The organism is Geminicoccus sp. (assembly GCF_036263595.1).
In the GTDB taxonomy this organism is placed as follows: Bacteria; Pseudomonadota; Alphaproteobacteria; order Geminicoccales; family Geminicoccaceae; genus Geminicoccus.
Genome location: NZ_DATAGQ010000077.1, coordinates 1 through 54,312 on the forward strand (window position 1 = coordinate 1; position 54,312 = coordinate 54,312).

44 protein-coding genes and 2 pseudogenes are annotated in these 54,312 nt (G+C 66.6%); 30 read left to right on the plus strand and 16 right to left on the minus strand.

Features of this window, described 5'->3' with window-relative positions; genetic code table 11:
* From VHL31_RS06670 to VHL31_RS06685, 4 genes are all read left to right on the plus strand, one after another.
* Positions 1 to 1,209: Hsp70 family protein (locus VHL31_RS06670; RefSeq protein ID WP_329660427.1), on the plus strand; the 1,209-nt coding region annotated here is incomplete at its 5' end.
* 90 nt (positions 1,210 to 1,299) lie between these two features.
* Positions 1,300 to 2,430 (plus strand): molecular chaperone DnaJ, encoded by a 1,131-nt coding sequence (gene dnaJ / locus VHL31_RS06675; RefSeq protein WP_329660428.1) that lies wholly within the window; start codon positions 1,300 to 1,302, stop codon positions 2,428 to 2,430.
* Between the two features lie 19 nt (positions 2,431 to 2,449).
* The gene (locus VHL31_RS06680) at positions 2,450 to 3,142 is read left to right on the plus strand and encodes a glutathione S-transferase family protein (protein WP_329660429.1); all 693 of its coding nucleotides are present in this window, start codon (positions 2,450 to 2,452) and stop codon (positions 3,140 to 3,142) included.
* A gap of 294 nt (positions 3,143 to 3,436) precedes the next feature.
* Positions 3,437 to 4,765 carry a DEAD/DEAH box helicase gene (locus VHL31_RS06685; RefSeq protein WP_329660430.1) on the plus strand — a complete coding sequence of 443 codons (1,329 nt, stop codon included), beginning with the start codon at positions 3,437 to 3,439 and terminating at the stop codon, positions 4,763 to 4,765.
* Positions 4,766 to 4,828: 63 nt separating this feature from the next.
* On the opposite strand, the gene VHL31_RS06690 is transcribed toward VHL31_RS06685, so the two are convergent.
* Entirely contained in the window at positions 4,829 to 5,839 is a 1,011-nt protein-coding gene (locus VHL31_RS06690; protein WP_329660431.1) for a zinc-binding alcohol dehydrogenase family protein, read from the minus strand.
* Positions 5,840 to 5,938: 99 nt separating this feature from the next.
* On the opposite strand from VHL31_RS06690, the gene VHL31_RS06695 reads away from it, so the two are divergent.
* The 3 genes from VHL31_RS06695 to VHL31_RS06705 all read left to right on the plus strand — a co-directional run bounded on the left by VHL31_RS06695 (position 5,939) and on the right by VHL31_RS06705 (position 8,115).
* Positions 5,939 to 6,331 (plus strand): helix-turn-helix domain-containing protein, encoded by a 393-nt coding sequence (locus VHL31_RS06695; protein WP_329660432.1) that lies wholly within the window; start codon positions 5,939 to 5,941, stop codon positions 6,329 to 6,331.
* 13 nt (positions 6,332 to 6,344) lie between these two features.
* The gene (locus tag VHL31_RS06700; protein WP_329660433.1) at positions 6,345 to 6,884 is read left to right on the plus strand and encodes an MOSC domain-containing protein; all 540 of its coding nucleotides are present in this window, start codon (positions 6,345 to 6,347) and stop codon (positions 6,882 to 6,884) included.
* A gap of 151 nt (positions 6,885 to 7,035) precedes the next feature.
* Entirely contained in the window at positions 7,036 to 8,115 is a 1,080-nt protein-coding gene (locus VHL31_RS06705; protein WP_329660434.1) for a sn-glycerol-3-phosphate ABC transporter ATP-binding protein UgpC, read from the plus strand.
* A gap of 131 nt (positions 8,116 to 8,246) precedes the next feature.
* Here the strand turns inward: VHL31_RS06705 and VHL31_RS06710 are convergent, their stop codons facing one another.
* The 7 genes from VHL31_RS06710 to VHL31_RS06740 form a co-directional block, all read right to left on the minus strand.
* Positions 8,247 to 8,954 (minus strand): aspartate/glutamate racemase family protein, encoded by a 708-nt coding sequence (locus tag VHL31_RS06710; protein WP_329660435.1) that lies wholly within the window; start codon positions 8,952 to 8,954, stop codon positions 8,247 to 8,249.
* Entirely contained in the window at positions 8,951 to 9,505 is a 555-nt protein-coding gene (locus VHL31_RS06715; protein ID WP_329660436.1) for a GNAT family N-acetyltransferase, read from the minus strand. Before VHL31_RS06715 ends, VHL31_RS06710 begins: the two co-directional genes overlap by 4 nt.
* On the minus strand, positions 9,502 to 10,872 hold the full coding sequence (locus VHL31_RS06720; protein ID WP_349262377.1) for a formimidoylglutamate deiminase: 1,371 nt from the start codon (positions 10,870 to 10,872) through the stop codon (positions 9,502 to 9,504). Before VHL31_RS06720 ends, VHL31_RS06715 begins: the two co-directional genes overlap by 4 nt.
* Positions 10,873 to 10,944: 72 nt before the next feature.
* A complete protein-coding gene (gene glmS, locus VHL31_RS06725; protein WP_329660438.1) occupies positions 10,945 to 12,768 on the minus strand; it encodes a glutamine--fructose-6-phosphate transaminase (isomerizing) in 1,824 nt (607 codons plus the stop codon).
* Positions 12,769 to 12,916: 148 nt separating this feature from the next.
* Entirely contained in the window at positions 12,917 to 13,939 is a 1,023-nt protein-coding gene (gene bmt / locus VHL31_RS06730) for a betaine--homocysteine S-methyltransferase (RefSeq protein ID WP_329660439.1), read from the minus strand.
* Between the two features lie 40 nt (positions 13,940 to 13,979).
* Positions 13,980 to 14,222: a DUF1289 domain-containing protein gene (locus VHL31_RS06735; RefSeq protein ID WP_329660440.1), complete on the minus strand. Its 243-nt coding sequence runs from the start codon at positions 14,220 to 14,222 to the stop codon at positions 13,980 to 13,982.
* 116 nt (positions 14,223 to 14,338) lie between these two features.
* On the minus strand, positions 14,339 to 14,959 hold the full coding sequence (locus VHL31_RS06740; RefSeq protein WP_329660441.1) for a glutathione S-transferase family protein: 621 nt from the start codon (positions 14,957 to 14,959) through the stop codon (positions 14,339 to 14,341).
* Between the two features lie 204 nt (positions 14,960 to 15,163).
* Between VHL31_RS06740 and VHL31_RS06745 the strand changes: the two genes are divergently transcribed.
* From VHL31_RS06745 to VHL31_RS06755, 3 genes are all read left to right on the plus strand, one after another.
* Positions 15,164 to 16,543 (plus strand): ActS/PrrB/RegB family redox-sensitive histidine kinase, encoded by a 1,380-nt coding sequence (locus VHL31_RS06745; protein ID WP_329660442.1) that lies wholly within the window; start codon positions 15,164 to 15,166, stop codon positions 16,541 to 16,543.
* Positions 16,544 to 16,575: 32 nt separating this feature from the next.
* Positions 16,576 to 17,133 (plus strand): ActR/PrrA/RegA family redox response regulator transcription factor, encoded by a 558-nt coding sequence (locus VHL31_RS06750; protein ID WP_349262378.1) that lies wholly within the window; start codon positions 16,576 to 16,578, stop codon positions 17,131 to 17,133.
* 79 nt (positions 17,134 to 17,212) lie between these two features.
* Positions 17,213 to 17,782, plus strand: a complete 570-nt coding sequence (locus tag VHL31_RS06755) for a response regulator (protein ID WP_329660444.1) — start codon at positions 17,213 to 17,215, stop codon at positions 17,780 to 17,782.
* A 140-nt stretch (positions 17,783 to 17,922) separates the two neighbouring features.
* Here VHL31_RS06755 and VHL31_RS06760 read toward each other — a convergent pair whose 3' ends face one another.
* Positions 17,923 to 18,528 (minus strand): ribbon-helix-helix domain-containing protein, encoded by a 606-nt coding sequence (locus VHL31_RS06760; protein WP_329660445.1) that lies wholly within the window; start codon positions 18,526 to 18,528, stop codon positions 17,923 to 17,925.
* A gap of 205 nt (positions 18,529 to 18,733) precedes the next feature.
* Between VHL31_RS06760 and VHL31_RS06765 the strand changes: the two genes are divergently transcribed.
* The 12 genes and pseudogenes from VHL31_RS06765 (at position 18,734) to VHL31_RS06825 (ending at position 36,360) form a co-directional block, all read left to right on the plus strand.
* Positions 18,734 to 21,364 carry a type I secretion C-terminal target domain-containing protein gene (locus tag VHL31_RS06765; protein WP_329660446.1) on the plus strand — a complete coding sequence of 877 codons (2,631 nt, stop codon included), beginning with the start codon at positions 18,734 to 18,736 and terminating at the stop codon, positions 21,362 to 21,364.
* 176 nt (positions 21,365 to 21,540) lie between these two features.
* On the plus strand, positions 21,541 to 22,485 hold the full coding sequence (gene mdh / locus VHL31_RS06770; protein WP_329660447.1) for a malate dehydrogenase: 945 nt from the start codon (positions 21,541 to 21,543) through the stop codon (positions 22,483 to 22,485).
* A gap of 10 nt (positions 22,486 to 22,495) precedes the next feature.
* Positions 22,496 to 23,665, plus strand: a complete 1,170-nt coding sequence (gene sucC, locus VHL31_RS06775) for an ADP-forming succinate--CoA ligase subunit beta (protein WP_329660448.1) — start codon at positions 22,496 to 22,498, stop codon at positions 23,663 to 23,665.
* Positions 23,665 to 24,546, plus strand: a complete 882-nt coding sequence (gene sucD / locus VHL31_RS06780) for a succinate--CoA ligase subunit alpha (RefSeq protein ID WP_329660449.1) — start codon at positions 23,665 to 23,667, stop codon at positions 24,544 to 24,546. The genes sucC and sucD overlap by 1 nt, the downstream gene beginning before the upstream one ends.
* 101 nt (positions 24,547 to 24,647) lie before the next feature.
* Positions 24,648 to 27,500 (plus strand): 2-oxoglutarate dehydrogenase E1 component, encoded by a 2,853-nt coding sequence (locus VHL31_RS06785; RefSeq protein WP_329660450.1) that lies wholly within the window; start codon positions 24,648 to 24,650, stop codon positions 27,498 to 27,500.
* A gap of 62 nt (positions 27,501 to 27,562) precedes the next feature.
* Positions 27,563 to 28,831: a 2-oxoglutarate dehydrogenase complex dihydrolipoyllysine-residue succinyltransferase gene (gene odhB / locus VHL31_RS06790; protein WP_329660451.1), complete on the plus strand. Its 1,269-nt coding sequence runs from the start codon at positions 27,563 to 27,565 to the stop codon at positions 28,829 to 28,831.
* A 157-nt stretch (positions 28,832 to 28,988) separates the two neighbouring features.
* Complete coding sequence (lpdA, locus tag VHL31_RS06795) at positions 28,989 to 30,395, plus strand: dihydrolipoyl dehydrogenase (protein ID WP_329660452.1); 1,407 nt, start codon at positions 28,989 to 28,991, stop codon at positions 30,393 to 30,395.
* Positions 30,396 to 30,469: 74 nt separating this feature from the next.
* On the plus strand, positions 30,470 to 30,943 hold the full coding sequence (locus tag VHL31_RS06800) for a hypothetical protein (protein ID WP_329660453.1): 474 nt from the start codon (positions 30,470 to 30,472) through the stop codon (positions 30,941 to 30,943).
* A gap of 128 nt (positions 30,944 to 31,071) precedes the next feature.
* The gene (locus VHL31_RS06805; protein ID WP_329660454.1) at positions 31,072 to 31,431 is read left to right on the plus strand and encodes a hypothetical protein; all 360 of its coding nucleotides are present in this window, start codon (positions 31,072 to 31,074) and stop codon (positions 31,429 to 31,431) included.
* Positions 31,432 to 31,905: 474 nt separating this feature from the next.
* A pseudogene (locus tag VHL31_RS26880) lies at positions 31,906 to 32,761 on the plus strand (transposase); the annotation flags it as partial.
* A 1,437-nt stretch (positions 32,762 to 34,198) separates the two neighbouring features.
* Positions 34,199 to 35,275, plus strand: coding sequence for an NAD-dependent epimerase/dehydratase family protein (locus tag VHL31_RS06820; protein WP_329660456.1), 1,077 nt, complete (start codon positions 34,199 to 34,201; stop codon positions 35,273 to 35,275).
* The gene (locus VHL31_RS06825; RefSeq protein ID WP_329660457.1) at positions 35,272 to 36,360 is read left to right on the plus strand and encodes a hypothetical protein; all 1,089 of its coding nucleotides are present in this window, start codon (positions 35,272 to 35,274) and stop codon (positions 36,358 to 36,360) included. The genes VHL31_RS06820 and VHL31_RS06825 overlap by 4 nt, the downstream gene beginning before the upstream one ends.
* 187 nt (positions 36,361 to 36,547) lie before the next feature.
* On the opposite strand, the gene VHL31_RS06830 is transcribed toward VHL31_RS06825, so the two are convergent.
* The 4 genes from VHL31_RS06830 to VHL31_RS06845 are packed head-to-tail and all read right to left on the minus strand — an operon-like array spanning position 36,548 to position 41,378.
* Entirely contained in the window at positions 36,548 to 37,657 is a 1,110-nt protein-coding gene (locus VHL31_RS06830) for a substrate-binding domain-containing protein (protein WP_329660458.1), read from the minus strand.
* Between the two features lie 38 nt (positions 37,658 to 37,695).
* Positions 37,696 to 38,679 (minus strand): ABC transporter permease, encoded by a 984-nt coding sequence (locus tag VHL31_RS06835; protein ID WP_329660459.1) that lies wholly within the window; start codon positions 38,677 to 38,679, stop codon positions 37,696 to 37,698.
* Between the two features lie 13 nt (positions 38,680 to 38,692).
* Positions 38,693 to 39,682 carry an ABC transporter permease gene (locus VHL31_RS06840; RefSeq protein WP_329660460.1) on the minus strand — a complete coding sequence of 330 codons (990 nt, stop codon included), beginning with the start codon at positions 39,680 to 39,682 and terminating at the stop codon, positions 38,693 to 38,695.
* 1 nt (position 39,683) lies between these two features.
* Positions 39,684 to 41,378: a sugar ABC transporter ATP-binding protein gene (locus VHL31_RS06845; RefSeq protein ID WP_329660461.1), complete on the minus strand. Its 1,695-nt coding sequence runs from the start codon at positions 41,376 to 41,378 to the stop codon at positions 39,684 to 39,686.
* A 30-nt stretch (positions 41,379 to 41,408) separates the two neighbouring features.
* Here VHL31_RS06845 and VHL31_RS06850 point away from each other — a divergent pair, with 30 nt between their 5' ends.
* Positions 41,409 to 42,482 (plus strand): AI-2E family transporter, encoded by a 1,074-nt coding sequence (locus tag VHL31_RS06850; RefSeq protein WP_329660462.1) that lies wholly within the window; start codon positions 41,409 to 41,411, stop codon positions 42,480 to 42,482.
* Here VHL31_RS06850 and VHL31_RS06855 read toward each other — a convergent pair.
* Complete coding sequence (locus VHL31_RS06855; protein WP_329660463.1) at positions 42,471 to 43,076, minus strand: TetR/AcrR family transcriptional regulator; 606 nt, start codon at positions 43,074 to 43,076, stop codon at positions 42,471 to 42,473. The genes VHL31_RS06850 and VHL31_RS06855 overlap by 12 nt on opposite strands.
* A 67-nt stretch (positions 43,077 to 43,143) precedes the next feature.
* Between VHL31_RS06855 and VHL31_RS06860 the strand changes: the two genes are divergently transcribed.
* Both VHL31_RS06860 and VHL31_RS06865 read left to right on the plus strand, forming a co-directional pair.
* Complete coding sequence (locus VHL31_RS06860; RefSeq protein WP_329660464.1) at positions 43,144 to 43,602, plus strand: cupin domain-containing protein; 459 nt, start codon at positions 43,144 to 43,146, stop codon at positions 43,600 to 43,602.
* Positions 43,603 to 43,637: 35 nt separating this feature from the next.
* Complete coding sequence (locus VHL31_RS06865) at positions 43,638 to 44,123, plus strand: DoxX family protein (RefSeq protein WP_329660465.1); 486 nt, start codon at positions 43,638 to 43,640, stop codon at positions 44,121 to 44,123.
* On the opposite strand, the gene VHL31_RS06870 is transcribed toward VHL31_RS06865, so the two are convergent.
* The gene (locus tag VHL31_RS06870; RefSeq protein WP_329660466.1) at positions 44,073 to 46,283 is read right to left on the minus strand and encodes an esterase-like activity of phytase family protein; all 2,211 of its coding nucleotides are present in this window, start codon (positions 46,281 to 46,283) and stop codon (positions 44,073 to 44,075) included. The genes VHL31_RS06865 and VHL31_RS06870 overlap by 51 nt on opposite strands.
* Positions 46,284 to 46,668: 385 nt before the next feature.
* On the opposite strand from VHL31_RS06870, the gene VHL31_RS06875 reads away from it, so the two are divergent.
* The 5 genes from VHL31_RS06875 to VHL31_RS06895 all read left to right on the plus strand — a co-directional run bounded on the left by VHL31_RS06875 (position 46,669) and on the right by VHL31_RS06895 (position 52,927).
* Positions 46,669 to 47,916 carry a Zn-dependent hydrolase gene (locus tag VHL31_RS06875; protein ID WP_329660467.1) on the plus strand — a complete coding sequence of 416 codons (1,248 nt, stop codon included), beginning with the start codon at positions 46,669 to 46,671 and terminating at the stop codon, positions 47,914 to 47,916.
* A gap of 95 nt (positions 47,917 to 48,011) precedes the next feature.
* Positions 48,012 to 49,928 (plus strand): methyl-accepting chemotaxis protein, encoded by a 1,917-nt coding sequence (locus tag VHL31_RS06880; protein WP_329660468.1) that lies wholly within the window; start codon positions 48,012 to 48,014, stop codon positions 49,926 to 49,928.
* 259 nt (positions 49,929 to 50,187) lie between these two features.
* On the plus strand, positions 50,188 to 51,282 hold the full coding sequence (locus tag VHL31_RS06885) for a 3-deoxy-7-phosphoheptulonate synthase (protein WP_329660469.1): 1,095 nt from the start codon (positions 50,188 to 50,190) through the stop codon (positions 51,280 to 51,282).
* A 119-nt stretch (positions 51,283 to 51,401) separates the two neighbouring features.
* Positions 51,402 to 52,187: an ABC transporter ATP-binding protein gene (locus tag VHL31_RS06890; RefSeq protein ID WP_329660470.1), complete on the plus strand. Its 786-nt coding sequence runs from the start codon at positions 51,402 to 51,404 to the stop codon at positions 52,185 to 52,187.
* A 308-nt stretch (positions 52,188 to 52,495) separates the two neighbouring features.
* The gene (locus tag VHL31_RS06895; RefSeq protein WP_329660471.1) at positions 52,496 to 52,927 is read left to right on the plus strand and encodes a DUF805 domain-containing protein; all 432 of its coding nucleotides are present in this window, start codon (positions 52,496 to 52,498) and stop codon (positions 52,925 to 52,927) included.
* 874 nt (positions 52,928 to 53,801) lie between these two features.
* Here the strand turns inward: VHL31_RS06895 and VHL31_RS06900 are convergent.
* A pseudogene (locus VHL31_RS06900) lies at positions 53,802 to 54,312 on the minus strand (hypothetical protein); the annotation flags it as partial.

Sequence of the window (54,312 nt, forward strand, 5' to 3'; positions counted from 1 at the left end):
GGCGTCGACCTGTCCAAGGACGTGCTCGCGCTGCAGCGCCTGAAGGAAGCCGCCGAGAAGGCGAAGATCGAGCTGTCGACGGCCACGCAGACTGAGGTGAACCTGCCGTTCATCACGGCCGATGCGTCTGGGCCGAAGCACCTGACCATGAAGATCTCGCGCTCCAAGCTCGAGATGCTGGTGGACGATCTGATCGAGCGGACCATCGAGCCCTGCAAGAAGGCGCTCAGGGACGCGGGCCTCACCAGTAGCCAGATCGAGGAAGTGATCCTGGTCGGCGGCATGACCCGCATGCCCAAGGTCGTGGAGAAGGTCCGGCAGTTCTTCGGCAAGGAGCCGAACAAGTCGGTCAACCCCGACGAGGTCGTGGCCGTCGGTGCGGCGATCCAGGGCGGCGTGCTCTCCGGCGAGGTGAAGGACGTCCTCCTTCTCGACGTGACCCCGCTGTCGCTGGGCATCGAGACGCTGGGTGGCGTGTTCACCCGGATCATCGATCGCAACACGACGATCCCGACTAAGAAGAGCCAGGTGTTCTCGACCGCCGAGGACAACCAGAACGCGGTCACCATCCGGGTCTTCCAGGGCGAGCGCGAGCTGGCCGCCCAGAACAAGATCCTGGGCCAGTTCGACCTGGTCGGCATCCCGCCGGCACCTCGCGGCATGCCGCAGGTGGAGGTCACCTTCGACATCGACGCGAACGGCATCGTGAACGTCTCGGCGAAGGACAAGGCGACCAACAAGGAGCAGCAGATCCGCATCCAGGCGTCCGGCGGCCTCAGCCAGGACGAGATCGAGCGGATGGTCCGGGAAGCGGCGGAGAACGCCGAGGAGGACAAGAAGCGCAAGGCCGTCATCGAGGCGAAGAACCAGGCCGACAGCGTGGTCTACCAGACCGAGAAGTCGCTGAAGGAGTATGGCAGCCACCTCGACGCAGGCGACCGCCAGACGATCGAGACGGCCCTGGCCGACCTGAAGGGCTCGCTGGACAGCGAGGACCCGGATGCGATCAAGGCCAAGACCGAGGCGCTGCAGCAGGCTTCGATGAAGCTGGGCGAGGCCATGTACAAGGCCAGCCAGGCGCAGGGCGGTGGCGACGATGCCGGCGGCCCGACGGGCGGTGCTGATGCCGGCGGTGCGCGCCGGGCGGACGACGGCGTGGTCGACGCCGAGTTCGAGGAAGTGGACGACAGCAAGAAGCGCTCGGCGTGATCTTTCACGGTTGAGCGGTGGCGCACGGCGCCGGGTGAAAGCCCGGCGCCGTCGTCATGATGAGCGATGGCGGATTCTACGGGCGAGCAAATGGCCAAACGCGATTATTATGAAGTCCTTGGCCTCCAGAAGGGTGCGTCTGGGGATCAGATCAAGTCGGCGTTTCGCAAGCTCGCCAAGCAGCTTCACCCGGACAGCAACCAGGGCGATCCGGCGGCCGAAGCGAAGTTCAAGGAGATCAACGAGGCCTACGAGGTCCTGAAAGACGACCAGAAGCGGGCGGCCTACGACCAGCTCGGCCATGCCGCCTTCCAGCAGGGGATGGGTGGCGGCCGTGGCGGCGCCCAGGGATTCGACTATTCCTCCTTCTCCGACGTCTTCGACGACCTGTTCGGCGAGATGATGGGCCGGCGCGGGCAGAGTTCCGGCCGCGGGGCCGACCTGCGCTATGACCTTACGATCGAGCTTGAGGAAGCGTTCTCGGGCAAGAAGGCCCAGATCCGCGTCCCCACTTCCATCACCTGCGAGACCTGCAGCGGCAGCGGTGCAGAGCCCGGCACCCAGCCCGCGACCTGCCCCACCTGTCGCGGCAACGGTCGGATCCGCCGCGCGCAAGGCTTCTTCTCGGTCGAGCAGACCTGCATGACCTGCCAGGGCAGCGGGAAGATCATCCCCAACCCCTGCAAGACCTGCGGCGGCAAGGGAGCCGTGCGCCAGGAAAAGACGCTCTCGGTCACCATCCCGGCCGGCGTCGAGGACGGCATGAAGATCAGGCTGTCCGGCAACGGCGAGGCCGGCGTGCGCGGCGCCCCGGCGGGCGACCTCTACATCTTCCTCCATGTGGCTCCGCATCGCCTGTTCCAGCGCGACGGCCACAACATCCATTGCCGCGTACCGATCCCCATGAGCACGGCCGCGTTGGGCGGCCAGATCGACGTGCCCTCGATCGAGGGCAAGAGGCTGTCGGTGAACATCCCGGCCGGCACCCAGTCCGGTCGGCAGATCCGGCTGCGCGGCAAGGGCATGAGCGTCCTGCAGGAGCATGGCCGCGGCGACATGTATGTCGAGCTTGCGGTCGAGACGCCGGTCAACCTGACCAAGCGGCAGATCGAACTGTTGCAAGAGTTCGATCGCGAGGGCAATTCGGCCGATGGCCATCACCCCGAGAGCGAAGGCTTCTTCCAGCGGGTGAAGGACTTCTGGAACGTGCTGCGCGACTGAACCCTTGGGAGGAGCGGCCTTGTACGAGTTGTGGATCGCCAACAAGAACTACTCGTCCTGGTCGCTGCGCCCCTGGGTGCTGATGACGACGCTGGGCATTCCCTTCGAGGAGCGCCAGGTTCCGTTCGGCCGGGGCTCGAACTGGGACAGCTTCCGCGCCTTCTCCCCGTCCGGGACCGTGCCTACCCTTCGCGACAGCGACAATGTCGTCTGGGATTCGGTGGGCATCGCGGAATATTTGGCCGAGCGCCACCCGGGCGTCTGGCCAGGCGATCCTGCAGCGCGGGCATGGGCACGCTGTGCTGCCGCCGAGATGCATTCCTCGTTCGGCACCTTGCGCTCGCGCTGTCCGATGAGCTGCGGCACCCGGGTCGAACTCACGGAGATCCCGCCGGAACTGGAACGCGACGTCGCGCGGATCGACGAGATCTGGAACCAGGGGCTCGGCCGTTTCGGCGGTTCCTTCCTCGCCGGCTCGGACTTCACGGCTGTGGACGCCTTCTTCGCGCCGGTGGCGTTCCGCATCCAGGGCTACGGGCTGAAGCTGGGCGACGTGGCGTCGGCTTATGCGACGAAGCTGCTGGAGCTTCCAGCCATGAAGCAGTGGTACGAGGCGGCACTGGCAGAGGCATGGCGCGAGCCGGGCCATGAGGAAGAGATCGCGGCCACCGGCAGGCTGGTCTTGGATCTGCGCCGGCCGGTCCAGCCATGAGGGGTTGCACGGACGCATGGCCCCCATGATCTAGGACTGGTGCCCTTCCGCTTGCTTTGCGGCGCTGCAACATCATATAGAACTGGTGTGCAGAGCGAGCCGTCCGGCGGTCCGCTCGATCCGGGTAGCGTGAAACGTCCTGCAGCTAGCAGGATTGGCCCGGTCTACGGCACCCCCTCCTCCTGAAGCGACCATGTCACGCGGGTCGTCCCTCGACACCCGTCCGGATGGACGTGCCTCGTTTGCGCGTCTCCCGAGAGGCTGGGCCAATGACGCCCGGCCGAAAGGAAACTTTTGTCTGAATTCGCTACGCTCGGCCTGGCCGAGCCCATTCTGCAAGCCCTGGAAGCCGAGGGCTATACCACTCCTACCCCTATTCAGAGCCGCGCCATCCCGCTGGTGCTGGAAGGCCGCGACCTGCTGGGCATCGCCCAGACGGGCACCGGCAAGACGGCGGCCTTTGCCCTGCCGATCCTTCACCAGCTGGCATCGTCGCCCAGCCCGCGGCGCCCGCGCAACGTGCGCACGCTGGTGCTGAGCCCGACGCGCGAGCTGGCGGCCCAGATCGAGCAGTCGTTCCGCGTCTATGGCCGCAAGCTGCGGATCTCCACTGGCGTCGTGTTCGGCGGCTCCCCGCTCGGCCGCCAGGAGCGGATGATGGGCCCAGGGCTCGATGTCCTGGTCGCCACGCCCGGCCGCCTGCTCGACCTGATCGAGCGCCGCGCGCTGACGATCGAGAATGTCGAGATCCTGGTCCTGGACGAAGCCGACCAGATGCTGGACCTGGGCTTCATCCACGCGTTGCGCCGCATCGTGAAGATGCTGCCGAAGGAGCGCCAGACGCTGTTCTTCTCGGCGACGATGCCGCAGAGCATCGCGGCGCTGGCGCGCGAGTACCTGACCGACCCGGTCAAGGTCGAGGTCACCCCGGTGGCGACCACGGCCGAGCGCGTCAACCACGCGATCATGCCGGTCTACGGGCCTGACAAGCCGTCGGTGCTCCGTACGATCCTGAGCCAGCCCGAGGTCCAGCGCAGCCTGGTCTTCTCGCGCACCAAGCATGGTGCCGACAAGATCGTGCGCTATCTCGAGCAGTCCGGCATCGACGCCGCGGCCATCCATGGCAACAAGTCGCAGGGCCAGCGCGAGCGCGCCCTCGACGCGTTCCGCAAGGGCCGTCTGCCGGTGCTGGTCGCGACCGACATCGCGGCGCGCGGCATCGACGTGGAAGGTGTCAGCCACGTGATCCAGTACGACCTGCCGGACGTGCCGGAGACCTATGTCCACCGGATCGGCCGCACGGCCCGGGCCGGTGCCACGGGTATCGCGATCGCGCTCTGTGCGCCCGACGAGCGCGGCAACCTGCGCGACATCGAGCGCCTGACCCGTTCGCGGATCCCGTTGCTCGACATGCCGAAGATCGAGCCGTCGACGGTCCGCTTCGGCGAGGTCGGCCCGAACGACAACCCGGCGCCGCGTCGTCACCAGCAGCCTTCCTCCTATCGTGGAGCGGGTGCCGGTGCGCCGCGCCGGACTTCGTCCGACGGTCGTCCGGCCTATCGCGCGGAAGGCTTCCGCAGCGAGTATCGCAGCGCCCGCAGCAACGGCACGACCGATCGCTGACGAACGCTTCGACGGACGCATGATCTTGGGCCGGAGAGGGAGACCTCTCCGGCCCTTGTCGTTTCAGAAGCCTTCCAGCACGGTCTTGCCGATCGAGCTGGCGCTTTCGACCTGCGCATGGACCTTCTTCAGGTTCGCCGCATCGATCCGGCCGGCATGGCTCGTCATCGTGCTTCGCAGCCGGCCTGCGTCCACCAGCTCACTCACCTGATTCAGCAATCTGTGCTGCGCATCGATGTCCGCCGTCTGGAACATCGAGCGGGTGAACATGAACTCCCAATGCACCGACACGCTCTTGCGCTTGAACGGCGAGATGTCGAGCGTTGCCGGATCGTCGATCAGGACGAAGCGTCCCTGCGGTGCGATCAGCTCCGCGATGGCCACCAGATGCCGGTCGGTATGGGTGGTGGAGAACACGAAGCCGGGTGCCCCCAGCCCCAGCGCCTCGACCTGCGCGGGCAGCGGCTGGCCATGGTCGATGATGTGATCTGCGCCCATGGCACGGCACCAGTCCTGTGTCTCCGGCCGGGACGCGGTCGCGATCACGGCCAAGCCGCGCAGCTTGGCGAGCTGGATGGCGATCGAGCCGACACCGCCGGCACCGCCGACGATCAGGATGGCGCGAGGCGCGCCCGGCACCTCTCTCGCCACGTGCAGCCGGTCGTCCATCGCCTCCCAGGCGGTGATGGAGGTGAGCGGCAGGGCGGCCGCTTCAGCAAAGCCGAGCGTGCGCGGCTTGCGTCCAACGATCCGCTCGTCGACCAGATGGAATTCGGCGTTGGTACCCGGCCGGTCGAGAGCACCGGCGTAGAACACCTCGTCACCCACGGAGAACAGGCTTGCCTGGTCTCCCACCGCCTTTACGACCCCGGCGGCGTCGTAGCCCAGCACATGCGGCTTGCCGGGTTCGGGCTTCGTTCGGACACGCATCTTCACGTCGACCGGATTGACCGAGACCGCCCGAACCTCGACCAAAAGGTCGCGGCCTTTGGGGGACGGCGTGGGCAGATCGACTTCGATCAGCGCGTTCTCAGCGGTAATGGGTCCAGGTTGCTCGAAAGCGATGGCGCGCATGGCAGTCTCCGTTGCTTGGCTGACCCCGCACTTGCGCCTTGGCAGCCGTTCGAGCAAGAACGCACATGAACAGCCTATAGTGTCGAAAAGGATACCGTGATGCCGCGCGTGCCCCACGATCGCTTCGACTGCGGACCGGGCTGTCCAGTGGAGGCCACGCTCTCGCTGATCGACGGCAAGTGGAAAGGTGTGATCCTCTATCATCTCCTGCATGGCACGCTCCGCTTCAACGAGATTCGCCGCCGGGTGCCGAGCGTCACCCAGCGCATGTTGACCAACCAGCTGCGCGAGCTGGAGGCCGATGGCCTGGTGAGGCGGAAGGTCTATGCGGAAGTGCCGCCCCGGGTGGAGTACAGCCTGTCAGAGCGTGGGCAGACGCTGGCGCCGGTCATTGAGGCCCTGCGGAGCTGGGGCGAGCAGCACATCGCCAAGGTACCGTCGTCGTCATCACCCGTTCGTCCGGTCCCGGCAGAAGATCATGTCGCAGCGTGAAGGAGTGGACTCAATGGCGGTGGTCGTAGCCGTGAGCCAGAGCCCGGTTCATCGGTTCAGCAAGGAGAGCCTCGAGCGCATCGAGCTCGTGGCCGGCGAGGGCGTGGCTGGCGACGCCCATCGAGGCGTGACGGTCAAGCACCGCTCCCGGGTCCGGGTCGACCCGACCCGGCCGAACCTCCGCCAGGTCCACCTGATCCAGGCCGAGCTGATCCACGAACTCCAGGGCAAGGGCTTCCGGGTGTCGCCAGGCGTGATGGGCGAGAACATCACGACCTCCGGTCTCGACCTTCTGGCGCTGCCGACCGGGACCCGGATCCATGTCGAGGGGGGCGCGGTCCTGGAGCTGACCGGTTTGCGCAACCCATGTGCCCAGCTCGATCACTATCAGCAAGGGCTTACCGCGGCTGTCCTGGACCGGGACGAGCAGGGCCGGCTGGTGCGCAAGGCGGGCGTGATGGCGGTCGTCCAGACCGGTGGCGTCGTCGTCCCTGGCGCGGCAGTCAGGGTCGAGCTTCCCCCTTCCCCGCACCGCCCGCTGGCACCGGTCTGATCCTTAGCGCTTGCCTAGCCTTGCCCAGGGCGGCAAAGGTGGCCTTGGGCGATGCCCTTCCGGGGAGGCTCCGGGAGCCAGAACAACCGTTAGCGCCGGCATCCATGCGTGTGGCGTCGCCCTGGCGTGCCGGTAATAAAGGAAACGAACGATGGCTTCGGTCACCGTCAACAAGGTCGACAAGTATTACGGGTCGGTGCAGGTGCTGCACGGCGTCGATGTCGACATCAAGGATGGCGAGTTCGTAGTGCTGGTCGGCCCGTCGGGCTGCGGCAAGTCCACGCTGCTGCGCATGATCGCGGGACTGGAAGAGATCAGCAAAGGCGAGATCTCGATCGGTGGCCGCGTCGTGAACGACGTGGCGCCGAAGGACCGGGACATCGCGATGGTGTTCCAGAACTACGCGCTTTACCCGCACATGACCGTGAAGGAGAACATGGCGTTCTCCCTGAAGCTCGCGAAGGCGCCGAAGAACGTCATCGACGAGCGGGTCGGCAAGGCCGCCGGCATCCTGGGCCTGGGCCAGTTGCTCGACCGCTACCCGCGGCAGCTGTCCGGCGGTCAGCGCCAGCGCGTCGCCATGGGCCGTGCTATCGTGCGCGACCCGCAGGTGTTCCTCTTCGACGAGCCCTTGTCGAACCTGGACGCCAAGCTGCGCGTGCAGATGCGCACCGAGATCAAGGAACTGCACCAGCGCCTGAAGACGACCGCCGTCTACGTGACCCACGACCAGATCGAGGCCATGACCATGGCCGACCGGATCGTCGTGATGCAGGGCGGCAATGTCGAGCAGATCGGCGCGCCGCTGGAGCTCTATGACCGCCCGAACAATCTGTTCGTGGCCGGGTTCATCGGGTCGCCGTCCATGAACTTCATCGATGGCAAGCTGCGTATCGATGGTGCCGGCGCGTCCGTCATCAGCAAGGACGGGGTGACCCGGCTCCCGGTGCCGGCGCGGCTGGGCGGTCAGGACGGCATGGAAGTCGTGTACGGCGTGCGGCCGGAGCATCTCTACATGAGCCAGGACGGCCAGGGCATTCCCGCCAAGGTCATCGTGGTCGAGCCGACCGGTGCCGAGACGATGGTGGTCGTGCACATGGCGGGCCAGGAGATCCAGGCGATCTTCCGCGAGCGTCACCGCTTCGAGCCTGGCCAGGACATCACCCTGCTGCCAGACGTCGACCACCTCCATCTGTTCGACAAGCGCTCCGGCCAGCGCCTCAACCCCTGAACCATCGCCACTCGAAGGACGCCGCCGGTCACCCGATCGGCAGCGACTTTTTGACGGCGTTCATTCAGGCTGCAGCTTCGAGTTCCAGGACGGTACGGCTGACCGGGACCTTCGGCAGGTGCGCTATCCTGCTATGTTCGGCCCTGACCGTTCAGCGCCGTGTCGACGGCCCAGCGCGCATGCAGGGCCGTGGTGTCGAAGGCGGGGCAGTCGAGATCGCCCTGGCTCAGCAGCATGCAGATTTCCGTGCAACCAAGGATCACCGAATCGGCGCCCTGCACCCGCAGGCGTGCCACCACGTCCAGGTAGACCTGCTTCGATTCAGGCCGGACGATCCCCTGGCAAAGCTCGTCGTAGATGATCCGGTGGACGATCTGGCGGTCTGCCGCGTCCGGCACGAGCACGTCCAGCTCATGATGCGTGCGCAGCCGACCCCGGTAGAAGTCCTGTTCCATCGTGTAGCCGGTTGCGAGCAGCGCCGGGCGGCGGCAGCCAGCAGCACGGACCGCGCGCCCGGTACCGTCGGCGATGTGCAGGAGCGGGATGCCGGCCGCGGCCTCCACGGCGTCGGCCATCTTGTGCATCGTGTTGCTGGCAATGAGCATGAGTTCGGCCCCGCCAGCCACGAGGCCCTGCGCCGCCTGCTCCATGGCGCGGGTGGCTTTCTCCCAGTCCTCCTCGGCCTGCAGCGCCTCGATCTCGGCGAAATCGAACGACAAGACCAGCAGCCTTGCCGAATGAAGGCCGCCCAGCCTTGCCCGGACCTCCTCGTTCAGGAGCCGGTAGTAGATGGCCGTGCTTTCCCAGGACAGGCCGCCGATCACACCGATGGTCTTCAACTGCGTCGTCTCCAGCGCCAGACGATATGTTCCCTGCCCTCAGCAAGCAGCCGCCTTCCATCCGCCACAAAGCCCAGGCGATAGAGCACCCTACCCGGGCCACGATGGTCCGGGTCGGTGAAGGCCACCAGTTCGGCGAGACCCAGCCGGCGCACCGCATGCTCGATGGCGGCCTGCGACGCTTCGGTCGCATAGCCCTGGCCGCGCGCCATCAGCTCGATATGGAAGCTCAGTTCGATTTCGGGGCTGCCGGCTGCGATGCGAGGCGTCACCCCGACCTGGCCGACAATGGTTCCGGGCTGGTCGCTCTGCTCGATCGACCAGACTCCATAGCCCGGCAGGTAGGCCTCGGCCGAGGCCAGGATCGGGCGCAGGACCAGGCGCGGCGTGATCAGGGTTGGCAGGCTCGCCGCCAGCGGCTCGTCCGGTGCACCGTCGCAGCAGGGCTCCCGGTTCGTGCCGCAGAACGCGCACTGGCCATGGCCATGGACCCAGATCAACGGGGCCGGGGTGCCGCAGAACGGACACCGCTCCGCCGGCACATCCTTCATGCGACGAGCTCCCGCACGGCGTTGCGGTAATCATGGGCGGCCTGGTCGTGACGGCGATGGCGCCCATCCCGCACCTGCCAGACGCCACCCACCATGACGTGCCGGACGAGGTCGCGGCCCGGCGCCAGGACCAGGCTGTCCAGGAGCGCGTCGCCGTCCCGCGTCGTCAACCTCGGGTGATCATGGTCGAGCACGACCAAGTCCGCGCGCGAGCCCGGCTCGATCCGGCCGATCGGCCGCCCCATCGACTGGCGCCCTCCTTCGAGCACGGCTTTGAACAAGCGGGCACCCGTATGCGGTGCGGTGGCACTGGCGGCCACCGTCCGGCGCAGCGTGTGCGTGCGCTGTCCGTACTCCAGCCAGCGCAGCTCTTCGCATGGGTCGATCACGACATGGCTGTCGGTCCCGATCGCGATGCGGCCGGCCGCCTCCAGCCAGTCCGGCAGGCGGAACAGGCCGTCGCCCAGGTTGCCTTCCGTGGTCGGACACAGTCCCGCCACCGCACCCCGCCCAGCCAGCGCCAGGAGTTCGGCATCATCCAGATGCGTCGCATGGATCAGGGTCCAGCGCTCGTCGATCTCGACCAGGTCGAGCAGAAGTTCGCCCGGACGCCGGCCGGTCGCCTCCATGCACTCGCGGACCTCGCGCACCTGCTCGGCCAGATGGAGATGGATCGGACCCTGCGGATCCAGGCTCCTCCAGTTGTCGGTCGCGGAGCGCAATGCCTCCGGGGGCACCGCCCGCAGCGAGTGCGGCGCGATGCCAACCCGCTCGTCCGGCCGGCCGGCCGTTTCGGCCTGCAGGCGAGTCACCAGCCGGAAGTAGGCATCGAGGTCGTGGAGGAAGCGCCGCTGCCCAGGATCGGGCGGCGCGCCGAAGCCGCCTGCCATGTAGAGCGAAGGCAGCATCGTGATCCCGATGCCAGCCTCCCGCGCCGCTTCCAGGTGAGCCAGTGCCATGGCCGCGGGATCGTCATGCGGCCGCCCGTCGGCACGGTGATGGAGATAGTGGAACTCGCCGACGGTCGTGTAGCCGGCTTCCAGCATCTCGACATAAAGCTGGGTCGCAATCGCCCGCACAGTTTCGGGCGTCATGCGGCCGGCAAAGGCGTACATCACCCCGCGCCACGTCCAGAAACTCGCCTCCCCTTCCGGCAGCTGCTCGGCAAGCCCGGCCATGGCTCGCTGGAACGCATGGCTGTGCACGTCGGGCACGCCCGGCAGGAGAAGGCCGACCTGCTCTAAACCGGGCGGGGCCGGGACACCTGCCTCCACGGATGCGATGGCACCGGCTGCATCCGGAAGGACGAGCACGTCGTCCGCCCATCCCCCCGGCAGCAGAGCCTTCCTCGCGTGGATCACGCCCATTTCCCCAGCGCTACCGCCTGACGGGGAGCACCGGTATCACAACGCCCCCGCCACATCGATCTCCGGGTGGATCTATTCGACGGTCACGGACTTCGCGAGGTTGCGCGGCTGGTCCACATCCGTCCCCTTGGCGACCGCCGTATGGTAGGCGAGCAACTGCACCGGGATCGAGTATAGGATCGGCGCCACGAACGGGTCGCAGTCCGGCATCTGCACGCAGTGCCAGGCGTACTCGCCCAGCTGGTCGCAGCCGGCCTTGTCGGTCAGCAGGATAATCTTGCCGCCGCGCGCCTTCACTTCCTGCAGATTGCTGGCGGTCTTCTCGAACAGGTCGTCGCGCGGGGCTACCACGATCACCGGCACGTTCTCGTCGATGAGCGCGATCGGTCCATGCTTCAGCTCGCCCGCCGCATAGCCCTCGGCATGGATGTAGCTGATCTCCTTCAGCTTCAGCGCCCCTTCCAGGGCGATCGGATACATCGCCCCGCGGCCGATATAGAGCACGTCGCGCGCATGCATGACATCGCCGGCGATCTTCAGGATCAGCTCGCTATGCTCCAGCACATGCACGAGCTTGGCCGGGATCTCGTCCAGCGCCGTCGTGAGCGCAGCCTCGCGTTCGGCGCTCAGGCGGCCGCGGGCCCGGGCAGCGCCGATGGCGAGGCAGGCGAGCGTGGCAAGCTGGGTCGTGAACGCCTTGGTGGATGCGACGCCGATCTCGGGGCCGGCCAGCGTGCGCAGGGTGCCGTCCGCCTCGCGCGCAATCGAGCTCTCCGCCACATTCACGATGGCCAGGGTCTTGCGGGCATGGGACTTCACGTAGCGCAGGGCGGCCAGCGTGTCGGCGGTCTCGCCGGATTGCGAGATGAACATGGCCGCCTGCCCCTGCACCAGAGGCGGCTCGCGGTAGCGGAACTCGGACGCGATGTCCCAGTCGACCGGCAAGCCGGCGAACTTCTCGAACCAGTACTTGCCGACCAGGCCGGCATAGGAGGCGGTGCCGCAGGCGACGATCGAAAGGCGCTCGAGCGTGGCCAGGTCGAACGGGAGGTCGGGCAGCGTGACCTTGTGGGTCTTGGGATCCGCGAACGAGCGCAGCGTGTCGCCGATGACCGCCGGCTGCTCGTGGATCTCCTTTTCCATGAAGTGGCGATGGTTGCCCTTGCCGATCATGGCGCCGCTGAACGCCGTCTGCCGGATCGGGCGGTCGACCACCTGGCCGCTCTCGTCATGCACGACGGCGCCGGTGCGGGTGAGGACGGCCCAGTCGCCTTCGTCCAGGTACTGGATCTGGTCGGTGAGCGGGGCCAGCGCCAGCGCATCAGAGCCGATGAACATCTCGCCCTGGCCGTAGCCGATGGCAAGCGGGCTGCCGCGGCGCGCGGCGATCAGGAGGTCGGGATGACCCTCGAACAGGATGGCGAGCGCGAAGGCGCCATGGAGGCGCCCCAGCACCTTGGCGGCCGCATCGGTGGGGGCCAGACCCTTGGCCAGCTGCTCCGCGATGAGATGCGGCACCACCTCGGTGTCCGTCTGGGTCTCGAAGCGGCGGCCGCGTGCCACCATCTCGTCGCGCAGCTCACGGAAGTTCTCGATGATGCCGTTATGCACGACCGCCACGCCGTCCGCCTTGTGCGGATGGGCATTGGTCTCAGTAGGCGCCCCATGGGTCGCCCAGCGTGTATGGCCGATCCCGGTGGTGCCGGCGAGCGGCCACGCGTCCAGCTCGTGCGCGAGCTTGTCGAGCTTGCCTTCCGCCCTGCGCCGTACGATCCGGTCGTCGACCAGCGTGGCGATGCCGGCACTGTCGTAACCGCGATACTCGAGCCGACGCAGTCCCTCGAGGAGCAAGGGCGCGGCATCGGCCTTGCCGATGACGCCGACAATTCCGCACATGTGCTATGATCTCCGGTACAATATCCGGCTATCTAGCCGACCATTTTCTATCGACTAGGCCGTACCGACCACACCGTCCCGAAATTTAGCTGGATTGCATGCCCCGGTCGATCGGACGCACCAGCGCAGCATACCGCGGAGCAGCAGCTCAGTCGCGGCGACGATTGCGCCGCCGCGACGGCTCCTCGCCGCCGCCGCCGTGGGTAGGGGCCAGACCGGAGAATGCGACGGGTCCTAGGAGGGCCTCGATCTCGGAAATGCTCGGGACATGTGCCGGGACGTGGCTGTCCAGTGCCTCGCGCATGGCCCGCACATGCACGGCCGAGGTGCCACAGCAGCCGCCGATGATCTGCGCCCCCGCATCGCGCGCAAGCCGCGCATAGTTCGCCATCACTTCGGGCGAGCCCGAATATTTGATGGCGCCGTCGACATACTCGGGCACGCCGCAATTGCCCTTGGCGACGATGATGTCGTTCGCGTCTCTGGACTTGCGGAACGACAGGATCGAGTGGAGCAGCTGGGCCGGACCGATCCCGCAATTGGCGCCGAAACCGATCGGCCGGACCGGCAGGACATGCGCGGCACCGAGAGCAGCTTCCGGGGTCAGGCCCATCATCGTGCGGCCATTCGTGTCGAAGCTCATGGTGGTCACGATCGGCAGGCCTGCCCGGGCAGCGCCTTCGACGGCGGCGGCCATCTCTTCCTGTGCTGAGATCGTCTCGATCCACAGCACGTCCGCCCCGCCCTCGGCCAGCGCGATCGCCTGCTCGGCAAAGGCTTCGACGCCTTCCTCGTGCGAGAGCGCGCCTACGGGCTGGAAGATCTCCCCCGTCGGGCCGATCGAGCCGCAGACCAGTACCTTGCGGGAGGCGCCGTCCGCGACCTCGCGCGCGACACGTGCGGCCGCCCGGTTGAGCTCACCGACACGGCCCTGCACCTCGTGCAGCTTCAGGCGATGGCGGTTGCCACCGAAGCTGTTGGTCAGGATCAGGTCCGAACCGGCATCGACGAAGTCCTGGTGCACCTTCCGGATACGCTCCGGGAACTCGACGTTCCAGAACTCGGGGCTGTCCCCGGACATGAGCCCTTGCGCGAACAAGTTGGTGCCCATCGCCCCGTCCGCGACCAGGAAGGACTTTTCAGCGAGGAGGTCGGCGATGGGATGGGACATGGATCGGGGAACCTGCAGACAGTAGGAAGTTAGGGGCGAGCTAGACCCGTGCGCGGCCAATGGCGACCCGGCCACGGCGGCGCGGCCGCTGGTCGGCGGCCGATGTGATGCCGCGGGCTCGCCGTCGCTCCCGCAGGCGCTGGACGATCTCCAAGCGCTGCTGGTTGCTTGCGGCACCCCAGGTGGAAATCTCCGACAGCGTCCGCATGCAGCCTTCGCATAGTCCGCTGGCCGGATCGATCCGGCAGATGCCGACGCAAGGAGTGGGAATCTCAGGCAGCACGCAACACGCTCACGGGAAAGATATAAGGCTTTCTTTATGTGCTTGTCAAACGAGCTGCCGCCATCCTCGGGACGACGATTGCTTGCCCCGCTGCGTCAAACTGCCGATCCGCGTCATCAGGACAGCGGGATCATCACGTGCTTGCGGAAGGTGGCCGTCGTGGCCATCCCCTGGTACCAGCGCTGAAGGTTGCCCAGGACCGGCCGGTCGACGGGCAGTTGCATGTAGCGGTTCGTAGCTGCCGCTGCCGGGATGTCGCCCATCGTCAGGCTGTCCCCGGCGACGAACGGGTGATCGGCCAGCCACTTGTCCAGAACGCTGAAAATGTCCCCGAGCCTGCGTGCGGCACCGGCCAGTGCCTCCTCATCCCGCTGGGCGAGCGGGGTGCGTACGAAGCCGATGAAGAGCGGACCCAGCACCGGCTGGACCGTCGTCTGCTGCCAGTCCATCCACTGGTCCGCCTGCGCACGCATGGCCGGTTCCTCGTTCCAGAGCGTACCTCGCCCCCAGCGGGCGGCGAGATAGCGGACAATGGCATTGCTTTCCCACACCACGGTGCCGTGATCGTCGATGACCGGGATCAGCCGGTTCGGGTTGCGCGCCGCGTACTCCGCCGTATCCAGGCCGCCAAACGGACCGCCCACGTCCTGGCGCTCATGGGCAAGACCGAGTTCGGCGATCGTCCACATCACCTTCTGCACGTTCAGCGAGTTGACCCGCCCCCACACCCTGATCATCGCCTTTTCCTCTCGCCTGTCACCCGCGCTCGCGGAACGCTCTTGGATGAGGGCCGGGTATCGGTCAACGGCGGGGCTGGAACGGGATGCCGCTCATGGAACCGCCGATCCCGGCGCCAACGCCGCGCTTGCACTGGCGCCAGGAACCGTCTTCCACCGACGCCGTTGCCGGTCAGATGGCCGGCGCTAACGGGCGAGGCATGCATGGGGAGGAATCAGGCACGATCCGCGGGAGGCGAACGAGGGCGCGACGAAATCCCGGTCGGCCACAAGGCGATCCGACTGCTGCGCGACCTTCTGGGCCTGTCCGATCCGACGGAAGTACAGGGCCGGATCCGTCTGCATACGCTGTCCCTCACCCGTTGGGTGGCGGTCGTGGGCCAGCTCTTCACCGTGCTGTTCGTGCACTACTCGCTTGGCATCGCGCTTCCGATCGAGTGGCTCATCCCCGGGATCGCCGTCTCGGCGGCCATCAACCTGTTCTTGATGTTCACCCTTCATGCCGCCACGCGCCTGTCCGAGCGCTCGGCCCTTCTCCTGTTCGGCTTCGACATCCTGCAGCTGGGCTACCTGCTGGCGCTCACCGGCGGGCTGCGCAATCCGTTCGCAGCCCTGGTCGCTGTACCGCTGATGCTGGGGGCGGCCACGCTCGGGCTGCGGTCGACCGTGCTGCTGAGCCTGCTCGCGGTGGCGACGCTCACCGGCCTCTCGTTCGTGCCGACGGCGCTGCCCTGGTTCGAGCATGGGCTGGCTTTTCCTGGGCTCTATGTGGCGGCGGTCTGGACGGCGCTCACCATGGCGTCGATCCTGCTCGCCGCCTACGCCTGGCGTGTCGCCGAGGAGACAAGGCGGATGACCGATGCCCTGGGCGCTGCGCAGATGGCCCTGGCCCGCGAGCAGGAGATGTCGGCCCTGGGCGCCCTCGCCACGGCCGCCGCTCATGAACTGGGTTCGCCGCTCGCAACCATCCTGATCACCGCCAGGGAGATGCTGAACGAGCTGGAGGAGGACGATCCTCTGCGAGCAGAGACGCAAGTCCTTCTGGATCAGACCTTGCGCTGCCGGACAATTCTGGCCGGCATTGGCCGAAGACGTGACCACGACGAACATGCGCCGTTCGTCCGTGCGCCGTTGTCCAGCGTATTGCGGGAAATCGCCGACATCTATGCGCGCCCCGCGGTCACTTTGGAAGTGAGCTGCAGGATCGCGGATGGACTGGGCGAACCCATGCTCGTTCCCACCCCCGAACTTCGTCATGCCCTAGGAAACCTCCTGAACAACGGGCTCGGATTCGCGAAAAGCAGGCTCGAGGTCAGGGTAGAGCATGACTACAATGAGGTACGCGTGGTGCTTCACGATGATGGTCCCGGATTCGCGCCAGAAGTCTTGGAATGGCTGGGGGAGCCCTATCTTTCCACCCGACGAGATCATGGCGGGTTGGGTCTAGGCGTGTTCATCGCCACTACACTGCTTGCACGTACGGGCGCTGCCTTGCATGTTGAGAACGCAAGCGATGGAGCCGTCGTGACCATTCGCTGGTCGAGCGAAGCGTGGCGGCGCTCCTTCGGGGAGAATGTGGGATGAACGAACGGGCGGCGATCGGCCCGCGAGTCGGTATGTCGGGCATGGTGGAGCTGGAGTCCGGCGAGGAGCCGACCTTGCTCCTGGTGGACGACGACGCGCCGTTGCGCCGGTCGCTGCAGCGTGCGCTGGAGCGCCGCGGATTTCGGGTATTTCCCGGCGAAAGCTACCGGGAGGGCTTGAACCTGGTGCACTCCTTGAAGTTGCAATACGCGGTCATCGATCTGCGATTGGACGACGGCAGCGGCATCGAACTGGTCCGGCGCCTGCGCGAGATCCATGCCAAGGCGAGGGTCGTTATCCTAACCGGCTATGGCAACATCGCGACGGCCGTCGCCGCGGTGAAGGCCGGCGCCATCGACTATCTTGCCAAGCCGGTCGATGCCGACGAGGTGATCGCGGCGCTGCTGGCGACCGGAGCCGCCTTGCCGCCGCCACCGCAAAACCCGATGTCGGCCGATCGGGTTCGATGGGAACATATTCAAAGAGTCTTCGAGCAGTGCAATCGCAATGTATCCGAGACGGCACGTCGGCTGAACATGCACCGGCGAACGTTGCAGCGTATTCTCAACAAGCGCGCCCCCAAGGAATGAACTGGGCGGGAAGATGGCGGGCGCTGTCGCGGCGCCCGCAGTTGCACGTGACGGGGGTCTCCTCCGAGGAGTGTTGGCGATGATGAGCGACACGAGCGAGCGACTACGTAGCGAGACCGACTTGAAGCGGCTGCTTCTGGTTGAAGACGATGCGCCTCTGCGCCGGAACCTCTCTCGTTCTCTCGAAAAGGCCGGGTTCACCGTAGCCGCGGCTGCAACATTGAAGGAGGCGCACGAGCAGGCGGCCGACAGCCCGCCCGACTACGCGGTGCTCGACCTTAACCTGGGCGACGGGCACGGGATGGAACTGGTCTACACGCTCCAGGAGCTAAGGACCGGCACGCGGATCGTGATCCTCACCGGGTACGACAGCATCGCCAGCTCTCTGGTCGCGCTGAAGGCGGGTGCGGTCGACTATCTGGCCAAGCCGGCCAGCGCCGACCAGATCGTGTCGGCCCTGCTAGGCAGTGAGCATGTGAAGTCTAGCGACGGCAGCGAGATCCCGATGTCCGCGGACCGGATCCGGTGGGAACACATTCAGCGTGTGTTCGAGCAGTGCAACCGGAACGTCTCGGAGACTGCCCGCCGCCTCGAGATGCACCGGCGGACGCTGCAGCGCATCCTCAGCAAGCGTGCGCCGAAGAACTGAGTGCCTATGGCAGCGGGCCAGGAGACTTTCCATGCCCCGACGGACCCGCTTGAAAGCTTGAACGGGAAGCCGGGTGCTCCGTGCCAAGAAGCAGCCACCCGTTCTGGACCGAGCCGGCCCGAGTATGCGGTAGGACCGGCTCAGTTCTTCCCCGACAGCGTCTCGAAAAGGATGATCGAGCCACGTGGCTGCCCCTCGGCGACGGGCGACAGGGCCACCGCGAGTGCCTGGGCAGTACGTACGCGCCCAGGGCTCACATAGGTCGCGCTGAAGCTGCCGCGCTGCATGCTGCCGCTGGCAAGATGGTTCCACATGTCCTTCAGGTTGGCGGCACGCAGGATCATGATGGTGTCGAGCCGCCGGCCGATCGTGGCCTTGGGGTCCAGGTTCAGCCAGGTCGCAAGCGCCTTGTTGATCTGCTTGATCTCCCGGTCGGGGTTCAGGATCATGATCGGCAAGGGGCAGGTTTCCATGACCTTGAGCAGATCCTGGTTGTTTCCTGCCACCGTCAGCTGGTCGAGATCGCGATGGAGCGCCTGCGTGCGCAGTTGCGCGTGCACCAGCGAGAAGGTCCGCAGCGTCGAGGCCAGGTTGGTGCGGTCCGGCGCGGCGTTCGCGACCTCGTTGACCAGCGTGGACAGCCGGATGTGCCGCTGGTCGGCGATCTCCTTCAGATAGGTCCAGAAATCTGGCTCCAGCTTGATGGAGGTGCGTACGTCGCCGACGCGCATGGTCTTTCGGATCATCGACGGCGGCCCAGCTTGGACGGACGGAGCAGGCATACCATGATACTCACACACATACCGGATTGCGGTTGAGGCCGATATAGCGGCCCGATAAGTTATTTTACGGTTAAGCGCCGGAACGAAAAACAGATGCAGCCTACTGGGACTCCAGGAAGAACGGCCTGAGTAGCCGGCCTGCACTGCTCAGCGACGTGGGGATCGGGTAGTGACGGAATTCGAGCGCGACGTGGCCGGCTCGCCGGCGTTGGACGAGGCCGAGGGATCGAACGGCCTGACTGGCGACTTGCTGATTGGCCAGGCCGGCGCCGATACCCTTGCGTCGCAGGTGCCGGCTCCGCCGCCCGCTCCGTCCGCCATCCCCGACACGACCCCACTTCCGCCGACGCCGCCAACAGAGAATGCCGATGGCATGAATGTGGCGCCCGATGCGGCGACAACCGCAGAACGCCAGCCGACGCCGCCGGCCGCGACAGAGACTCAGACGGTCGCCAACAATGCGGCGGCGACGGTCGGCGGCGAGATCATCACGGTGCAGACGCCGGAGCCGGGCGAGCGCGAGGTCATCCTCGTTCAGGCGGGACAGAAGTTCGCGCTTCCTGACGGAGCTTTCGATCCCCGCACTGCAACCTATGTCCCGGACGGCCAGGACTTGGTCATCACGCTGGCCGATGGCGGCGTGGTGGTGCTGGTCAATTTCTTTGCGCCTCCGCCGGCCGGCGAGGAGGCGCCCGGCCTGTCCGTGCTGGGCGGTCCGGTGGTGGCGGCCGACACCCTCATGGCAAGTGCGGAGCGGCTGGCCAATGTCGAGCCGGCCGCCGGTCCGGAAGGCGGCCAGCAGACCAGCGGTCCCGTCGCCGATTCGGGTGGCGGCATCTACACCTTCTACGGCCCGACCGGCATCGGTCCGGGCATCGACCCGACCGGCCCCCTCGGCCCCACGGCCCTCAATTACGGTTTCCGCGAGATCCAGCCGCAGGGCACGCTCGTGGCGGAAGCAGATGGCGAGACGCCCGTCTCGCCGCCTCCGCCGCCGCCAGTCTCGCCGCCGCCTCCGCCAGTGTCGCCACCACCGCCGGTCTCTCCCCCGCCACCGGTGTCACCTCCGCCGCCGCCGCCCCCCGCGGAGAACGAGGCACCGACGCTGGAGGTGCGCCCGCTCATCATCGGCCGCATCGCCGAACTGTCGGACGGGTTCAAGCTGGCCAGCGGCCAAGTGCTTCCGCCGTTCGAGGAAGGTCAGGCCTACGAAACGGACGAAGTCTTCGGTGTCGAACCGAACAACCTCAAGCTGGACGTCGACCGCGAGGTCACGGTCGTCTTCAAGAACGAGGTGGCGCAGTTCCAGAACACGTTGGGCGCCTACTACATCGACGCATCCGGCCAGTTTGCCAACGTCCAGATCGCGTTCCCGCAGGTCAACGGCAACGTCTACGATCCGTCCCAGCCCAAGCTGCTGGACGGCAAGGGCCCGCTCGTGCCCGGCGAGTCCACCTACTCGCTGGGCGTGGTCCCCGCGGGCACGCAGCTCGGCTTCTTCGTCGTCCAGAAAGGCTTCACGCTCAACCCGGACCTGTTCGAGGGTGGCAGCTTCGAGTTCCGCAACCCGGAAACCGGTCAACCGGCCAAGATCAGCGACGGCGTGCCGCCGGTGCTGGTCCATATCGGCACCGACGGGACCCAGACGATCGTGAAGGGGCTGGTGTTCCACACGGCCGACGCCGATCCGACTACCGAGGAGAACCTGCTCAACCCGTCCGGCCGGGCCCAGCTCGTGTCCGGCCTGTTCGGCGGCGAAGGCGACCTCACGCTCAGCTTCGAGGACCAGACGCCCTCGACCAGGGGGGTGGACTACGATTTCAACGACAACACGTTTCAGATCCGGTTCGGCCCTACCTACAGCGAGCAGGCATCCGGTACCGATGTAGGATCCGACTCCGAAATCAGCGACGACGGGGTCCAGGCGAGCGCGGCGAGCGTGACGTTGCTATCGGGCCAGCAGTCGGGCGATCGGATCGGGCTGGTGGCAACGGCGGACGCCAATGGCGACGGCGTGATCGATGGCACCTCGATCACCTATGCGGTGGACGGAACGACACGGATCCGGTTCAGCGGCCTGGACACCCACGAGAATTACCATCTCGCGATGGACGCCATCCGCTATGTGAACAGCAGCGGCAAGGTGGCGGCTGGTGAACGGCAGTTCTCCTTCACCGTGACGGACGAGCAGGGCCTGACCAGCGAGCCTGCGATCATGACAGTGCGGCTGGAGAACAGCCTGATCCGCGGCGATGGCGATGCCGATCGGCTGATCGGCTCCGGCCAGGATGACCTGATCAGCGGGCGCGCCGGCGACGACGAGATCACCGGTGGCGGCGGCAACGACCTGATCGACGGTGGCGAGGGCCGCGACCTCGTGGTGGGTGGGGCCGGCAACGACTTGCTGAACGGTGGGGCCGGCAACGACACGTTGTTTGGCGGTTCTGGCGCCGACATCTTCCGCATCGGCAGTCTTTCCGATCGGGTCGACAGCATCAACGACTTCAGTGCCGCTGAGGATGACAAGCTGCTGATGGCCGATCTGCTGCAGGGCACCGGCTTCACGCCAGCCCAGGCGGAGAAGTGGCTGCAGTTCGAGACAGCCGACCTGGATGGTAGCGGTGGGAAGAACGACGTCAGGGTGAGCGTGGACCTGGACGGCGACGGAAGCGCCTATCGGCCGACGCCGATCGTGCAGCTCTTCAACCCGAATGGTCTGGCCGACCAGATCAATGACGGGACCTTCGACATCGACAGGATCGTGATCAGCCGGCGAACCGACCCCTCCGGGACGAGCTGATCGGGGATCGTTCCCCAGGGCCTGACTGGAGATTCGCCACCGGCCGCGCATCGCCGGCATCGTTCGTCCCCGGAACTATGGCTGCCCACGTGCCGATTGCCCGGTGTGGCCGACGGGCCTAGAACGGCGCGACTTCAACGCCGTCCAGCGCAGAGCAACGGGGGAAGATTTTCGACATGGCGCGCAAGAAGATTGCACTGATCGGTGCCGGGCAGATCGGCGGGACTCTCGCCCTTCTTGCGGCACAGAAGGAACTGGGCGACGTCGTCCTGTTCGACATCGCCGAAGGCGTGCCGGCCGGCAAGGCCCTGGATCTGGCGCAGACGGGACCGGTCGAGGCCTACAATGCGGCCCTGTCCGGCAGCAGTGACTATGCGGCGATCGCCGGCTCCGATGTCGTGATCGTGACCGCCGGCGTGCCGCGCAAGCCGGGCATGAGCCGCGACGACCTGATCGCCATCAATGCCGGCGTGATCAAGCAGGTCGGCGAGGCGATCAAGACCCACTGCCCCGACGCATTCGTGATCGTCATCACCAACCCGCTCGATGCGATGGTCTGGGCCATGCAGAAAGTGTCCGGGCTGTCGCCGCAGAAGGTGGTTGGCATGGCCGGCATCCTGGACAGCGCCCGGTTCCGCTACTTCCTGGCGGACGAGTTCAAGGTCTCGGTCGAGGACGTCACAGCCTTCGTGCTGGGCGGCCATGGCGACACCATGGTGCCGCTGGTGCGCTACTCCACCGTGGCCGGCATCCCGCTGCCGGACCTGGTCAAGCTCGGCTGGACCACGCAGGAGAAGCTGGACGCGATCGTGCAGCGCACGCGTGACGGTGGTGCTGAAGTGGTGGCCCTCCTGAAGACTGGGTCCGCCTTCTACGCGCCCGCAGCTTCCGCAATCCAGATGGCCGAGAGCTACCTGAAGGATCAGCGCCGCCTCCTCCCCTGCGCCGCCCACCTTACCGGGCAGTACGGTGTGAGCGACCTCTATGTCGGCGTACCGGTGATCATCGGTGCGGGCGGTGTCGAGAAGATCGTGGAGATCGAGCTGAACCCGGAGGAGAAGGCCCAGTTCGACAAGAGCGTCGACGCGGTCCGGAAGCTCTGCGACGCCGTCAAGCTCTGAGGGGCGATCGATGAACATCCATGAATACCAGGCCAAGCAGCTCTTGGCCGAGTACGGCGTGACCGTGCTGAAGGGCAAGGTCGCCTATACGGCCGCCGAAGCCGAGAGCGCCGCGCGCGAGTTCGGCGGCCCGATCTGGGTCGTCAAGGCGCAGATCCACGCCGGCGGCCGCGGCAAGGGCGGCGGCGTCAAGCTCGCCAAGTCGATCGACGAGGTGAAGCAGCTCTCCAAGGACATGCTCGGCATGACCCTGGTGACCCATCAGACCGGGCCGTCCGGGCGGGTGGTGAAGCGGGTCTATGTCGAGGATGGCTGCAGGATCGCCCGGGAGCTGTATCTGAGCGCGGTGGTCGATCGCGCGACCTCCCGGGTCGTGATCATGGCGTCGACCGAAGGCGGCGTGGAGATCGAGGAGGTCGCCGCGCACTCGCCGGAGAAGATCCTGAAGGTGGCGATCGACCCGGCCACTGGCTTTCAGGCCTTCCATGGCCGGCAGATTGCGTTCGGCCTGGGCCTCAAGGGCAAGGAAGTCGGCAAGGCCGTGGCCTTCATGCGCGGCATCTACGACTGCATGGTCCAGAAGGACGCCAGCCAGGTCGAGATCAACCCGCTCGTGGTGACCGAGGGCGGCGATCTCGTGGCGCTCGATGCCAAGATGAACTTCGACAGTAACGCCTTGTTCCGGCAGGCCAAGGTCCTGGAACTGCGCGACCTGGACGAGGAGGATCCGCACGAGATCGAGGCGTCCAAGCACGAGCTGAACTACATCAAGCTCGACGGCAATATCGCCTGCATGGTCAACGGCGCCGGCCTTGCCATGGCGACGATGGACATCATCAAGCTGTTCGGCGGCGAGCCCGCCAACTTCCTCGATGTCGGCGGCGGGGCGACCAAGGAGCGGGTGACGGCCGCCTTCAAGCTGCTGCTGTCCGACCCGAACGTCGAGGGCGTGCTGGTCAACATCTTCGGCGGCATCATGCGCTGCGACGTGATCGCCGAGGGTGTCGTCGCCGCGGCCCGGGAGGTGAACCTCACCGTGCCCCTGGTGGTGCGCCTCGAAGGCACCAATGTCGATCTCGGCAAGAAGATCCTCGCCGAATCCGGCCTGCCGATCACGCCCGCCGACGACCTGGCGGACGCCGCCCAGAAGATCGTGAACGCCGTGCGGAGCACCCACTGATGTCGGTCCTGATCGATTCCACCACCAAGGTCATCTGTCAGGGCTTCACCGGCGCGCAGGGAACCTTCCACTCCGAGCAGGCGATTGCCTACGGGACCCGCATGGTCGGCGGGGTGACGCCTGGCAAGGGCGGCGAGACCCATCTGGGCCTGCCGGTGTTCGACACGGTCAGGGAAGCTCGGGAGACGACGGGCTGCGACGCCTCGGTCATCTACGTGCCGGCGCCCTTCGCCGCGGATGCCATCCTGGAAGCGATCGACGCGGAAGTGCCGCTGGTCGTGTGCATCACCGAGGGCATCCCGGTGATGGACATGGTCAAGGTCAAGCGCGCGCTGACCGGCTCCTCCTCGCGGCTGATCGGCCCGAACTGCCCGGGCGTCATCACGCCGGGGCAGTGCAAGATCGGAATCATGCCTGGCCACATCCACATGCCCGGCAAGATCGGTATTGTATCCCGCTCCGGCACGCTCACTTATGAGGCAGTCGCACAGACCACGGCGGCCAAGCTCGGCCAGACCAGTTGCGTCGGCATCGGCGGCGATCCGGTGAAGGGCACCGAGTTCATCGACGTCCTGGAGATGTTCATCCGGGACCCGGAGACCGAGGGCGTCATCATGATCGGCGAAATCGGCGGATCGGCCGAGGAAGATGCTGCCGACTACTGGAAGCAGTCGGGCTGCACCAAGCCGATCGTCGGCTTCATCGCCGGCCGCACCGCTCCACCCGGGCGGCGCATGGGTCATGCCGGGGCGATCATCTCCGGCGGCAAGGGTGACGCGGAAAGCAAGATCGCGGCGATGCGTGCTGCCGGGATCACGATCGCGGACCATCCGGCGGCACTGGGTCAGGCGATGCTCGCCGCCATGGGCGGCCGAGCGTAAAGGGATTGTCAAGGATTAGGGTCTAGGATCAAGGAACGGGCAGAAGGCAGGCCAGCCGGGTGAAGCAGGGCCTGCCTTTGCCGGTTTCCGGGGAACGAGAGATGGCAAAGCGTCAGGAACTGGAGCAGACCTCGTTCCTGTATGGCGGTAACGGGTCGTTCATCGAGGAGCTGTATGATCGGTACCTCGCCGATCCTGCATCGATCGATGTGTCCTGGCGGACCTACTTCGACGAGCTCGGCGCCGAGAACAGCGCGCTGTTCCGGCAGGCGAAGGCGGCTCTTGCCCCTCGCCCCAGCCGTCCGGTCCCCTATGGCGTTCCCGCCAATCTGGACCTTCCGTCGCTGGACGATCCGGCGACGCGTGCGCTGATCCGTGATCACCTTCGCGTGATCATGCTGATCCGCGCCTACCGAGTGCGTGGCCACCTGCAGGCGGACCTGGATCCGTTAGGACTGAGCCGGCGCGCCCGGCATTCCGAACTCGACCCCAAGACCTACGGCTTTACCGACGCCGACCTGGACCGCACCTTCTTTCTCGACATGGTGCTGGGTCGCGAGCAGGCCACGTTGCGCGAGATCCTGGAGATCCTGCGGCAGACCTACGCCAACAAGATCGGCATCGAGTTCCTCCACATCCAGGACCCGGAACAGAAGGCCTGGATCCAGTCCCGTGTCGAGGCGGCAGGCGGTCTCCTGCACACGCCCTCAGCCGACAAGCGCGAGCTTCTGGAGCAACTGACCGTCGCCGAGGGCTTCGAGCAGTTCCTCCACGTCAAGTTCCCAGGCACCAAGCGGTTCGGCTTGGATGGCAGCGAGTCGGCGATCCCGGCGCTGGAGACGATCATCCGCGTCTCAGGCAGCCTCGGCGTCGAGGAGATCGTGCTGGGCATGCCCCATCGCGGCCGCCTCAACGTGCTCGCGAATGTCATGGGCAAGCCCTACACGGCGATCTTCAGCGAGTTCCAGGGGCAGCCGGCAATCGACGAGGTGCTGGGGTCCGGGGACGTCAAGTACCATCTTGGCACCTCCACCGATCGTCTGTTCGAGGACGGCAAGTCGATCCATTTGTCGCTGACGCCGAACCCGTCGCACCTGGAAGCCGTCAACCCGGTTGTCATCGGCAAGGTGCGGGCCAAGCAGCGAATCAAGGGCGACACCGATCGCGCCAGGGTCATGTCGATCCTGATGCATGGTGATGCGGCCTTCGCCGGCCAGGGTGTGGTCCATGAATGCTTCGAGATGTCGGAGCTGAAGGGTTTCCGAACCGGGGGGACCATCCACCTCATCATCAACAATCAGATTGGTTTCACTACCAGCCCGGCCTATGCCCGGACTTCGCCCTACCCGTCCGACGTGGCGCGCGGCGTCCAGGCGCCGATCTTCCATGTGAACGGTGACGATCCGGTTGCGGTCTGCCAGGTGGCCCAGCTCGCCGCCGAATTCCGGCACCGTTTCCGTCGGGACGTGGTGATCGATCTCTGGTGCTATCGCCGGCACGGCCACAACGAGGGCGACGAACCGGCTTTTACCCAGCCGCTCATGTACCGCAGCATCGCCGTGCATCCGACCACGCGGCAACTGTTCGCGCGGCAGCTGGAGGACGAGAAGGTCATCGGCGCTGGCGAGGCCCAGCAGGTGCTCGAGACCTTCCAAAAGCAGCTGGAAGGCGCCCACGAGGCGGCTCGCAGCTACAAGTCGAACAAGGCTGACTGGCTCGAAGGTGCCTGGAAGGGCCTGCACAAGGCGCCCGAGGCCTATGAGCGCGGCAAGACCGGCGTGCGGGTCGACCGCCTGCGCGAGCTCGGCCTGAACTTCACCACGCTGCCGGAGACGCTCAATATCCATTCGCGGCTGACCCGGGTGATCGGGGCCAGGCGCAAGGCGATCGAGGCCGGTTCCGGCATCGACTGGGCGACGGCGGAGCATCTGGCTTTCGCCAGCCTGCTCGCCGAGGGATTCCCCGTCCGCCTCTCCGGCCAGGATGTGGGACGCGGCACGTTCAGCCAGCGCCATGCTGCGATCTACGACCAGACCACTGAGGAGCGGTATGTGCCGCTCGACAACCTGTCGCCGGACCAGGCACGGTTCGAGGTGGTGGACAGCTTTCTGTCAGAGGAAGGCGTGCTCGGGTTCGAGTACGGCTACTCCTTGGCGGATCCGAACTGCCTGACCCTTTGGGAGGCGCAGTTCGGCGACTTCGCCAATGGCGCTCAGGTCTATTTCGACCAGTTCATCGCTTCGGCCGAGAGCAAGTGGCTGCGGATGTCGGGGCTGGTCGTGATGCTGCCGCACGGCATGGAAGGTCAGGGCCCGGAGCACAGCTCGGCGAGGCTGGAGCGGTTCCTGCAGCTGTTCGCCGAGGACAACCTGCAGATCGTCAACGTGACGACCCCGGCCAACCACTTCCACGTCCTGCGCCGCCAGCTCTGCCGCGACTTCCGCAAGCCCTTGATCCTGATGGATCCGAAGTCGCTGCTGCGCCACAAGCGCTGCGTGAGCACCCTGGAGGAAATGGGTCCGGACACGAGCTTCCACCGCGTCATGTACGACCGGCCGCCTTCGGAAAAGGATGCCGGGGTCGAGCGGGTGATCTTGTGCTCGGGCAAGGTCTATTATGACCTGGAGGCGCAGCGCGAGGAACTCGGCCTGGTCGACAAGGTCGCGCTGATCCGGCTGGAACAGCTGGCGCCGTTCCCGGAAGATGCTCTGCTGCGCGAGCTCAAGCGCTACCCGACCACGGCGAAGTACGTCTGGTGCCAGGAAGAGTCGCGGAACATGGGGGCATGGTTCTTCGTGATGCCGCGGATCGAGAACCTCATGGAGAGCGTGGGGGTGCCGCAGCGCCGGCTTATGTACGCCGGCCGCAAGCCGTCGGCGTCGCCGGCGACGGGCTCGTTGAAGCAGCATGAGCGTGAGCAGGCTGCGCTGGTATCTGAGGCGCTGGCAGGATGATGCCGGCAGTGGGGCCAGCGATGGTCTGCTGCCGTTGATCGTGGGGACGGGAAGGAGCTGGAATGAGCGTCGAGATCCGGGTGCCGAAGCTCGGGGAGTCGGTCAGTGAGGCCACTGTAGCGAAGTGGCTGAAGAAGGTCGGTGACCGGGTGGCGGTGGACGAGCCGCTCGTCGAGCTCGAGACCGACAAGGTCAACCTGGAAGTTCCTTCCCCCGTCGCCGGTGTGATCGCAGAGATTACCGTCCAGGAAGGCACCGACGTGGCGGTGGATTCGGTGCTGGGCTCGATCAGCGAGGGTGCCGGTAACGGTGCTGAAGCTGCCCCGGCCACACCGACCATTGCTGCGAAACCTGAGCAGCCGACGCCTCCTCAGGGTGCCGCCCAGGGACTGGCCCCACCCGCGACTCCCGCGAATCCGCCAGCAGCTGCCGTGGGCGACGGTGCCGCCCAAGCCGGCCCCGCAGCCCGCAAGCTCGCGGGCGAGGCAGGGCTGGATCTGGCCACGGTTCCGGCGACCGGCCCCAAGGGCAACGTGACCAAGGGCGACGTCCAGGCGGTGGCCGCAGCACCACAGCCTGCGGCGCCGGCACAGCCCGCCCCGGCGCCCGAGGCTCCTATGCAGCGTTCCGGTCGCGAGGAACGGGTCCGGATGACCCGCCTGCGCAAGCGGATCGCGGAGCGGCTGAAGGAGGCCCAGAACACCGCCGCCATGCTCACGACCTTTAACGAGGTCGACATGAGCGCGGTCATGGCCCTGCGCACGCAGTACCAGGATGCCTTCGTCAAGAAGCATGGCATCAAGCTCGGCTTCATGTCGTTCTTCGTGAAGGCGGTCATCGACGCGCTCAAGATCTACCCTGCCGTGAATGCCGAGATCGACGGCGACGACGTAGTGTACAAGCACTATTACGATATCGGCGTCGCGGTCTCGACCGAGCAGGGCCTGGTCGTGCCGGTGCTCCGCGATGCGGATGCGGCGTCCCTGGCCAGCATTGAGAAGAACATCGCCGACCTCGGGAAACGGGCCCGAGAGGGCAAGCTCGGCATGGCCGACCTTAACGGCGGCACCTTCACCATCACTAATGGCGGCATTTTCGGCTCGCTCATGAGCACGCCGATCATCAACCCGCCACAGGTTGGCATCCTCGGCATGCACAAGATCCAGGAGCGGCCGGTCGTGCTGCCGGGCGGCAGGATCGAGGCGCGGCCGATGATGTACACGGCACTCAGCTACGACCATCGGATCATCGACGGGAGGGAGGCGGTCAGTTTCCTGGTGCGGGTGAAGGAAACCATCGAGGATCCGCAGCGTCTCCTGATCGAGGCTTGATCGCGCTCCTGTTTGCTGCCCGCTCCATCTGGCCGGCTATCTTGCGCTGCACGCATGGCAGCGACCCGGCCCGTCGGGCGGCGGGCGCGAGCAGGACTGCCCATCTTTTGAACGAGCGATACTGGTCGGTCCGGCTACGGGCCTTGGGAGAAACAGGATGAGCGAGCCGTACGACGTCGTGGTGATCGGCGGCGGTCCCGGCGGCTATGTCGGCGCCATCAAGGCAGCGCAGCTCGGGATGAAGGTGGCCTGCGTGGAGAAGCGCGGGCGGCTGGGCGGGACCTGCCTGAATATCGGCTGCATTCCTTCCAAGGCCCTCCTCCACACCTCGCATCTCTACGAGGACGCGCAGCACCATTTCGAGAAGATCGGCATCCGGGCCAAGGGTGTCGAGCTGGACCTGGGTGCCATGCTCGACAACAAGGACGACGTGGTCGACAACCTGACCAAGGGCATCGAGGGCCTCTTCAGGAAGTACAAGGTCGACTACATCAAGGGCGCGGCCCGGCTTACCGGCACGAATGCCATGGACGTGGCGCTGCTGGATGGCGGCAACCAGCAGGTTGCCAGCAAGAACATCATCCTGGCCACCGGTTCCGACGTGATGCCCCTGCCCGGGGTGACCATCGACGAGGAGCGGATCGTCTCCTCAACCGGCGCGTTGGACCTGGACAAGGTGCCGGAGCACCTGGTGGTCATTGGTGGCGGCTATATCGGTCTGGAAATGGGCACCGTCTGGCGCAGGCTCGGCGCCAAGGTGACGGTGGTAGAATTCCTCGACCGCGTCACCCCGGGTATGGACATGGAGGTGTCCAAGACCTTCCAGCGGATCCTGACCAAGCAGGGCATGACCTTCAGGCTTGGTACCAAGGTGACAGGCGTGGACAGCTCCGGTGAGCTGCTCAAGGTCCATGTCGAGCCGGCCAAGGGCGGTGAAGGCGAGGCGATCGAGTGCGACGTCGTGCTGGTCGCTATCGGCCGGCGCCCCTACACCGACGGCGTTGGGCTTGAGGCAGCGGGCGTCGCCCTCGACGAACGGCGGCGGATCGCCACGGATGAGCATTTCCGCACCAACGTACCCGGCATCTTCGCGATCGGCGACGCGATCAAAGGTCCCATGCTCGCCCACAAGGCCGAGGAAGAGGGCGTGGCAGTGGCTGAGATCCTGGCTGGCCAGCAGCCCCATATCGACTACAACCTTATTCCCGGCGTGGTCTACACCGACCCGGAGATCGCGGCAGTCGGCCAGACCGAGGAGCAGCTCAAGCAGGCGGGCGTAGCCTACAAGGTCGGCAAGTTCTCGATGATGGCGAACTCGCGTGCCCGCGCCGTCGGCAATACGGATGGGTTCGTGAAGCTCCTGACTGATGCGGGGACCGACCGCATCCTGGGCTGCCACATCATCGCGTCCGATGCCGGCACCATGATCAACGAGGTAACCGTCGGCATGGAATTTGGCGCGAGTGCCGAGGACCTGGCCCGTACAAGCCACCCGCACCCCACGCTGGAAGAGGCAATCAAGGAGGCCGCGCTGGCTGCCTTCGCCAAACCGATCCACATGTGAACCTCAGCGGATCGGGCTGGCGATCTGCGTGCTGGTCGGCCATGCTGTAGGAATGGTCCTCCGGAGTGAACGCCGTGCCCGCCCTGGTCTTCGCTTTCGTCATGTTGCTGGCTTGGCCGATCGCTTCGGCCACCAGCCCCGTGGGGGTGTGGCATCTCGAGCAAGCCAGCCTGGAGCGGACGTTGGATCAACTGCTCGAAGCCTTGCTGGCCCAAGCGCCCGAAGGTCAAAAGGCGGACATGCGCGCGATGCTGGACGATCAGCGGGAAGACCTGAAGGCAGAGATGAGCAGGAGCATAGCGGCAACGGTCGAGTTCGGGGCGGACGGCACGGTTGTTTTCAATGAGCCGGACTCAGCGGATCAGCACCGGGGTGAGTGGCGCCTTGAGGGCGAGCGTCTGGTCGTTACCGACGATGATCCGGAAAGTCCCGACCTGCTGGGGAAAGTCCAACCTGATCGCATCGAGCTGACCTTCGGGATCGACGAGACTAATCCGGACCAGGGACTTCTGGGTGAGCTGGTCTGGGTCCTGGTGCCGGTTCGCTGAGACAGGCCATGCGCGGCGGGTTCCAGGCCTCAACCCGACAGACGGTCTTGGCCGTCTTGGGGCTGTTCCTTCTCGGCTGTTTGCCGGCGTGGGCACAAGAGGACGTTGCCCTGATTGGCGCCTGGGTCTTGGACGAGGCGGCCTTGCGGGCGGATGTCGATGCGGTGATGGCCGAGGAGTTTGCTGACCTGCCGGTCGACGCGCGCCTGCATGCTCGTGATGCCATGCAGGCGGAAGTGGACCGGATCATCCAGACCTCTGCCGGCACCATCCAGTTCCGCGCCGACGGAACGGCAACCTCGACAGGCGCTGCCGGCCCGAGCGAATGGGTCTGGACATCCACCGACGGCGTCATCCGGCTGGAGAAGAAAGAAGCGCTCGTCAGCGATGTACCACTCCTCGGCACGATCGTCGGCGACACGCTCTATCTGGAACCCGATGTGGCGGGCGAGCCAGGCCTGCCCCTGCCGCTGACCCGAAAGCGATAGCAGCACCGTCGGGCGCAGCTGGCATCAGCCCCTGCCTGCCCGCGCGATCGGTTTCCACTTGGCGTGGTGGTCTGGAGTTCGGGCGCATTCCGATGTGGGCCAGAACCTGATTCGACATGATTGACCGGCTGGATGGGCGCGGTGCAGCCTGCCATCCAGCCGGTGTCTGATGCGAAACCACCGGCATCGCCTTTGCCGCAACAGCCATCGTTGCGTCAGCGCTTTCCTCCCGCTGATGCCATGGCAGTTCCTGCGGTTGCCGACGGCCACCTGGCAGGATCAGAATCCAGGAACTGTAAGATCCGGAGCCGCCGACCGGCCGATTTGTCTTCTGGCTCTCCAGTTCCAGCGAGGCACTCACAACAGTATGCTGTCTCTCGCCATGCCATCACGTGTCTCGCGCTCAAGCCGATGCGCCTAGGAAGCGGGCCCCCACGGGTCCCACATGGCGAAGTGATGATCAGGCTGTGGAGCATGAGTGCCCGCAAGCCGTACCCACCCGATGGGTCTGATGAGGAATGGGCGCTGGTCGGATCCTGTCTGACGCTGTCGCCGCAAGATGCCGGACAACGGGAGCTGCGCGAAGTCTTCTGCGGCTTGCGGTTCCTAGTGAAGACTGGCGCGCCTGGCGATGGATGCCGAACTAGCTGCCGCCCTGGGCAGTGGTTCATCGGCAGGCACAGCGTTGGCTGGCAGCGGGCCGCCTCAAGGATCTGCAGAGGAGCTCAACATGGTCTTGCGTTTGGCCGCGAGGCGCAACGCTCGACCGAGCGCTGCTGTGCTGGAGGGTCGGGCCCTACGTTCCTTCATCCAAAGGTGGGCAGCGATCCGGGGATGATGGCGCCAGGCGCACGAAGGCTTCCAACCTGCATCTGGCCATGGATACGCCGGGCCAGCTGCCGGCGCTGCACGTTACGCCTGCCAACGCGGATGACCCGGCCGAGATTGGCCGCCTGGCGCAGGCAGTGCAGGCCGCCGCCGGCCAAAAGGTGCGTCTGGCCTGTGTCGGCCATGGCTGCAGCGGCCGACAAGCCGCCGACGCTGCCAAGGCTCATGGTATCGAACTGGGGGTCGTGAGACTGCACAATTGAAGAAAGGCTCAATGCTGCTGCCGCGCCGCCCCCAGCGGTGGCTCGCCGCCATCGCTTCGGGAAGCGGGTCATCGGCCCGCTGGTCGATGACGGGCTGTGGAGGATCTTCGCACGGGCCACACGCTTTTCGGCCCTTGGTGAGGGACAATGAGCGCTGCGCGAGCACCCTCGCCGATCTCCATCTGGTCGCCTTTGCCTGCATCATGCTCAAGCAGGCTACTCAGTTCTCTGCAGACGCATCGCAGCCTCCAGAGTTCGAGATCGGGCGAATTGGGCCGACGTCCGCGACCCTCGTGCCGCACGACCCCTGCGAGGGGTGTGCTGTTCGATGCTGAAGTTTGCCGCGTCAGCGTTTCCATCCATCACGGATGGCCCGGAACGGCGCCCGCCATCGCAGCGCCTGGGGCCGGAATGACGGACGACCCCGATGCCGGCCACCTCGCCCACCCGGTTTCTCTGTCTGTCTGGCCGACGATCCGCTCCGCTGGAACGATAGCAGATCGGAGCCTGCACCTGGCGGCCTGCTCTTCGCTTAGCATTACGTTGGCAGACCTTTCGGTGCTTGGTCCATTGCTGGGTCGCAAGCTTCTGTTGGGACGAAGGGAATGGCGATCGTTGCCGGAGCACCGTGGCGGACCAGGTCCGAGCCGAAAAAGCTGTGCCGGCCTTCCCAGGTGGAGCCGGCTACCGGGTCCCGCTCGGGCACCTTGCCTTGTGCCAAGGCGGCCCCTTCGCATCGGCCTCCACCAGCCATTGTCAGCCGGCGCCGGCTGGCTTGCCTCAGGAGGTTGTGAGCGGGCGTCGCATCCGGCAGGCCGGGTGCCTCTTCCAGATACCGATATGGCAGCCGCCAGAAGACAGCGCAGGTGCTGCAGGAGCAGTGCCTCGAGGCTGCACCACTAGCGGATGACCAACCAGGCTCCCCTGGTCCACCGCCTCGCCCGCCTCCGTGCCGGCGCCCGCCGAACAGCGGCAGCGCGTCCGTGGTTGGGTACCCCGCCGTAATTTCCCCTGCCATTCTCCGTGCGAGTGTCAGGCATCGCTGCCGACTCTGCCCCTGGGTTCAAGAGGCCCGGAAGTTCGTCGCGCCGACGCCATGCTCGCCGTCAGTTCTGGAGGTCTTCGATGGTTCGGCGAGCAGCCGAGATCGGCAACCGCACGGGAAGAGCCGCTTGTCTCAGGCGCACATGGCGCTCAAGGAGCGGCCCATTCAGGTCAAGGCAGAGTTGCCTGCAACCTGTGTACGGCTGGAACCCGTCTGCGCCGCTGGAAGCTTGCCTGACCGGGACGCTTTGTCCCCTTTGCGGAAGCACCTAGCCCGGTTCAACCAAAAGTAGAGCAAATCCGAGCAGCCAAGCGGCAGGATGTGGATGCGCGGTGACAACTGGTACGTGGGAGATGAGCACTCCTTCACGCTTCCGAAATCGTCAGTTGAATGACCTGATAGGCATGCTAGTAGGCTCACGAGGAGAAGCGGTGGCTTGTTCGTCGCGGGTCGACACGATCTGGTTCAATCACCGTCAGGTGCTTCGCGCTTTCCGGTGATCACCTGGAAGCTGAACGCCGAATCCTGACGCGATCGGCGGCTTTGCTTGTGTCTGCTCGACCGGCGGCGGAGTGCTGCTTCAGCTTCAGGCGCCATGACAGGCGCGCATGATGTAGCGAAGGAACCAGGCGTGCGTGTGGTGATCCTCGGATGTGGTGGCTTTGTCGGCAGCCATCTTCTGGACAATCTTCTGGATGATCCTCGCTACCAGATCGAAGGATGGGATCCGGAGGATCGCAAGATACGCCGTCATCTCGTCAATCCGCGCTTCACCCTTCACCGTACGGTCGCCCATGCTCCCGAGGCGCTGGTCGAGGTCGAGCGGGCGATCGTGCATTGCGACGTGGTGATCAACCTCGCGGCGATCTGCAATCCGGCGGACTACAACACGCAGCCGCTCGCGGTCATCCGCGCCAACCTGTTCGACGTGTACCCGATCGTGGAACTCTGCGCGAAGCACCGGCGCTGGCTGGTGAGCTTCTCGACCAGCGAGACCTACGGACGCACGATCTCGAGCTACCTGCCAGCTAGCAGCGATGCCGACCCGGATCTCTACGAGCTGCGCGAGGACGAGACCCCGCTGATCATGGGGCCGATCAGGAACCAGCGCTGGACCTATGCCTGCGCCAAGCAGATGACCGAGCGGCTGATCTATGCCCACCACACCGAGGAAGGCCTGCCGTTCACGATCATCAGGCCGCTGAACTTCTTCGGCCCGCGCATGGACTATATCCCGACCCGGGACGGTGACGGCGTCCCGCGCGTGCTGGCCTGCTTCATGGCGGCACTGCTGTCGGGCGAGCCCATGCAGCTGGTCGACGGCGGCCACGCGCGCCGGACGATCGTCTCGATCTACGAGGCGGTGGACGCCATCCGGCGGGTGCTGGAGAAGCCGGAGGCCTCGCAGAACCAGATCTTCAACATCGGCAACCGCCAGAACGAGGTCACCATGGCCGAGTTGGCGGACCTGATGCGCCGGACCTATGCGACGATCACGGGCGATCCGCGCTACAACGACCACCCGATCGTGACGACCTCGGCCGAGCAGTTCTACGGCAAGGGCTATGAGGACTGCGACCGGCGCATGCCCGACATCGGCAAGGCTGAGCGGCTGCTCGGCTGGGTGCCGACGATGAGGCTGCCGGAGATCCTGCTGGGCACGATGCGTTCCTATCATGACGAGTATGCCGTGCCCAAAGCGGCATGACGATCGGCTCCACGGCGGAGCCGGTCACGGTCGGCAATATCCGGATCGGCGGGGCGTCGCATGTGCTGCAGGTTGGTCCGGCGGAAACGGGCACGGGCGAGCGCTACGAATACTTCCTGAACATCATCCGGCACCTGGTCCGCGACCACGGACTGAAGCGCCGCTGGTTCATCACCTATGACGGCAAGCACGACATCCAGGGCCTGGACGGGGACTGCGTTGTGTTCATGTATGGCGAGGAACGATCGCTCACGCCCTGGCGCTACGAGCGCGCTGGGCTCGTGCTCAAGGCTTATGGTATGCGGCCGCACGCCGTGGAGCCGTTCCGGCCGGACATGCCCTGGCTGCTGGACCGGATGCGGGTCGAGCGCAACCGGCTGCAGGACCTCGCCATCGCCTGGCGCATGGGGCGAGTCCGCCACCAGGTCCTGGCTGCCAAGACCCTGCCCATCCCGCTGGGCTACGCCCGGCAGGAAGACCTGCCCATCGAGCCTATGGCCGGGCGGGCGAACCTGGTCTGGTTCGCAGGCAGCCTGCACAACGCGCAGGTCTCGCCGCTCGCCCTCTACCCTCGCCTGGCCAACCTGCCCAAGCTGAACGCCCGCCGGCAGATGGCGGCGGCCCTGTGCAAGCTGCAGGCGGAGCGCCCCGATTGGCCAATCGCCCTGCAGCTCAACCAGACCTACCAGGCCAGCCACTCGCCGGCAGGCAACGACTATGCGCGGCGGCTGATGGACACCCGGATCTGCGTGGCGCCGCGGGGGACCACGCCGGAGACGCAGCGCTTCTTCGAGGCGATGCGAGCCGGCTGCGCGGTGGTCTGCGAGGAACTGCCGGACTTCTGGTTCTATCGGTCGGCGCCGGCGATCCGGCTGCGGCGCTGGAGCGACCTGGAGCAGACCGTCGAGGGCCTGCTGGCGGTGCCGGGCCGGCTGGAGGATCTGCAGCGGGCAGGCTTGCGCTGGTGGGCGCAAGTGGCAGGACCGGCGGCAATGGCCGAGACGGTGGCAGCGATCCTCAAAGGGCGCACGACTGTCGGCGAGGTGATGGCGCGGACCGGGCCAGTGCCGTCGAAAATGTTCTAAACCACTGATATCGGCCGAGTCCCCGGGTTCGTTCCTGCAGAAATCATGACCAATGCGCATGCCTTCCCGCCGTCTGACCGCCCAGCCGGAAAGTGTCGCATGAACCGTCGTCCTGCCGAAGCGCAAAAAGAAACGGCATGGCAGGATGTCCTGCCATGCCGTGACGATGCCGGCGATGTGAGGCCGGTCAGAAGTCGAAGTTGTCGATGTTGCTCTTGTCGTAGACGAAGGGAGGCCCGAGCAGGATCTCGGAGCCGTTGACCACCGGCAGCTTGCCGAGCTTGCCGGCTTCCAGCTCGGTGGCGCCCGGCTTCAGCTTGCCGTCCGCCGCGGCACGGGCCGCATAGACCGCGGCATAGCCGAGATCGACCGGGTTCCACAGGACCACCGACTTCACGCAATCCGACTTCACGTACGGACGCATGGAGTTCGGCGTGGACAGGCCGACCACGGAGATCTTGCCGCACTGACCGGCCTGGGTCACCGCTTCGGCCGAGGCCGGCGTGGCCACGCTGGTCATGCCGAAGATGCCCTTCAGCTCGTCGCCATATTTGTTGATCAGCGTGGACGCCTGGTTGAAGGACAGGATGTTGTCCTCCTGAGCCTCGACGGTCTCCAGCCACTTCATGTTCGGGTGGCAGGCTTCCGCATAAGCCGACATCTCGGCGATCCAGCGCGCCTGGTTCGGCGTGGTGAAGGTGCTGGTGACGATGGCGAACGAGCCGTCCTCGCCGATCTCCTTGGCCATGTTGTCGACCATCGCCTTGGCGATGCCGTTGAACTCGGCCTGGTTCACGAACCACTCGCGCGAATCGGGCGTCGAGTTGCTGTCATAGCCGATCGCGTGGATGCCGGATTCCAGCGCCTTCTTCAGGACGGGCGCGATGGCCACGGTGTCGTTGGCAGCGAACAGGATGCCATCGACGCCACGGGTGATGTAGTTGTCGATGAAGGTGATCTGCTCGTCGATGTTGGCCTTCGTCGGGCCGTCGGTCGTGACCTCGACGTTGCCGAGTTCTTTTGCGGCGTCCTGCATGCCCTTCGACGTCGCGTTGAAATAGCCGATGCCGATCAGCTTGGGCACGTCGACCAGGGTAAGCTTCTTGCCCGCGCGATCCGGCGCGTTCGTCGGCTGCGCACCGTCATAGGGCTTCGCTTCGACCGCCCCCGCGGTGCCGTCGCAGGCCAGCGGCGCCACCGGCAGGTCGTCGGCGCCATCCCAGCGGCTCTGCGCCATGGCGCTGGCCGACCCGAGCAGCACGCTCAGGCTCAAGGCCGTGAACAGGGTCTTCTTCATCGTTCGTCTCTTCGCCTCCCTTGAATCAACCACGACGATCAATGCTCCGCGCCGCGCTGCCTCCGCAGCAGGTCGCTGACGAGGATCGAAAGGATCAGGATCACGCCGATCACCACGATGGTGCCGTCGCCCTTGACGCCCGACAGCGCCAGCCCGTTCTTGAGCAGCTGGATCAGCACGACCCCCAGCGCGGTCCCGAGGATCGTCCCGGTCCCGCCGAAGATGCTGGTGCCGCCCAGCACCACGGCCGTGATCACGTCGAGCTCCAGGCCGGTACCCATGTCGGAGCGGGTCGTGCTCACGCGCGATACGAACACCCAGGCGGCGAGGCCACCCATCAAGCCGGACATGGTGTAGATCGAGGTCTTGATGCGGTCGACCGGGATGCCGGAAAAGCGCGCCGCCACCTCGTTGTTGCCGATCGCGTAGAGGGAGCGGCCGAAGGTGGTGAAGGTCAGGACGATCGCGGTGATCACGAAGAACACCAGCAGCAGCCAGAGCTGGGTCGGCACGCCGAACAGCTCCCCCTGCCCGAGTTGCAGGAACCATTCCGGGTAGCCGCGGACCGACCTCGCCTGGCTGATACCCTCGGCCAGCCCGCGATAGAGCGCCAGCGTCGCCAGGGTCATGATCAGCGGCGGGACGCCGACCCTGGTGATGAACCAGCCGTTCACGAAGCCGGCGAACGCGCCCACCAGGATGGACAGCGCGATCGCCCCCTCCAGCGGCAGGCCCAGCTTCTGCCAGAACACGCCGAGCAGGATCGCGCACAAGCCCATGATCGAGCCGACCGACAGGTCGATGCCGCCGGTGATGATGATGAAGGTCATTGGCAGGGCCATGAGCCCGACCTCGACCAGGAGACGGCCCTGGTTCAAGAGGTTGCCGGTGGTCAGGAACTGCTCGGAGCGGAAGGCGAGCAGTGCGATCGCCGCGATCAGCACGAACAGGAGGATGACCTCGTGGCGCTTGAAGCCGGCATAGCGCTCGTGCTGGCCATGGGTCGCGACTGTGGATGCCATGCGCGTCACCTTCTCAGCGATGCCGCGCGCGCTTGCTGCGGCGCGCGAGGTCGGCGAGCACGGTCAGGAGGATCAGGAGACCCTGGACGGCGCGCAGCCAGTACGGAGATACGTTGATGAAGACCAGCGAGGAGCCGATCGCGGCGATCAGGATCGCGGCCAGGGTGGAGCCCACGACCGTGCCGGTCCCGCCCAGGATGCTGACCCCGCCCACGACCGACGCGGTGATGACCGTCAGCTCCAGGTTGGGCGGCACGGTGGACTGGATCACCGAGAGCTGCGTCGCGAACAGGATGGCTGCGATCCCGGCGAAGAAGCCGTGGATGACGAACACGATGAAGACCGTGCGCTTGCGGTCGATGCCTGCCAGGCGGGCCGCCTCGGCATTGCCGCCCACGGCATAGATGGACCGCCCGAAGGCCGAGTAGCGCATCCAGGCCGCAGCCAGGATCGTCAGGACGATCATGAACCAGACCGCCATCGGCACGCCCAACGGGCGGAGCTGCGCCAGATGGAAGCCGTCGGGCAGGTTGTTGATCCAGGCACCGGCCGTGATGCTGATCAGGCCGCCCTTGAGGATGGACAGCATGCCGAGCGTCACCACGATCGACGGCACGCGCATATAGGCCACCAGCCAGCCGTTGACGGCGGAGATCGCCATGCCGACCAGGATCGGGATGGTCCAGGCCAGCCAGAGCGGCCAGCCGTTCACGGCCAGCGTGCCGGAGATCGTGGCGAGCACGCCGATCAGCGAGCCCACCGACACGTCGATGTTGCCGGAGATGATCACCATCGACATGCCGATCGCGGCCACGGCGATATAGGCGTTGCCGAGGAAGATCGAGGACAGGTTGTTGGCGGACAGAAAGCGCTGGTTGTAGGCGCCGACCGCCACGAACAGGACGATGATGGCGATCAGCAGGATGCCTTCCTGGCTGATCGCGAGCTTGCGCAGCTTGGTCGAGAAGGAGGGCTGCTGGGTCAGGGCGAGACTGGCGGCCATCTCAGGCGGCCATCCCGGCCGGCACGACGCGCATCATGGCGCCGGCGATGACCTCCTGGGTGGCTTCAGCCCGGTCGAAACCCGCCACGATCCGTCCTTCCCGCATCACCAGCACCCGGTCGCTCATGCCCAGCACCTCGGGCAGCTCGCTCGAGATCATCAGGATCGCCAGCCCCTGCCCCGCCAGCTCGCTCATGATCCGGTGGATCTCCGCCTTCGCGCCGACATCGATCCCGCGGGTGGGCTCGTCCAGGATCAGGATCCTGGGCTTCGTCGCGAGCCACTTCGCCAGCACCACCTTCTGCTGGTTGCCGCCGGACAGCTTGCCGACGACCTGGTCCATGCTGCTGGCCCGGATCGAGAAGCGGGCGATGTCGCGCTTGGCCAGGTCCTGCTCTCGGTTGCGGTCGATGAAGAAGAAGCGGGAGATCTCGTCCAGGATCGCCAGCGAGACATTGTGCCGGATCCGCATCGGCCGGATCAGGCCCTGGATCCCGCGATCCTCGGGGACATAGGCGATGCCGTGGCGCTTGGCATCGGACGGGCTGCGGATGGTGACCGGCTTGCCGTCGACGAGGATCTGGCCGGCACTGGCCGGGGTGATGCCGAACAGGATCTGGGCGAATTCGCTGCGGCCGGACCCGACCAAGCCGGCCAGGCCCACGATCTCGCCTGCGCGCAGGGTCAGGCTCGCTTCCTCGACCGTTCCGGGGAACGCGACGCTGCGCGCTTCCAGCAGCGTGGCGCCGGGCGGCTTGGGCTCGCGGTGCGGATAGAGCTGGTCGATGGTGCGGCCGACCATCATCGAGATCAGCAGGGGCTCGGTCACGTCCTTGACCTCGCGGGTGGCGACATACTCGCCGTCGCGCAGCACGGTCACCCGGTCGGCCAGGTCGAAGATCTCCACCAGCCGGTGGCTGATATAGATGATGCCGACGCCACGGGCGCGCAGGCGGCGGACGATGCCGAACAGGCGCTCGACATCCGCCTCGGTCAGGGCCGCCGTAGGCTCGTCCATGATCAGGACGCGGGCGTTCATCGAGAGCGCCTTGGCGATCTCGACGCGCTGGCGGTTGCCGACCGACAATGCGCCCACGGGCGCATCGAGGTCGAGGTCGTGGATGTCCAGCGAGTGGAGGATCTCGGCGGTCCGCGCCCGCATGGTCGCCCAGTCGACCCCGCCCCATGAGAGGCGCGGCGCGTGCCCCATGAACACGTTCTCGGCGACCGTGAGCTCGGGGAACAGCAGCAGTTCCTGGTAGATGGCGGCGATGCCGGCGGCCTGCGCTTCCTGCGGGCTCGTGAACCGGACCGGCTTGCCGTCGACGTAGAGCGTGCCCTCGTCCTGCTGGTGGACGCCGGACATCACCTTGATCAGGGTCGACTTGCCCGCCCCGTTCTCGCCCAGCAGCGCATGGACCTCGCCCGGGCGCACGTCGAAGCTCACTCCCCGCAGCGCGCGGACGCCGGGAAACGACTTCACGATGCCTTCGAGGCGGAGGAGCGGGGCGTCGGCTTCCATCAGACCGCCCATGCGGCGGCACGGCTGGCCGTCTTCCTGCGTCCGAATAGTCGGATCATTGCCCCTCCCGATCTTGTCCGGACCTTTGGGCAGGTTCTCGACCCCGTCAAGGCCGACGATCTCTTCCCGCACATGCGGAGGAACGATGGCCCGGCCCTGACCGTTGCCGAGCACAGTTGCCCAGACCGGATGGAGTAGAAACCGATGATGCAGGCAGGCGGACGCGCCTCGGGCGAGGCGGCACGCCCGGCCAGCGATACTGCCCGCGCGATCTGGTGGATGATCGGCATCATTCTGGCCATCGGCATCGTGTACCTGATCCACGACGCCCTGCTCCTCCTGTTCGCGGGCATCCTCCTGGCGGTCCTGTTCCGCGGACTGACCCGGCGCCTCGCCGCCTGGACTGGCATGCCCGACCCGGCCGCCCTTGCAGTGGTGGTCCTGTCGCTGGCCGTGCTGCTGTTCGGCGGCATCTGGCTGTTGGCGCCGCAGGTCACGCAGCAGGTCGAGGACCTGACCCAGCAGGTGCCGGCGGCCTGGGGCAACCTGAAGGGCCGCGTGGTCGAGCGGCTGCCGGACGAGGGGCCGCTGGCAGACGCTCCGCAGCAGTTGAGCGATGTCGGCAGTTCCCGGATCTTCCAGCTGATGGGCAGCGGCTTCGGCGTGATCACCGGGACGCTTGGGGCACTGGGCAGCGGCCTCGTGATGATCGTCGTCGGGATCTATCTGGCCGTCGACCCGCCTCTCTACCGCCGCGGCCTGGTCCGCCTCCTGCCCATGCGCCACCGGCCCCGCAGCCGCGAGGTGCTGGAACTGATCGGGGAGAAGCTTGAAGGCTGGATCCTCGGCACGATGATCTCCGCCGCCATCGTCGGCTGCCTGACCTGGCTGGGCCTTTGGCTGCTCGGCATCCCGATCGCCCTGGTCCTGGCGCTGATCGCGACCGTCCTGACCTTCATCCCGAACATCGGGCCACTGATGTCGCTGGTGCCAGCCGTCCTGATCGCGGCGAGCGAAGGCCTGGGCACGACGCTGGCCGTGGTGGCGCTCTACATGGGTGTGCAGGCCGTCGAGAGCTACCTGATCACGCCGGTGATCCAGCAGCGCACGGTCGACCTTCCGCCGGTGGTCATCCTGCTGGCGCAGATCGTGATGGGCATCCTGTTCGGCATGCTGGGCGTGGCGCTGGCGATGCCGCTCGCCGCTGCGGCGATGGTGCTGGTGCAGGAGCTCTGGGTGAAGGACCGCCTGGAGCGCCCGGCCGCATCAGCGGCCTGAAGCCTCCCGGAGCGCACCCTCGACCAGCAGGCCCGCAACCCAGCGCGCCGTGTTCTCGGCCTGCGGATCGTCCAGACTGCACACATCCTTCAGCACCACGATCGTCTCGATCCCGCAGGTCAGCGCCAGGCCGTGAAGCAGGCGCTCGAACGCCTTGGGCGGCAGGTCGCCCTGGACCGGTGCCAGCGCCTCGCGCAGCCATCGGATCCGTCGGCCGCCGCGCTGTCCGGCCCGCTCGCCGGCGGCCGAAAGGCTGAGGAAGGTGCGGAACAGTTCCTCGCGTGCCAGCACCATCTTCAGCACCGCTGCCACGACATGCTCCGCGCGCCGCACCGGCTCGGAAAACCGGGCGATGTCGAGGTCGATGCGCTCGAACTCGACCGCCACCGCATCCAGGACCGCCTCCTGGGCCATCTCCTCCGGCCGCGAGAAATAGCGATACGCCGTGGCGCGCGAGATGCCGGCCCGGTCGGCTGCCTCCGGAACGGTCGGCTGCCTGCCCTCGGCCAGCAGCTCCCTGGCCGCCTGCAGCAATGCCTGCCGCGTGCGCTGCTTCTGCGCGACCCGCTCTGACCCTTCTTGACCACCCATCATCTTCCCCTTATGAGACAAACGTCTCTTTATGCGATGTGTGTATCATTATGAGCGAAGGGTCTCAACCATGGTTCCTCTCCCGGGCATCGGCGATACCGTGCACCTCCTTGGCACGCTGATCACGTTCAAGGCGACGGCACGGGAAACGGATGGGACGTTCTCGCTGGTGGAAGTGGCAACCGGGGTAGGTCAGGAGACCCCGCCGCACCTCCAGCGCGACGACGCGGAATCCTTCTATGTCCTGGAGGGGACCTACGAGATCACGGTGGCGGGCCAAGCGCGCCAATGCGGCCGGGGCTCGTTCGTCCACGTGCCGCGGGGCGTCGTGCACGGCTTCCGCAACGCTGGCGACCGCACCGCCAGGATGCTGATCCTGAACGTGCCGGGCGGCATCCACGAGCGCTTCTACGCGGACGCCGGCGAGCCGGTCGCCGATCCCGCCGGCTTCACGCCATCGGCACCCGATGTGTCCAAGATCACAGACGCCTGCCGGCGTTACGGTATCGAGCTGCAACCCCGGGGCTGACCGCTCCGGCAAGACACTCTGTGGAGGGTTTGTTCATGCCTCGTGCGATCGAAGCGATCCTGGACAACGATTGGTTCGGCTACGTCGCCCGCACCATGGTGACGTTCATGTTCTGGATGAGCGGCCTGGCCAAGCTCATCGATTTCTCCGGCGGCGTCGCCGAGATGAGCCATTTCGGGCTGGAGCCGGCCGCCCTGTTCAACGTCGCCACGGCCGTCGTGCAGCTCACGGGCTCCGCCCTGATCATCCTGAACCGCTGGACCTGGCTCGGGGCCGGCATGCTGGCGGTGTTCACCGTGCTGACCATCCCGATCGCCCATCCTTTCTGGTCGATGGAAGAGCCGTTCCGCACGATCGAGTTCTACGTCGTGATGGAGCACATCACGATGGTGGGCGCCCTGATGGTGGTCGCCTGGGCTTCCGTGCTGCAGAGAGTGCCTGCCCGCCAGCGCGACGGGCAGGCCGTGACGTCAGTTGCTGGCGGCCAGCGGCCCCAGGTCCAGGAAGCGAGCCTCGCCTAGCGCATCGCCCACCCCGTCATTGTCGGACACGATCACCAGGCGGCCGTCCGGCATCATCGCCAGCCCCTCGATCTTCTCGATCGTCCACCCGTGGAGATCCTGCAGAACGGGAAGCACGTCGATGCCGGCCGTCTTCTGGACCGTCGGCAGGGGCTGGCCGGCCGCTGCCGGCACGACATCCGTCAGGTCGACGACGGTCACCTTCTTCACCGCCGCGGCCGGGCCTCCCTGGTTGTCCCGCTCGATCAGGGCCAGCCGGCTGCCGCCAAGCGACGTAACTTCGGAGAGACCGATCCAGCCCTTCCCGGCCGGTGCCTCGAGCGGGTAGCGCACGAAGGTCCACTCGCCACTGAAAGGAGCGTAGAAGCCGAGCTTGGCCTGGTTCTCTGGATCGTCCTTCCAGGGCCGCTGGATCGCTACCACGACCCGCTCGTCGTCACCCTCGCCGATAACGGCCACGCCCTCGAAGCCGAACCGGATCGCCTGGCCCGCCACCTCCTTGGGCAGTTCGATCTCGCGTTCCACCACGCCATCGGCCGACACGGCGATCAGCAGGTTGACCGTCGGGTTCTTCTCCCGCTCCGGGTTGCCCTCGGAAGCCAGCCAGAATCCCCCGCCGTCGCGCAGCGCGATGCCTTCCAGGTCATAGGCCTGGGGCTGGCCATCCTTGGTCACGGTGATCGACCGGGTGATCACGGCAGGCTTCCGGCCGGCATCGATCTCGAAGATCTTCGACGTCGCGTAGAAGCTGTCCGAGACCGCGAACAGCTTGCCGTCCGGTCCGGCGACGAGGCCGGACAGGGCGCCGAAGCCGATCGGCGCACCGTCCTGGTCGCCCGAGACGATGGTCGGGAAGGAAGGAGCCTCGCTGCCGTACTGGTAGATCATCACGTTGGAGCGCACGGCGTCCTCGGCCGAATCCTCCTCGGCGGCCACCACGAACAGGTTGCGCTGCGGGATTGCCAGCAGCCCCTCGGGTGCCACGCCCGTCGGCAGGACCTGCCGGAACTCAGGCGCTGCGTCCGCACCCTTGTCGGCGAACACCGAGACCATGTTCGCGCGCTCGGCACCCACGAAGATCAGCTCCTCGTCCCCGAACCGGCCGACCTCGATGCCCTCCGGCTCGCTACCCTTGGCCTTGGCGCGCTTGGCCGGGTACATGCCGTTGCGGATCGCGATGTGCTCGATCAGGTTGCCGCTCTCGAACAGCACCTTGCCGCTCCGGTCGAAGACCGTGAAGCTGCGCGAGCCGCCCTTCCAGTCGCCTTCGTTGGCCGTCACCAGCCGGTGGCCGGGCAGCCAGCCGATCGCATCCGGCTCGCGCGCCACGCCCTTGAGGCTGCCCGTGGGCTCGATCAGCGCCTCCTTGGAGGTCGGGATCCGGTCGAGGTCGACCGCGCCCGCCGAAAAGCTGCCGACCACCTCGCCCTTGGCGAGGTCGATCAGCACGATGTGGTTGTTCTCCTGGAGCGTCAGCGCCGCGATGCCCTCGTCATTCACGTCGACGAACTCGGGCTCCGGATCGTCGCCGGCCACGGCGGCAATTCCGGTCAGGTCGACCTTTCCTGCCGCATCGCAGTTGGACGGCGCACCATCGGCACCGAGCTGGAGGATGGACAGATGCCCGGCCGGCATCTGCGGGATTGCACCGTCGTTCACGTCCTCGTCGCGCTCGTTCTCGACAGCCACGGCCAAGAAGCGCCCGTCCTTGCTGGCCGCCACCGAATCGGGCTGACTGCCTACGTCGCAGCGTGCCAGCACCTTCCGGGTGGCTAGGTCCACCACCGCGACATGGCCGCTCGGCGCCTTCTTGCTCTCGGACGCGTTGACAGCGACGAGCACCTTCCCGCCCACGACCGTCACCGAGGTAGGCTCGCCTTCCATGGCGAGGCTGCCGCCGGGCTTCGGCGCTGCCGGATCCGTGATGTCGATGAAGCCGATCTGCTTGTTCGGGCTGTCGCTGTAGATGAGCGTCATGCCGTCGGGCGTGGCCGTGATGATCTCGCTGCTGGTCTGCGTCGCAGGGTCCGTGCCATCGGGCAGGTTCGCGAAGACCGGGAAGGTCGCGACCCGCTCGAAATAGGCTGCCTGGACAGGCATGGCCGCCATGGCCAGCCCGGTGGCAGCACCCAACAGCAAGGCATGCCGCAGTCGGCCCATCGCGCGTCTCCAAAAATGCTGGGGAAGAACTGGACGGGATGTGGCGGCATCCGGTGACATTTGGATGACGAACGACCGTTCTGCCTGTGCTGCCGCCCGCGTTTCGGGTTATGATGATCGGCTGGCCTGCAAGCTCGGCCGCTCCAGCGAACACGCCGCGCAACCACGAATTTGCATGAACGAACCCAAGCGGGCAAGTTCTCTCTTCTTGCCAATGACTTACCTCACCCGGGTTCCCGGGTTTGGCCGCTTTTCCCGCCGATCCTCATGGTACTGCTGCCCATGGACCTGGTCGGCCACTGGGCAGGCTCAGGCCGGCGCTGGACAGCCTCGCCCGGCCGGCATACGCCCTGGCTCGACCGTTCCAGGATTGGGAGCCGACCCCGTGCAGCAGAAGCCCAGCAACCTCCATGTCGACGGCCGCCGCTTCTGGGACTCGCTCATGGAGATGGCCAGGATCGGCGCCACGCCCAAGGGCGGCTGCAACCGGCAGACGCTCACCGACCTGGACAAGGACGGCCGCGAGCTGTTCCGTTCCTGGGTGGAGGCGGTCGGCTGCACGGTCGAGGTCGACGAGATGGGCAACATGTTCGCCCGCCGCCCGGGCCGCCGGGACGACCTGCCGCCGGTCGTGATCGGCAGCCATCTCGACACCCAGCCCACCGGCGGCAAGTTCGACGGTGTCGCCGGCGTGCTCTGCGGCCTGGAGGTGCTGCGCACCCTGCACGACGCGGGCTACGAGACCGACCATCCGGTCATGGTGGTGAACTGGACGAACGAGGAGGGCTCGCGCTTCTCGCCGGCCATGCTGTCCTCGGGCGTGTGGGCCGGCGCCTTCACGAAGGACTGGGCCTATGGCCTGAAGGACCGTGACGGCAAGACGTTCGGGGAAGAGCTGGCACGCATCGGCTTCAAGGGCGACAAGCCCTGCAGCCCCGCCGACTGGAAGTGCCATTTCGAGCTGCACATCGAGCAGGGCCCGATCCTTGAGGCCGAGAACAAGCAGATCGGCGTCGTCACTGGCGTCCAGGGCATTCGCTGGCTGGACGTGACCATCACCGGCAAGGAGAGCCATGCCGGCTCCACGCCGATGCCCCGGCGCAAGGATGCGCTGGTGGCGGCGTCCAAGGTCGTGATCGCCCTGGACGAGATCGCAAGGCGGCACGCGCCGTCTGCCGTCGCGACCGTGGGCGAGATCAAGATCGCCAAGCCGTCCCGCAACGTCATCCCCGGCGAGGTCACCTTCACGGTCGACCTGCGCCACCCGGAGACGCAGGTGGTCGACGCCATGGAGCAGGAGCTGCGCGCAGCCGTGGCGGATGCCTGCCAGCGGGACTCGCTGCCCTTCGTCGTCGACCGGCTCTGGGACTCGCCGCCCGTGTCCTTCCACCCGGACTGCATCGCCGCCGTCGAGGACGCCGCCCAGGAGGCCGGCTATGCCCATCGCCGCATCGTCAGCGGGCCCGGCCACGACAGCGCCTACACAGCGCGGCACGTGCCCACCTCGATGATCTTCATCCCCTGCAAGGACGGCCTGTCGCACAATGAGGAAGAGTCGGCGGAGCCCGACGACCTGACGGCTGGTGCGGAGGTGATGCTGCGGGCGGTGCTGCGGATGGCGCAGGCGGGCTGATCCGCAGCGGTGCCGGCATTCACCTTTCATTAGGACGGACGCGCTACAAGAGGCCCTGTCGCCATTGCGTTTATGGCGTCGGCAGGGAGCCTCCGATGTTCGAATCCTGGGGGATCGCGCGCAAGATCGGCTGTGCGGTCACCCTGTTCGTGGTGCCGCTCGCCTATCTGCTCTGGAGCCTGATCGGTGCCGGGCAGGTCGTGATCGTCACGGCGCGGCAGGAGATCCAGGGCGACCTCTACCTTGAGCCCGTGCGTCAGGTGCAGGCAGCAATGCTACGCACGATCCTGACAGGAGGTGACCAACCGGGTCTCGTGGCGGCTCTTGAGGAGGCACGTGCCGCTTCAGCGAAGCATGGTGCCGGCTTCAAGGCGGAAGGGCTGGTGGCAGATGCGGAGGAGGCCCTCCACGCTCTGATGACGGCACCAGCCGACTCGGATAAACAAAGCGGGGCGATGAATGCCGTTGAAGCACTGATCGTCCAGATCCGTGATGCGTCCGGCCTCATACTCGACCCACAGATCGACAGCTTCTACGCCATGGACGCATCGGCCGTGGCCCTGCCGAGCCTGATGAACCAGCTGGCGCGCATCGGCAGCCTGCTGGTGGGACCGCCTGCGCAGCCAAGCCAGCTGGCCGTGGCTCATGCGCTGGCCCAGAACGAGCTGGCCCATCTGCGGACTTCATTCGAGGCGGCCCAGGCGAACGACAGCGTCGGCAGGCTGGTCCAGCTCCGTCCGGCGCTGGAGGAGGTGACGGCACGGGTGGAGGCCATCCTGGCCCGGGCCGGGCCCGCTGCGTCCGTGCAGCCGCTGCCCAGCGCGTCCGATGTGAGCGGTGTCGTCACCTCCCTTGCCTCGCTCAGCACCCGGCTCAGCGCCGAGCTGAGGCTCATGCTGGAAGCGCGGCTCGATGCTGCCGAGCAGGTACGCATGGAACAGCTGGCCGTGGCGGCCTTCCTGTTCGTGCTGGCCGGGCTGAGCGTCGCCTACCTGCTCCTGCAGGCCGTCATCCGGCCGATCCGGGCGATGACCTTGGCCTTCTCACGCCTGGCCGCCGGCGAGCTCGCCCTTGAGATTCCGTTCAAGGAGCGCCGGGACGAAGTCGGCGCCATGGCTCGCGCCGCCGATATCTTCAAGCTGCGCAATGCCGCTGAAGCGAAGCGCAGCGGCGACGTCGCTGGCCTGGTGGCGTCGTTCGAGGGAACGTCCATCGAGCTGTCCGACAAGCTCACGCAAGCGGCCGGGCGACTGGCCGAGGCCGCTTCGGAACTGCATGCGGGATCGAGGAACACCCAGCAGCAGATGGCGGCCGCCGATGCGGCGACCGCCGCCGCATCCCCGAACATGCAGACGGCCGCCGGCGCCGGCCACGAGCTGACGGCGTCGATCGATGCCATCGGCCGTCACGTCGACGCCACGAGCGCCATGACCGCACGGGCCGTCCAGGTGGCCGAGGATACGGTGGAGGAAACGGTGAAGCTGGCGCAGGCGGCACAGACCATCAGCGGCATCGTCTCCCTGATCGAGGACATCGCGGCCCAGACCAGCCTTCTGGCGCTCAACGCCACGATCGAGGCGGCGCGTGCCGGCGAGGCTGGCCGGGGCTTTGCCGTGGTCGCCGGCGAGGTGAAGAACCTGGCGAGCCAGAGCGCCCGGGCGACGGCCGACATCACGGCCCAGATCCAGTCGGTGCAGGAAGCGGCCCATGCCGCCATTGCATCGGTCCGCTCGATCGGGGCCACCATCCAGGAGATCGACAACGCCGCCGGATCCATTGTGACCTGTGTCGGGCAGCAGGATCAGATGACCAAGGCCATCGCTGGCCATGTCGCGGAGGCCGCGGCCGGTGCCGGCTCCGCGGCGCACAGCATCGGGATGGTGCATCGCACGGTCGAGGAGGTCGGCGCTGTCGCTGCCACGGTGCGGGCAGCCGCCGAGGGCTTGGCTAACCAGGCAGCACAACTGCGCCGCGAGGTGGCGCAGTTCTCCGAGCGGGTCAGGGCGGCTTGAGCCATCGGAGCGGCACCCGCAGCTGCCTGATGGCGTCGATCATCGCTGCGTGACAAGCCCGCAGGATCGCGTTATGTGCCCGGCATGATCGACATGCGCACCCGCCAGTACTTTTGGTTCTTCGGCTATCCAAGGCCGCTGGCGGAGCTTGGGACATGCGCGATCTGAGGATCTAGACGATAGCATTTCCCGAACAGCCGCCAGCCAGTCTGGCGGCTTTTTCGTGGCCGCCGGCATGGCCCGCCCAGGAGACCATCCCGTGCCCGCATCCACCGACGATCTCCGCATCCTGCAGATCCGTGAACTGAGTACGCCATCCCAGGTCATGCGCGAAATCGAGCGCACGCCCTCGGCCACGGCGACGGTGGCGGCCGGCAGGGGCGCCTTCCAGGACATCCTGCACGGGCGGGATGACCGCCTTGCGGTCGTGATCGGCCCCTGCTCGATCCATAATCCGGCGGCCGCCCTTGACTATGCCGAGCGCCTTGTCGGCGAGCGGCGCCGGTTCGCCGGGCAGCTCGAGATCGTCATGCGGGTCTATTTCGAGAAGCCACGCACCACGGTCGGCTGGAAGGGCCTGATCAACGATCCCGGCCTCGACGACAGCTTCGACATCGACCGCGGCCTCCGCCTTGCGCGGCAGCTGCTGCGCGACGTCGCCGAGATGGGCCTGCCGGCGGCGTGCGAGTTCCTGGACATGACGACGCCGCAATACATCGCCGACCTCGTCGCCTGGGCCGCGATCGGTGCCAGGACCACGGAGAGCCAGGTCCATCGCGAGCTCGCCTCCGGCCTGTCCTGCCCGGTCGGCTTCAAGAACGGGACCGACGGCAACGTGCGGATCGCCGCGGAGGCGGTGATGTCGGCCTCGCGTCCCCATCACTTCCTGGCCGTCACCAAGGAAGGCCGCTCCGCGATCGCCTCCACCGCCGGCAATGCGGACTGCCATGTGATCCTGCGTGGCGGCCGCCTGCCGAACTACGATGCCGAGAGCGTGGAGGCGGCCTGCGCCGAAGCGGCCCGGGCAGGCGTGCCGCCTCGGGTCATGATCGATGCGAGCCATGCCAACAGCGGCAAGAAGCCGGAGAACCAGCCCGTCGTGATCGACGAGGTCGCAAGGCAGGTCGCGGACGGCGAGATGCGCATCATCGGCACCATGGTCGAGAGCAACCTTGTCGGCGGCCGCCAGGACCACGTGCAGGGCCGCCCGCTCCTGTACGGCCAGAGCATCACCGACGGCTGCATCGACTGGACCACGTCGCTGGCCGTGCTCGAGACCCTGGCCGCTGCCGTCGACCGGCGCCGCAGCCGTCCGCACGGGACCGACCGTCGCCTGGAACAGGTCGCCGGCTGAGGCAGCAGAACCACGCGGCGCAGCGGGCCGGGCCTAGCCGGATCGGCCCGCAGCTCCTAGGCTCGCTAGGGGGCGCAACGGTGGCAGGTAGCGTGCAGGATCTGGTCAGCAGCGGTCCGATGACGACGGATCCGGTGGTCGAGACGGCGAATCTCGCCCTGGTCTTCCAGACCAATGACGGCACGGTCCAGGCCCTGTCGGACGTGTCGCTCACGATCGAGCGGGGCTCTTTCGTATCGCTGATCGGGCCGTCCGGGTGCGGCAAGACCACCCTTCTGCGCGTCATCGCCGACCTCGAGCAGCCCACCGGCGGGTCGATCACCGTCAACGGGACCAGCCCTGCGGAGAACCGGCGGCGGCGTGGCTACGGCTATGTCTTCCAGGCGCCTGCGCTCTATCCCTGGCGCACGGTGCTGCGCAACGTTACCCTGCCGCTGGAGATCATGGGCGCCAGCGCTGCGGAGCGGGCCGAGCGGGCCCGCCGCAACCTTGAGTTGGTCAACCTCGAGGGCTTCGAGGGGAAATATCCCTGGCAGCTCTCCGGCGGCATGCAGCAGCGTGTCTCGATCGCCCGTGCTTTGTCGTTCGAGCCGCAACTCCTCCTCATGGACGAACCGTTCGGGGCGCTGGACGAGATCACGCGCGACCATTTGAACGAGCAGTTGCTGCGGCTTTGGCGCACCACCGGCAAGACCGTCGTGTTCGTCACCCATTCGATCGCCGAGGCGGCCTTCCTGTCGACCAGGATCGTCGTCATGTCGCCCAGACCCGGTCGCATCCTCGAAGTGATCGACAGCGACTTCCCGAAGGAGCGTACCCTCGACATCCGGGAAGCGCCGGCCTTCACCGAAATCGCGCGGCGGATCCGCGACGGCCTGCGCGCCGGCCACTCCTACGAGGACTGACCCGGCATGACCCGCTCGTTCTCGATCGCCGGCCCGCGGCCCTAGCATGCACGGTGCAGCCTGGATGCTCAGGATCGACGGAGAACGGCAAGCGCGGCGGTGGGCATCGCTCCCTTCGCTCGCTGCCTGGCGATGCTGGAATCCGGAGCGGGCCCGACAGAGGCGGAGCGGCCTTTGGGCCGGCTGGCCAATGTCCTGGATCGGCCTGCTGGTGACGCCGCAACCCGCTTATCCGCATGCCACTCATCGTCGCCCACCTGGTGGTGCCAAGCCTCGCTCACCGTTGCCCTGACCATGTCCAGCGAACCTTGAACGCACCCGCCGACGACCATGTGCCGGCAGAGCCGGTCGACTGGTTCTCGACGCGCGGCCGTCGGGGCCGGCGGTCGTTCGTCCTGAATTTCCTGCTCGTGAATTTCTGCGTCGCCGCTACCAGCGGCATTGCCGAGGCCGGTGGCGAGCTGCCCCGGCTGGTGGCCGTCGCCTGCGCGCTGGCCGGGACGTGGATCAACCTCTGCCTGGTCGCTCAACGATTGCATGACATGGGCCGCAGTGGCTGGCTCCAGATCGTGCCGTTCGCGCTGGGCCTGGCGGGCATCGCCCTGCTCACCCTCGACCACCCGCTCGCACGCCCACCGGGCCTGGCGATGCTCCTGACCGGCTGGCTCGGCTTCGCCTTCTGGCTGGCGCTCGCACCCGGCACGCCCGGCAGCAACGGCTTCGGTAGCCGCGAACGCTGACTGCCCGCCGCGCCAAGCTAAGTTCTCCAACTGCCGGCCTGAACATGATGGCGGCGATCTGGAGCATGACGAGGTAGTTGGCGGGGTGCTTCGGTCTGCTCCGCGGCTCGGACATTTCGCGTGGCAATGCGCCGGCATCGCCCGAAGCGGCCAGCGGGCGCTCGATCCGGTGGCGCTGGGCGTAGGCTGGCCAGTGGATCAGCGCAAATGGGCGTTGGTTCATGGGAGAGCGGCGCGAATGCCCGAGGCTCGTGGCTTGGCGGCATGACTTGGCGGATCGGCGGGCGCCCTGCGGCGATGACGCCTGCTCGATCCACTGTCGGCCAAGGCAAGATTGGCCTGCCCGGGATCTTTGGATGCCGGTCAGGCGAAGAGTTGATCGGCCCTTTGCCGGTTCATGGGCATGCAGCGCAGCCGGAGCTGGCAGCGGTTGCGCACGTGGCGGTAGAGGTAGCGTCGCTTCATGGTGTCGAAGAGCTTCAAGGGCCTGGCAGCGTGGTGGTGCGATGACGACATTCATCCAGCTGTGCATCGAGCGTCAGCAGACCCTCGATCCAACCTCGGCCAGCGCCTCCCGTTTTTCCACCGACTAGCAAACCTTGTCCGCCAGCACGGCCTGCTCATCGCCGCAAGCCAAGGCATCGGCGGCGATGCCCAGAACCAATGTCGGCGCCGGCACAGGATGGCCCTGCGGGTCAGGTCCGGGTCCCGCTGTGATCTCCTGACCGCCGCCCTTGCAGGGGCGAATTGATCGTCGTGCCGGCGATCGATTGTCCACCGCCAGGTGCGCCCTGGTGCCGAAGAAGCGGCGCTGCTTGGCACCGGATGAAGCCAGCGGCAGCAGGCGCCGGCTCCATCCATGCAATGGCTCGCATCAGGAAGATGCGAGCGGGAGGGCATCGAACCCGACCTCGGTCACTAGGCCACGCTGCTCGAGCCGGGTGTTCAAGGCATCGAACACGGCCTCCACCAGACCCGCCTCGGCCATCGATCCGGAAGCGAGGGAGCGTCCCTTCGCAGCCTCATGGCCGATCAATGGTTTTGCCGTCGATCCTCTGGAGATCGAATGACCGGTCTCATGATCGATCACTGCGCCTGGCACCGCATCCTCCAGCCCGAGGCCGCAACAGCGGCGGAAGCTCAGCCGCCAAGCCAGGGCTTCTTCGAGATCACGATTCGACAGGTGGTACCCTTGCCGTCCAGCAGGTGCTGCAGCAGCAAGGCCTTGAGCTGGCCAGCGGCGCCTAGCTGTTTGGTCCCGCGGCGTAGAGGCAGGGTGGCTGGTGAAAAAGCTCGGGCTTTGCTGCCAGACGGCGGTGATGGCCTCGATGGGCGTGCGCCGGCGGAGCGCCTTGAGCTGCCTGGCGATGTTGCAGGCTGCCTGC

Bases quoted from the DNA above. Each gene is read 5' to 3' on its own strand.
- dnaJ (WP_329660428.1), top strand. From the start codon at position 1,300: ATGGCCAAACGCGATTATTATGAAGTCCTTGGCCTCCAGAAGGGTGCG.
- VHL31_RS06690 (WP_329660431.1), bottom strand. From the start codon at position 5,839: ATGCGCGCCATCGCTTTCGAGCAACCTGGACCCATTACCGCTGAGAAC.
- VHL31_RS06695 (WP_329660432.1), top strand. From the start codon at position 5,939: ATGCCGCGCGTGCCCCACGATCGCTTCGACTGCGGACCGGGCTGTCCA.
- VHL31_RS06700 (WP_329660433.1), top strand. From the start codon at position 6,345: ATGGCGGTGGTCGTAGCCGTGAGCCAGAGCCCGGTTCATCGGTTCAGC.
- VHL31_RS06705 (WP_329660434.1), top strand. From the start codon at position 7,036: ATGGCTTCGGTCACCGTCAACAAGGTCGACAAGTATTACGGGTCGGTG.
- VHL31_RS06715 (WP_329660436.1), bottom strand. From the start codon at position 9,505: ATGAAGGATGTGCCGGCGGAGCGGTGTCCGTTCTGCGGCACCCCGGCC.
- VHL31_RS06720 (WP_349262377.1), bottom strand. From the start codon at position 10,872: ATGGGCGTGATCCACGCGAGGAAGGCTCTGCTGCCGGGGGGATGGGCG.
- glmS (WP_329660438.1), bottom strand. From the start codon at position 12,768: ATGTGCGGAATTGTCGGCGTCATCGGCAAGGCCGATGCCGCGCCCTTG.
- bmt (WP_329660439.1), bottom strand. From the start codon at position 13,939: ATGTCCCATCCCATCGCCGACCTCCTCGCTGAAAAGTCCTTCCTGGTC.
- VHL31_RS06740 (WP_329660441.1), bottom strand. From the start codon at position 14,959: ATGATCAGGGTGTGGGGGCGGGTCAACTCGCTGAACGTGCAGAAGGTG.
- VHL31_RS06745 (WP_329660442.1), top strand. From the start codon at position 15,164: ATGGGGAGGAATCAGGCACGATCCGCGGGAGGCGAACGAGGGCGCGAC.
- VHL31_RS06750 (WP_349262378.1), top strand. From the start codon at position 16,576: ATGTCGGGCATGGTGGAGCTGGAGTCCGGCGAGGAGCCGACCTTGCTC.
- VHL31_RS06755 (WP_329660444.1), top strand. From the start codon at position 17,213: ATGATGAGCGACACGAGCGAGCGACTACGTAGCGAGACCGACTTGAAG.
- VHL31_RS06760 (WP_329660445.1), bottom strand. From the start codon at position 18,528: ATGATCCGAAAGACCATGCGCGTCGGCGACGTACGCACCTCCATCAAG.
- mdh (WP_329660447.1), top strand. From the start codon at position 21,541: ATGGCGCGCAAGAAGATTGCACTGATCGGTGCCGGGCAGATCGGCGGG.
- sucC (WP_329660448.1), top strand. From the start codon at position 22,496: ATGAACATCCATGAATACCAGGCCAAGCAGCTCTTGGCCGAGTACGGC.
- sucD (WP_329660449.1), top strand. From the start codon at position 23,665: ATGTCGGTCCTGATCGATTCCACCACCAAGGTCATCTGTCAGGGCTTC.
- VHL31_RS06785 (WP_329660450.1), top strand. From the start codon at position 24,648: ATGGCAAAGCGTCAGGAACTGGAGCAGACCTCGTTCCTGTATGGCGGT.
- odhB (WP_329660451.1), top strand. From the start codon at position 27,563: ATGAGCGTCGAGATCCGGGTGCCGAAGCTCGGGGAGTCGGTCAGTGAG.
- lpdA (WP_329660452.1), top strand. From the start codon at position 28,989: ATGAGCGAGCCGTACGACGTCGTGGTGATCGGCGGCGGTCCCGGCGGC.
- VHL31_RS06825 (WP_329660457.1), top strand. From the start codon at position 35,272: ATGACGATCGGCTCCACGGCGGAGCCGGTCACGGTCGGCAATATCCGG.
- VHL31_RS06830 (WP_329660458.1), bottom strand. From the start codon at position 37,657: ATGAAGAAGACCCTGTTCACGGCCTTGAGCCTGAGCGTGCTGCTCGGG.
- VHL31_RS06835 (WP_329660459.1), bottom strand. From the start codon at position 38,679: ATGGCATCCACAGTCGCGACCCATGGCCAGCACGAGCGCTATGCCGGC.
- VHL31_RS06840 (WP_329660460.1), bottom strand. From the start codon at position 39,682: ATGGCCGCCAGTCTCGCCCTGACCCAGCAGCCCTCCTTCTCGACCAAG.
- VHL31_RS06850 (WP_329660462.1), top strand. From the start codon at position 41,409: ATGATGCAGGCAGGCGGACGCGCCTCGGGCGAGGCGGCACGCCCGGCC.
- VHL31_RS06855 (WP_329660463.1), bottom strand. From the start codon at position 43,076: ATGATGGGTGGTCAAGAAGGGTCAGAGCGGGTCGCGCAGAAGCAGCGC.
- VHL31_RS06860 (WP_329660464.1), top strand. From the start codon at position 43,144: ATGGTTCCTCTCCCGGGCATCGGCGATACCGTGCACCTCCTTGGCACG.
- VHL31_RS06865 (WP_329660465.1), top strand. From the start codon at position 43,638: ATGCCTCGTGCGATCGAAGCGATCCTGGACAACGATTGGTTCGGCTAC.
- VHL31_RS06870 (WP_329660466.1), bottom strand. From the start codon at position 46,283: ATGGGCCGACTGCGGCATGCCTTGCTGTTGGGTGCTGCCACCGGGCTG.
- VHL31_RS06880 (WP_329660468.1), top strand. From the start codon at position 48,012: ATGTTCGAATCCTGGGGGATCGCGCGCAAGATCGGCTGTGCGGTCACC.
- VHL31_RS06890 (WP_329660470.1), top strand. From the start codon at position 51,402: ATGACGACGGATCCGGTGGTCGAGACGGCGAATCTCGCCCTGGTCTTC.